The following is a 56444-nucleotide window of genomic DNA, read 5'->3' on the forward strand; positions in this document are numbered from 1 at the left end:
AGGTTGTCCTGCGCCTGGAACGACAGCCAGTGGATCAGCAGCGCCAGCAATGCCGCGGCGGCGACCACCCAGCGCAGCACATCGAACCAGCGCCCGGGCCGGCGCCCGCGCAGCACGGCAATGCCGCCGATCAACAGCAGCACGCACAGCGGGTTGACCAGCAACAGGTTGCGATTGGCCCAGGCCGACTGATGCGCGGTGAAGCCCCACAGATACACCAGCAAGCCGCCGCCGATCGCGCACAGCAGCCAGTACGGCAGGGCGAAGGCGGCCAGCACGCGTTGCCGGCGACCGAGTGCCAGCACGCCGGCAGCGACGATCAGCCCGGTCAGCAGCCATGGCCACCAGTGGCGCTGCTGTTCGGCCGGCTCCGGTGCGATGCGATGCGGCAGCAGGACCTGGGTGGACTGCACCAACGGGCGGCCGGCGCTGTTGTACACCTGGGTCAGGCTGTCGGCCAGGCGCATCGGCACGAAGGCTTCTTCCCAGCGCGACAGCGGGCGGTCCGCATACGGCCCCAGGCCCAGGTCGAAGCCCAGCCACATCCACGGGGCAGGGGAGGCCAAGCGCACCGCTTCGCTGCGGAAGGTGTTGCCGCGCGAGCGCCCGGCCAGTTGCGATTTCAACGCGCCACCCATGGCGCGGTCCAGCGTGTCGCGGACCATGGTGGCGCAGTTGGCCACGAAGTAATCGTAGTGGTAGCGCGCGTTCTCGGGCTGGCTGCGGATGGCCAGCCCGTCAGCCAGCGCGCGCGCCTGGTCCGGTGGCAGGTCCAGCCACTGGATGCTGACGCCGCGGCCGACCGCACGGTACTGCTGCAGGTCTTCTTCCAGCGGCAACGCGACCAGGTAATACATCATCTCGCCGCGCGCAAAGCGGGGGACGAAATCCGGCTCGCCGGGGTCGAAGAAGCCAAAGTTGTACGAGGTGGCCTGCCCGGTGACGGGATCGACCACCACGATGGCATCGTGGCCGAAGCGCTCGAAGAACACTTCGCCCGGCTGCATGGTCACCACGCCGACCCGCGGTGCCGGCACATTGGGCTGGGCAGGCGCCTGCCCGGTGGCCTGGGCCATGGCGGCAGGTGCCACCAACCACGCCAGCAACAGCAGCAGACACGCTGCCGCGCAGCGCCGGATGCTGCCGCGGGCTGGCGCTGCAGCAGTGACGCGGTACCAACGGTTCAAGCGTCGTCCTGCGGGTCTGGCGGCAGAATGGTCACGTGGAAGGCGTGCACGCGCCGCGCATCGGCCTTGGCCACACGGAAGGCAAAGCGCCCCAGCGTCAGCTCTTCGCCGGTTTCCGGCAGGTGGCCGATCGCATCGGTGACCAGGCCGCCGACGGTGTCGTACTCGTCATCGGGGAAGTCGGCACCAAAGCGCTCGTTGAAGTCTTCGATCGGCGTCAGCGCATCGACCACATAGCGGCCGTCGGCCTGGATCGCGATCAGCGAATTCTCGTCTTCGGCATCGTCGTGCTCATCGTCAATCTGGCCGACGATCTGCTCCAGCACGTCTTCGATGGTGACCAGCCCGGCGACGCCGCCGTACTCGTCCACCACGATCGCCATGTGGTTGCGCGACAGCCGGAATTCCTTGAGCAGCACGTTGAGCTTCTTGGACTCGGGGATCAGCACCGCCGGGCGCAGCAGTTCGCGCACGTTGCCGGGGCCGTTGTCGGCAACCACGCCGCGCAACAAGTCCTTGGCCAGCAGGATGCCGAGCACTTCGTCCTTGTTCTCGCCGTGCACCGGGAAGCGCGAATGGCCGGATTCCACCACCTGCTTCATCAGGTCGATGAAGCGCGCCTCTACCGGCAGCGAGACCATCTGCGAGCGCGAGATCATCACGTCGCCCACGGTGAGCTCGGACACGGAGATTGCGCCTTCCATCATGCGCAAGGTGTCTGCAGCGATGAGACCATCCTGTTCGGCGGTCCGCAGCAGCGCGACCAGTTCGTCGCGGGTATGGGGTTCGCCAGAGAAGGCAGCGCTCAGGCGCTCGAGCCAGCTACGGCGTTTTTCGGGTGTTTCTTGGGATTGGCTACTGTCGTCTTCGGACATCGTGACGTGGGACGGCACCCGGCAGACCAGGCGATAGCCGTCAGTCTAACAGGAAGCCGCTAAGGCGCTGTGGACGGGGCCGGGGTGGGCGCTGCGCGTCAGGGCAGGTCCAGGCTGTAGCCGCAGCCGACCACGGTCTTGCCCGGATGCGACTTCACGTTGGAGACGCTGAGCACGATCGATTCGATCATCGCCTCGCCGGTCTTGGGGTTGGTGGTGTCTTCGCTGACCAGCTCACGGCCATACATGACCTTGTCGGCGTTATCCACGCCCAGTTCCAGGTTCAGCTGTTTGGCCAGCGGGCGCGGGTCGGGCAGGTCCAGCAGCGCCATGACGCTGGCCCCGGAGAACGCGATGTGGGTGGTGCTGTGGCCGAACACGCTGATCGGCGTGTTGAGCGTGTACTCGGTCATGAACAGGTTGGCCTGGTCCAGCGGCGTCCAGCCCAGCGCCACCGCCTTGAGCGGGTCGGCCAGCACCGGTGCCAGCGCGTTGAAGTCGCCAATGCGCTGGCGGCATTCGATCAGGGCCGGCAGGTCGGGGCGTGCCGGCGCGGCCTGCGCCCAGGCGCTGGAGCAGGCCAGCAACAGCGACGCGGCGGCGAGGCAGGCCCGCATCAGCTTTCTCCCGCGTACGGGTCGTCGATGCCGAGATCTGCCAGGATCTCGCGTTCGAGTTGCTCCATCGCATCGGCTTCCTTGTCGTCTTCGTGGTCCCAGCCGAGCAGATGCAGCGTGCCGTGCACGGTCAGATGGGCGTAATGCGCGGCCAGCGACTTGCCTTGTTCGGCCGCCTCGCGCGCCACCACCGGCGCGCAGATCACCAGATCGCCGAGCAGCGGCATCTTGACACCCTTGGGCAGGCCTTCGGGTAAATCGGCCGGGAAGCTCAGCACATTGGTGGCGTAATCCTTGCCCCGGTAATGATGGTTGAGCGAGCAGCCTTCCTTCTCGTCGACAATCCGCACCGCCAGGTCGGCCTCGCGGATGCGTCCCTTCAGCGCAGCGGCCACCCACTTGCGAAAACTCACCGCCGACGGCAGACCGGCGCGCGGCAGCGCATAACTGACAGCGACGTCGAGGCGGACAGGTCCACGGGTCATGGCGAGAGTTTCCTGGGCAGAGGGTCAGCGCGTGCAGGTGATCAGCAGTAGCAACGCAGGCCCGTGGGCCACGCGGTAGCTCGAACTGCCGATCGGGCCCCGCCCGCAGCCGCGATTGTAATCCCGCACCCGCAAGCTTGAAACGAATCCTGGCTGGTCATGCAGCCAGACCGCACGCGATCGGGATGCCCGGCGACGGCGACGACTGCGTCTGTCAGCACCAGGCTGACAGGGCGCGAACTCACTCAGGCTGTTGCTTGGCGGCAGCGTCCTGCTGATCGCGCTTTTCATAGGCCGTGACGATGCGCTGCACCAGCGGGTGGCGCACCACGTCGCGCGCTTCGAAGAAGGTGAAGCTGGCGCCGTCCACCTCGCGCAGCACTTCGATTGCGTCGCGCAGGCCGGACTTGACGTGTTTGGGCAGGTCGATCTGGGTCAGGTCGCCGGTGACCACCGCGGTGGAGCCGAAGCCCAGCCGGGTCAGGAACATCTTCATCTGCTCGATGGTGGTGTTCTGTGCCTCGTCCAGGATCACGTAGGCATCGTTGAGCGTGCGGCCGCGCATATAGGCCAGCGGCGCGATCTCGATGACGTTCTTTTCCAGCAGCTTGACCACTTTTTCCACGCCCAGCATTTCGTAGAGCGCGTCGTAGAGCGGGCGCAGGTACGGATCCACCTTCTGGCTGAGATCGCCGGGCAGGAAGCCCAGCTTCTCGCCGGCTTCCACCGCCGGGCGCACCAGGATCAGGCGCTGTACGCGCGACTCGTTCAAGGCTTCCACTGCGCTGGCCACCGCCAGGAAGGTCTTGCCGGTACCGGCCGGGCCAATACCGAAATTGATGTCGTGCGTGGCGATCGCGTGCAGGTACTTGGCCTGGTTGGCGCCGCGGCCACGCACGGTGCCGCGTTTGACCTTGATCGCCACGTCCTGGGCCACGTAGGAACGATCGACCACCTGCTCGACGTTGGCATCGTTCAGGCGCAGGTGGATGGCGTGGTTGTCGAAGGTGGTGGAGGTGGCTTCCTCGTACAAGGCGGTTAGCAGCGTCTGTGCGGCGGTGATCGCCGGCTCCGGGCCGGTGACACGGAAGATGTTGCCGCGGTTGGCGATCTCCACGCCGAGCTTGAGTTCGATCTGGCGCAGGTGCGCGTCGAACGGGCCGGCCAGGTTGGCCAGGCGCTCGGTGTCGTCGGGTTCCAGGGTGAAGTCGCGATGTGCAGGTGAGTTCATGGTCGGATCGGACCGCGCACGCATGCGCTGGTCGGTTGGGCGGCAGACGAGGGTAGCGCGCAGCGTGTGATCCCACCAACACGCAAGGCCACTGCAAGCGCATGGTCTGGCCGATCCCCGGCGGTGCGCGCGGGTTTTCCACAATCGCTGTGGAGTCACGTATCACTAACCTGTGGATAAAAATCGTGGCGCCTACTCGCACAAGGTGCGGCAGGGGCATGGTGAAAAAATCACCACTGCGATGGCGGTTGTCCACAAGCGGTGTGGATCGAATTCGGCAAAGCCTGTGGGTAAGTGCTCGCACTCCTTATGCCGCAAGGCGTTGCAGACAAGTGGTGAATTTTTGATCACTTACCTTGCGTGCCGTGTGACCAGGGACGTCGGTGTTGTTGTTGTGCGCGATCACGACCATGCCTGGCGTATGCGAGCAGTGCGCGCCGTTGTTGACCTAGACCGACCACGGCTTAGTAGCGCGCAGATGCTGGAGCGCCGATCGGCGAATGCAGTGCGGCAAGCAACCAGCTGCGTGCTTGCCGACGATCGAGGTGCGAGGCACGACGCGCGTGACCTCAACGCAATTGCCAGCGTGTTACACGCACGCAGCTACGCAAAGCAACGCAACAACGATGGCAGGCAGACGCAGCATCGCGTAGCCGGTCGCAGCACTACGAAAGTAGTGACCAACCAACGCGCACCTTCCAGTCAGCAAGACGCGATGCATGCCGTGGCGCCACGCGCCCCGGCACCTATTCGGTATCAGCTTTCGCTGTCGTCCACCTGGATAAGACCGCGCAGCGAATTGCTCATCGCCTCGGTGATCAGGACATCGACGAACTGCCCGATCAGGCGCGGATTGCCGGGGAAATTCACCGGACGCATGTTCTCGCTCTTGCCGGTCAATTCATTCGGATCGCGCCGCGACGGGCCTTCCACTAGCACCCGTTGCACGCTGCCGACCATGGACTGCGAAATGCGTGTGGCGTGCGCGTTGATCTGCGCCTGCAAACGCGCAAGCCGCGCCTGCTTGACGGCTTCCGGGGTGTCGTCCTGCAGGTCCGAGGCCGGCGTGCCGGGACGCCGCGAATAGACGAACGAGAAACTCTGGTCGAAGCCCACGTCCTCGATCAGCTTCATGGTCTTTTCGAAATCCGCTTCGGTCTCGCCGGGGAAACCGACGATGAAGTCCGAGCTGATCGAGATATCCGGACGCACCGCGCGCAGCTTGCGGATCTTGGACTTGAATTCCAGCGCGGTGTAGCCACGCTTCATCGCCGACAGGATGCGGTCGCTGCCGGCCTGCACCGGCAGATGCAGATAATTGGCCAGCTGCGGCACATCGCGGTACGCATCCACCAGCGAGTCGGAAAATTCCAGCGGGTGCGAAGTGGTGAAACGGATACGGCCGATGCCCTCGATCTGCGCGATGGTGCGGATCAACAGGCCCAGATCCGCGTATTGCGCCGCGTCGCCGGCATCGGCGCCGTACGCACCGCGATACGCGTTGACGTTCTGGCCGAGCAGATTGATCTCGCGCACGCCTTGTGCGGCCAGCTGCGCCACCTCCACCAGCACGTCCTCGAACGGCCGGCTGACTTCTTCGCCACGGGTGTAGGGCACCACGCAGAACGAGCAGTACTTGGAGCAGCCTTCCATGATCGACACGAACGCCGACGGACCCTCGGCGCGCGGCTCAGGCAGGCGATCGAACTTCTCGATTTCCGGAAAGCTGATGTCCACCTGCGACTTGCCCGATTCGCGCCGCGCGCGTATCAGCTCCGGCAGGCGATGCAGGGTCTGCGGGCCGAACACCAGATCCACATAGGGCGCGCGCTTGACGATGGCCTCGCCTTCCTGCGAGGCCACGCAGCCGCCCACGCCGATGATCACCGGCTTGCCGCCTGCCTTCAGCGCCTTCCAGCGGCCCAGCTGGCTGAACACCTTTTCCTGCGCCTTCTCGCGGATGGAGCAGGTGTTGACCAGCACCACGTCGGCGTCTTCGGGGTTGTCGGTCAGCTCCAGGCCTTCGGAGGCGGCGAGCACGTCGGCCATCTTGGCCGAGTCGTACTCGTTCATCTGGCACCCGTGGGTCTTGATGTAGAGCTTGCCGCGCACCACGGCAGGCGCCGACGGGCGGGCCACCGGCAGCGGCAACAGGGCGGGTGCGTCCACGGCGGTGGCCGCGGACAGGTCGGAAACGGATGTCCCGGGCATGGCGCTTATTCCAGGCGGGTAGAAGATAGCCGCACAGTTTACCCGCTTGCGCCGGGCCCGTCCGCTTGGTCAGGCCTTGGCGTTGATGGCCTCGGCACGCGCGAACGCCGGCCGGTCGGCCATGCGGGCGATGTAGGCGCGGGTGCTGGCAGGCGGGTCGATCAGGCCGAAATCGACCATCCAGCCCAGCGCGCCGCCCCACAGCACATCGGCCGCGCTGCAGCGCTGGCCCAGGAGATAGTCACCCTTGGCCAGTTGCGCATCGATTACCTGCAGCACCGTGGCGCAGTCGGCGTAGGGCGAGATCGAGCGCGGCGGCGCATCGCGCTTCATTGCGCGGTCGATGATCGCCGGCTCGAACGCCGAGCCGTAGAAGGCCAGCCAGCGCAGGTAGGCGCCGCGATCGGCATCGCCCGGCGCCGGCGACAGCCCGGCTTCCGGATACAGCTCGGCCAGATACTGGTAGATCGCGCCCTGTTCGGTGACCACGCTGTCGCCATGCCGGATCGCCGGAATCTTGCCCATGGGGTTGATCGCCAGGTACGCGGGCGCGAGTTGCTCGCCTTTTTCCAGGTTGACGATCTGCAGGTCGTAACTGGCGCCGAGCTCTTCCAGCAGCACCAGCACGCCGCGCGAACGCGAGCGGGGATTGTGGAACAGGGTGATGTGGCGCTGGTCGGACATTGCGGTTTCCTTGGTGGATGCGGAAGGCATAGAGAACGAGGTGCCAGGCAATCCTACGCAGCTATTGCGGACAGTTTCTGTCCGCAATACGGTAACGCGATGGCCTCGACCGCTGCCCGCTTGTTGCGTCTGCTTGCGCTGCTGCAGGGCGGCCGCAGTTGGTCGGGCGTGGCGCTGGCCGAGCGGCTGGAACTGCATCCGCGCAGCGTGCGGCGCGCGATCGAGCGCCTGCGCGAGCTGGGTTACCCGGTGCATGCCGTGCCCGGCGCCGGTGGCGGCTATCGGCTGGGGCAGGGTGCAGCCGCCCTGCCGCTGTTGTTCGAAGAAGACGAGGCGCTGACGGTGGCGATCGCGCTGCGTGCAGCGGCCCCGGCGATACGCGGCATGGATGCGGCGGCGGCGCGGGTGCTGCGCAAGCTCGATCCGCTGTTGCCGCGGCGCAGCGGCCAGCGTGCCAGTGCGGCGCACGCGGCCACCGCCAGCCTGCCGGTCACCGGGGAGGCGGGTGCCCTGGTGGATGCGGCGCTGCTGGCGCAACTGGCCAGCGCCTGCCGCGACCGGGTCACGCTGCGGCTGGACTATCGCCGCCACTCCGGTGCCCCGATTACGCGTTGCGTCGAGCCAGCCCTGCTGGTGAATTACGGGCGGCGCTGGTATCTGCTGGCCTGGGACTGCGAGCGCCAGGACTGGCGCACCTTGCGCGCCGACCGCATCGACCGGGCCAACATGACCGGCGCGCAATTCGCCGCTCGCGCACTGCCGGAAGAACCACTGCAACTCCTGCGCAAGGCGATCGGCGAGTCGCCATTCCCGTGCCGGGCCCGGGTACGCCTGCACGGCACGCTGGAGGCACTGGCAGCGCGTATCCCGCCCTGGCTGGGCGCGCTGGAAGCCGACGGGCCGGCGCATTGCTGGCTGGGCCTGGGCGCGCCGAGCATGCCGGCGCTGGCGGCCAACCTGCTGCTGCTCGACCTGCCGTTCGATGCGATCTGCCCGGATGCCGTGCGCTTGCCGCTGGGCGAGGCGCTGAACGCGTTGCAGACGCGGCTGGAGCCACTGCCCGGATAACCGCGGCGGCCACTTGGCAAGCCCCGGCCAAGCTGGGACACTCCGCCGCATGAAGGGGATGTCAAGATTGCTGGGGCTGTTACTCGTCACGTTGCCGGCAGCGCCGGTCTGCGCGGGCACCTTGTACAAGTGTGTCAGCGGCGACGGAATCACCAGCTACCTGAGCAAGCGCCAGAGTGGCGCGACCTGCAGCGTCATCAGCAGCTACACCCCCGAGCGATCCGCGCGCCGCGCGCCGCCGTCCATGGCTCGCCCGGCGCAGGGCGTGGCCGCCGGCCCGGAGCGCGCCAGCACCTCGATCGACAGCGGCGCGCCAGCCACCATCATCAGTCAGCCGGTTGGCCAGGCGCCACGCCGTGCTGCCGAGGTCGCCTCGGCGGTGACGCCGCGCGCGCTGCCGGTGTCGGAAACTTCGGTCATGCAGGCGCCCGCCACCGCGGTCAATCCGCGCCGGGTGGTCAGCGGGCAGGTCTATTCGTATATGAAGGACGGCGTGCGTCACTACACCAGTGCGCGCCCGCGTCAGGTCGCCAGCATCGAAGGCCTGCGCACCATCCATTACAGCTTCATCGAAACCTGTTACGCCTGCGCCGCCAAGCCCGGCGTCAATTTCGGTGCGATCCGGCTCAACACCAATGCCTATCAGCAGGAAATCACCGCAGCCGCGCGCGAGTTCGGGGTCGAGGAAGCGATCGTGCGCGCGATCATCCATGCCGAGTCGGCCTACAACCCGCTGGCACTGAGTCGGGCCGGCGCGCAGGGGCTGATGCAGTTGATGCCCGGCACCGCGCGCCGCTTCGGCGTCAGCGATGCCTATGATGCAACGCAAAATATTCGCGGTGGCGTGCAATATCTTTCGTGGTTGCTGAAGCGCTTCAATGGCGATCTCACGCTCGCCGCTGCCGGCTACAACGCAGGCGAGGGCGCGGTGGATCGCTATGGCGGCGTGCCGCCTTACAGCGAGACCCAGCGCTACGTCCAACGCGTCGGCGTGCTGGCCGGACGCTATCGTGGGCAGACCACGGCGGCCAACTGAGCCGTGTGCTTTGCATGCATCTGCGCGCGCTGCGGCCTGCTTTGACAGTCGCGCGCCGAAACGGACGTCATGCGGCCACCAGGCCGCGCAGGCCGCCGTTGCACCGGCGCGATAGTGCAGCCAACGCGCAGCATGTCTGCAACTGGCGCGGTCTTTTTTGTCAGCACTGGGTCACAGCTGTCCGCCTTGCGCAGGGCTGGCGCGTGATGCGGTCGACGCATGCCTGCATCCAGTGTTTGCACTGCGCCGGTTCGACTGCGTACATTGCGTTGTCTGTGCATTAAGCGTTCCGCTACACTGCGGTCGATTCATCGCGGCTGGACCCCCCGCCAGCCGTTGGCAGCCTCACGCTACCTAATCAAGATCGGAGAGCCGGATGGCCAACGATGGGGTTAACGCACCTGCTGATATCGGGCGTCGTCGGTTCTTGACCGCGACAACGGCCGTGGTCGGTGCGGTCGGAGCAGGATTTGTCGCAGTTCCGTTCGTGAAGTCGTGGAATCCCAGCGCACGCGCCAAGTTGGCCGGTGCCCCGGTGACCGCCGACATCAGCGCCTTGCAGGAAGGGCAACGGCTGGTTCTGGAATGGCGCGGTCAGCCCATCTGGATCGTCAAGCGCTCCAAGGCGATGCTCGACGCACTGCCATCGCTGGATGACCGGCTCAAGGATCCCAAGTCCGAGAACAAGGACCAGCAGCCCGACTACGTGCTGAAGAACCCCGAGTACCGCTCGATCAAGTCCGACATCTCGGTGCTGGTCGGGTTGTGCACGCATCTGGGCTGCTCGCCGGAAATGGTCGCCGAGATCCGCCCCGAGCCCTACGACCCGCAGTGGAAGGGCGGCTACTTCTGCCCCTGCCACAAGTCGCGCTTCGACATGTCCGGCCGCGTCTTCGACGGCGTGCCGGCACCGATCAATCTGCTGGTGCCCCCACACCACTACGTGGACGACAACACCTTGGTGATCGGCGTCGATCCCGACGGTGCCGGTACGTCGGCCAACAGCACGGGGGCTGCCTGATGAGCAATATCCTGGTCCGTACCGCCAACGGTGTGTTCGATTGGGTCAACGAACGCGCGCCCGGGCTGATGCCCATGTACCGCAAGCACGTCAGCGAGTACTACGCGCCGAAGAACTTCAACCTCTGGTACTACTTCGGCTCGCTGGCCATCGTGGTGCTGGTCAACCAGATCGTCACCGGCATCTTCCTGACGATGCACTACAAGACCAGCGCGGCCGATGCGTTCGCCTCGATCGAATACATCATGCGCGACGTGGAGTGGGGCTGGCTGATCCGCTACATGCACAGCACCGGGGCCTCGCTATTCTTCATCGTGGTGTATCTGCACATGTTCCGTGGGCTGATGTACGGCAGCTACCAGAAGCCGCGCGAGCTGGTGTGGATTCTCGGCATGCTGATCTACCTGGTGCTGATGGCCGAAGCCTTCATGGGCTACGTGCTGCCGTGGGGGCAGATGTCGTTCTGGGGCGCGAAGGTGATCATCTCGCTGTTCGGCGCCATCCCGGTGATCGGCAACGGGCTGACCGAATGGATCATGGGCGATTATCTGCCTGGCGATGCCACGCTCAACCGCTTCTTCGCGCTGCACGTGATCGCACTGCCGCTGGTGCTGTTGCTGCTGATCGTGCTGCACATCGGCGCGCTGCACGAAGTGGGCTCCAACAATCCCGATGGCGTGGAGATCAAGAAGGGACCCAAGGGCAACCGCTGGGACGCGCACAAGCCGGCCGACGGCATCCCGTTCCATCCGTACTACACGGTCAAGGATCTGGTCGGGGTCGGCTTTTTGCTGCTGATTGCGGCCTTCATCATCTTCTTCGCGCCGGCGTTCGGCGGTTTGTTCCTGGAGCACGACAACTTCACCGAGGCCAATCGCCTGGTGACCCCGGAGCACATCAAGCCGGTCTGGTACTACACGCCGTACTACGCGATGTTGCGGGTGGTCCCCAACAAGCTCGGCGGCGTGCTGGTGATGTTCTCGGCGATCGCGATCCTGTTCCTGGTGCCATGGCTGGATCGGGCCAAGGTGCGCTCGATCCGCTACCGCGGCTGGATCTCCAAGGTCGCGCTCGGCGTGCTGGTGGTGTGCTTCGTGTGGCTGGGCGTGATCGGCTCCGGTCCTGGCACCGACGCACACGAAACCTATGTCGGGCGCGTGCTGACCTTCCTGTACTTCGCCTTCTTCATCACCATGCCGGTGTGGACGCGGCTGGACAAGACCAAGCCGGTGCCGGAGCGGGTGACCACCCATGACTAATTCCAACGTGAGGTCATGGAGGTCGCGCGTGGTCGCCCTGTTGTGCGGGCTGACCCTGGCCGCAGGGGCGCTGGCAGCCGAAGGCGGAAAGGTGCAGCAGGCCGGCAACGACTTGAGCGACCGAGCCTCGCTGCAGCGTGGTGCGCAGTTGTTCATGAACTACTGCTCCGGCTGCCACTCGCTGAAGTACCTGCGCTATTCGCGCATGGCCAGCGATCTGGGACTGAGCGAAGAAGAGGTCATGACCAACCTCAACTTCACCGGCGCCAAGATCGGCGAACACATCGAAGGCACCATGCCGCACGATGCGGCCACCAAGTGGTTCGGCAAGGCGCCGCCGGATCTGACCTTGATCGCCCGCGTGCGTGGCACCGACTGGGTCTATACCTATCTCAAGTCGTTCTACCTGGATCAGACCCGCCCCCTGGGCTGGAACAACCAGCTGTTTCCGAATGCCTCCATGCCCAACCCGTTGTGGGAGCTGCAGGGCCTGCAGCAGGCGCAGTTCGGCCCGCCCGACAAGGCGACCGGCGACAAGCCGGTGCAGGCGCTCAAACTCGGTCAGCCAGGGCGACAGACGCCGGTCGAGTTTGATCAGACCGTGCGCGATATCGCCAACTTCCTCGAATACGCCGGCGAACCGGCGGCCTTGAAGCGGCAGAGCATGGGCGTGTGGGTGATCCTGTTCCTGGCCTTGCTCACCTTCATGGCCTACCTGCTGAAGAAGGAATACTGGAAGGACGTGCACTGATCGGTCTGCAGGCCGGTCATCGGCTGCAGAGCGCATCGGCCATGCATGCGCAAACCATGCAACGGCTGCAGTACAACCACCGCTGAGCCCCTCTCCCCGCAGGAGAGGGGTGCGGTGAGGGTCAGCAAGCAATCACTGCTTCGGTTGACGACAAATCGCCTCTGCCGCATCCGATGTCGTGCACCGGCAGTCGCCCCGTTGCGACACGCGCACGTGACCGGAAGCTGCATCTCGGCGCAACAAGCGGCCTGTCCGGGCATTAATCGGCCCTATCACTCTTGGCTTTTGCGTGACGTGATTGCACACTCGAAGGACCGTGGTGACGGTCGGCGTTGGGCCGGCCGCGCCGATGCGGCCGGCGGATTCCGGTCGTCGGAGAGCCTTGAATGGCGACGAGTGTGCGTATGCGGAATACCTTGACTTTGTTTTCGTCCAACGACGACGTGTTGTGCCACCGGGTCCGTCTGGTCCTGGCGGCGAAAGGGGTGACCTACGACCTGGTGCCGGTCGACCCGCAAAATCCCCCGGAAGATCTAATCGATCTCAATCCCTACCATTCGGTCCCGACCCTGGTCGAACGCGACCTGGTGCTGTACGCGGCATCGGTGGTCAGCGAATACCTGGACGAGCGCTACCCGCATCCGCCGTTGATGCCGGTCGATCCGCTCTCGCGCGCACGTCTGCGTCTGGCGATGCTGCGGATCGAGCACGACTGGGTGCCGCAGGTGCAGGCCATCCAGCTCGGCAACAAGACCCAGGCCGAGGCCGGCCGCAAGCGCCTGAAGGAACTGCTCACCGCCTCGGTGCCGCTGTTCAAGGCCAGCAAGTTCTTCCTCAATCCGGAAATGAGTCTGGCCGATTGCGCGATGGCGCCGATCATCTGGCGACTGGACGCGTTGGAGATCGGTCTGCCCAAGGACGGCAAGGCGATCGAAGACTACGGCAACCGGATCTTCCGCAATCCCGGCTTCATCCGCAGCCTGACCGATCAGGAAAAGAAACTGCGCGACCTGCCGGGCTGATGCGACGGCTGTATGCCAACAGACCGACGCCCCAACGCGCAGCCGCCGCTGCGGGCCGTGTGCGGGTAAAATGACGTCATGAGCGAAGATTTCCCCCGCATGACCAGCCATCGCCCGTACCTGCTGCGGGCCTTGGTCGAATGGATCAACGACAACGGCATGACCCCGCACGTGCTGGTGGACGCCGGGCTGCCCGGTGTGCAGGTGCCTGCCAGTGCCGTCAAGGACGGCCGCGTGGTGCTGAACATCGCCGAGCGCGCCGTGGTCGGGCTGCAGGTCGACAACGAAAGCGTGCAGTTCACCGCGCGCTTTGGCGGCGTCAGTTATCCGGTGATGGTGCCGATGGCCGCGGTCCTGGCGGTGTATGCACGCGAGACCGGGCAAGGCATGGCCTTGCCGGACGATATCCCCGGCACCAGTACCGAGCCACCGGATCCGGGTACACCGCCGCCAAGCGCACCCACGCCGGACGAGCCGCCGAGCGCGGGCAAGCGTCCGCATCTGCGCGTGGTCAAGTAACTGCACGCACGGACGCGCATCGCGCGTTCGTGCGTTGTTGCGCCATGTACGCGTGCGACTTGCATCGCTCGCGCATTTTTCCACCAGAACACGCCGTTGCATGTGTGCATCGACGTTGCGGATAGGCGGCAGCGACGCGGATCTTCGGTCGTACGGCGCCGTCTGCAGGCCAGGTGCGTGCAGACGCATACATCGACCCAATCGCGGTCAGTTCAGGCGCTGATGGTCCGGGCTCAACGGCGTCACCGTGGCCACCTGCGGTCCGGTGAAGGCGATCAATTGGTCGCCGCGCAGCACTAGGCGGCCGCTATGACGGTCGATGCCATCGTAGGAATACTCGAACCGAAACGTCCGCTCGAAGCCCAGCCAGCCATTGGGCTTGCGGCAGATGCGGATATTGGTGGAATGCACGCTCTGGTCCAGCCATTGCACATCGGCCGCGCGGCAGGCATTGCGGCCGAGGATGTCGGCACGTTCGGCCGCCGCACGCGAGGAGTTCCAGAACGCGTACAGCGCGGCGCCGGCAATCATGAAGAGGATAAGGCTGGGCATGGCGTCAATGTGCCATGGCCTGCGCCCGATCGACAATCATCGCGCCGGGCCGCAGCGTTGCGTTGATGGCTGGTGGCTGGCGACCCGATGCGCCGGCCGGCATCCGCCGCTTGTGCAGGCATCCCTTTCGCTGCACCAGCAACGGCTGTCGTCACGTCGCGCGAGTGCTCGGCATCGCGCGCGGTAGAACTGGAGTTGACGGGAAGGTTGCAGCAGGTCGAATCGGTGCAGCGGACGCGCCAATTTGGCCGCTGCGCAGTCAGGCCGACAGCCGCTTTAACCATTCACCGCCATTCCCGGGCTCGGCTTGTGTCGGGCGCAGCGCAACCCCATCCATTGGACTTCGCCCCGTTGAATCCACACGCCGCGTCTGGCCTGGCATCGCGGCCTGCGGCATTGCCTATGCATCCTGTCCTGCAGCAGTTCCATCCTGTCGTGGCTGCGTGGTTCGCGCAGACCTTCGCTGCGCCCACGCCGGCGCAGATTGCCGCGTGGCCGGCGATCCAGGCCGGACGCCACACGCTGGTGGCCGCGCCGACCGGCTCGGGCAAGACGCTGACCGCGTTCTTCGCGGCCATCGACGCGTTGATCCGCGATGGCCTGGCCAATGGCGGCGCGCTGCCGGACGAAACCCGCGTGGTTTACGTCTCACCGCTGAAGGCGTTGTCCAACGACATCCACCTCAATCTGGAAGCGCCGTTACAGGGCATCCGCACGGCGCTGGTCACGAGCGGTCTGCCGGATGTCGCGGTGCGCACGGCAGTGCGTACCGGCGACACCCCGCAACGCGAGCGCGCACAGGCGCGCCGCACGCCGCCGCATATCCTGGTGACCACGCCCGAGTCGCTGTATGTGCTGTTGGGCTCGGCCTCCGGGCGCAATGCGTTGCGGCATGTGCGCACCGTCATCGTCGATGAGATCCATGCGGTGGCGGCGGACAAACGCGGCAGTCATCTGGCGCTGACCCTGGAGCGATTGCAGCGGCTGGCCGAGCGCCCGATCACCCGCGTCGGGCTGTCGGCCACGCAGAAGCCGATCGAGACCGTGGCGCAGTTCTTGGTCGGGGCGGGCGATGCCGGCCGGCCGCCGCAGTGCGAGATCGTCGATATCGGCTACACCCGCAGGCGCGATCTGGCCCTGGCCTTGCCGCCGACGCCGCTGAGCGTGGTGATGTCCAACGATCAGTGGCTGCAGGTGTATGCCGATGTCGCCACGCTCGCGCAGCAGCATCGCACCACACTGGTGTTCGTCAACACGCGGCGCATGGCCGAGCGCGCTGCGCGCCATCTTGGCGATCTGCTCGGCAAGCAGCGCGTCGCCGCGCACCACGGGAGCCTGTCGCGCGAAACGCGTCTGCTGGCGGAGCAGCGGCTCAAGGCCGGCGACCTCACCGTGCTGGTGGCCACCGCATCGCTGGAACTCGGCCTGGATATCGGCGATGTGGACCTGGTCTGCCAGCTCGGTTCGCCGCGCTCGATCGCCACCTTCCTGCAGCGTGCCGGACGCTCCGGGCATGCGGTTGGCGGCACGCCGAAGGCGCGCCTGTTTCCGCAGACCCGCGACGAACTGGTGGAATGCGCCGCGCTGCTGGACAGCGTGCGCCGCGGTGAGCTGGACGCCTTGCGCATTCCGCTGGCGCCGATCGATGTGCTTGCACAACAGATCGTGGCCGAGGCCGCGTGCGAGGACTGGGACGAAGATGCGCTGTTCGCCTTGGTGCGCCGCGCCTGGCCGTTCGCGCAGTTGAGCCGCGCGCGCTTCGATGACGTGGTGCGCATGCTGTGCGACGGCTTCAGCACACGGCTCGGGCCGCGTGCAGGCTACCTGCATCGCGATGCGGTGCATCGGCGCCTGCATGCGCGCCGCGGCGCACGCATGACTGCGCTGACCTCCGGCGGCACCATTCCAGAAACCGGCGACTACAGCGTGGTGCTGGAGCCGCAGGCCGAAAAGATCGGCACGGTGAACGAGGATTTCGCGGTCGAAAGTCTTACCGGCGACGTGTTCCAGCTCGGCAATGCCAGCTACCGCATCCTGCGTGTGGATGCCGGGCGCGTACGTGTTGAAGACGCCCAGGGCGCGCCACCGAATATCCCGTTCTGGCTGGGCGAGGCGCCCGGCCGCAGCGACGAATTGTCGGCGGCGGTGTCACGTCTGCGTGGCGAGATTGCGCTGCGGCTGGATAGCCTGCCACATCAGGCCGCCTGCGACTGGCTGCACACCGTGCTGGATCTCTCGGTGGAAGCGGCACGCCAGCTGGTCGACTATCTCGCCCATGCCTGCACCGCGCTGGGCGCGATGCCCACCCAGCAGTGCCTGGTGATGGAGCGCTTCTTCGATGCCAGCGGCGGCACCCAGCTGGTGATCCACTCGCCGTACGGCAGCCGCATCAATCGTGCCTGGGGGCTGGCGTTGCGCAAGCGCTTCTGCCGCACCTTCAACTTCGAACTGCAGGCCGCCGCGACCGAGGATGCGATCGTGTTGTCGCTGTCCACCAGTCATAGTTTTGCCCTGGAGGAGGTGGCGCGCTACCTGCATTCGTCATCGGCCGAGCATGTGTTGATCCAGGCCTTGCTGGATGCGCCGCTGTTCGGCGTGCGCTGGCGCTGGAATGCGACCAATGCGATGGCGCTGCCGCGCTTTGCCGGTGGCAACAAGGTCGCGCCGCAACTGCAACGGATGAAGTCGGAAGATCTGCTGGCGACGGTGTTCCCCGATCAGGTCGCCTGCGCGGAGAATCTGGTCGGCGAGCGCGAGGTGCCGGATCATCCGTTGGTGGCGCAGACACTGGAAGACTGCCTGCATCAGTCCATGGACAGCGAGGGCTGGTTGCAGGTGCTGCGCGGGCTGGAGTCGGGGGCGATCACGTTGGTCGCGCGCGATCTGGCGGCACCGTCGCCGCTGGCGGCCGAAGCCTTGAATGCGCGTCCGTACGCATTCCTGGACGATGCACCGCTGGAAGAACGCCGCACCCAGGCCGTGCAAAGCCGTCGCTACACCCCGCAGAGCAGCGACGACCTGGGGCAGCTCGATCCCGAGGCGATCGCCTCGGTGCGCGAACAGGCCTGGCCGCAGCCGCGCGATGGCGAAGAAATGCACGAAGCGTTGGTCGGGCTGGGCGTGCTTCCGGTCGATGAAGCGGGCGATGCGCACTGGCAGGCCTGGCTGGCTGCACTCGCAGGCGATGGGCGTGCCAGCTGTCTTGCGTTCGATGGTGTGCCCGCGCTGTGGATCAGTGCCGAGCGCATCGACTGGTTTGCGCCACTGTATGCGCATGCATCCGCACAGCCGCCGCTACAGGCGCCGGCAGATTGCCGCGTTGCCGACTGGCAGCGCGACTGGGCCGTGCGCGAGCTGCTGCGCGGTCGTCTGTCTGCGGTCGGCCCGGCGCAGGTGTCGGCCCTGGCCGGCGCCTTGCGTTTGCCCGAGTCCGAGATCGTGCTTGCCCTGGCCGCCCTGCAGCGCGAGGGCTATGTCATGGCCGGCCATTTCAACGCGCAGGCGCAGGCGGAAGAATGGTGCGAACGCCATCTGCTGGCGCGCATCCATCGCTATACCCTGGGACGGTTGCGCCGCGAGATCGAGCCGGTGGCGCAACGCGATTACGCGCGGTTCCTGTTCGAGTGGCAGCACCTCGACAGTGCCAGCCGGGTGGCGGGGCCGGACGCATTGGCCGGCGTGGTCGGGCAGCTGGAAGGCTTCGAGGCACCTGCAGTGCTGTGGGAGAGCGAGCTGCTGCCGGCACGCGTGCGCGACTATCAACCGGCCTGGCTGGACGAACTGTGCACCGCCGGGCGCACCGTGTGGGCGCGGCTGCGGCCCGGTGGTGGCCGCAGCGGTGCCGCGTTGCGCAGCACGCCGATCGTGTTGCTGCCGCGTCGCGAGGCGCAGCGCTGGAGCGGCCTGGCACGCGATGCCGACGACGCGCCGCTGGGATCGCGCGCGCAGCGGGTGGCGGAGGTGCTGCAGCAGCAGGGCGCCTTGTTCTTCGACGAGATTGCCGATGCGGCCCGCCTGATGAGCACCGAGCTGGAAGATGCCCTGAGCGAACTGGTGATGCGCGGGCGTGCGCATTGCGACAGCTATGCTGGGCTGCGCGCGCTGCTGGTGCCGGCCTCCAAGCGGCCCTCGGCGCTGTCGCGCCACCGACGCCGCGCCAGCGCGCTGGGCATTCGCGATGCCGGCCGCTGGGCGCCGGTACGCGCGCTGCCGGAGCTGCCGCTGGCCGAAGCCGGCGAGCGCCACCAGGACATGCTCGAACATGTGGCGCATACCTTGTTGCGGCGCTACGGCGTGGTCTGCTGGCGGCTGCTGGAGCGCGAGGCGGCGTGGCTGCCGCCGTGGCGCGAGTTGCTGCGCATGTATCAGCGGCTGGAGGCGCGTGGCGAGATCCGTGGCGGGCGTTTCATCGCCGGGCTGTCCGGCGAGCAGTTCGCGTTGCCGGATGCGATCGCGGCGCTGCGCCGCGTGCGTGCACAGGCCTTGCCGCAGCAGTGGGTATGCGTCAGTGCGAGCGACTCGAGCAATCTGTTGGGCAGCGTCCTGCCGGGCGAGCGCGTGGCGCGCGTGCCGGGCAACCGTGTGGCGTATCTCGATGGCCTGCCGATGGCGGTGTGGGCGGCAGATAGCTTCCAGCCGCTGCAGGACCTGAGCGACGAACAGGCCGAGCAGGCCTTGCGCCTGCTGCAGCGTGGGCCGGGCGCCGCCGAGCAGACGCCGATGGAGCAATGGCTGGCTCAGTCGCCCGGCAGCACCGCGCGTGCGCCGGTCGCGCGCGGCAGCGGACGCGACAGATAGGGGTTGTCCGCGACCACCCAGCGCCACGGCGCATCCACCGCCTTGCGGATGCCGATGCGCGGCGTCGCCAGCGCTGCGGAGGGCGGCGGCAGGCCGTCGTCCTCGATCCACAGGCGTGCGCCTGCGTCGGTCAAATCCAGCCCGTTGTCTGTCGCGCTCACCGCGAATGCCTGGGCCAGGCGACCGGGACCGGTGGTCAAGGTCTTGAGTGGAGCAGCGTTGCGCGCGGCCTGCATGGTGGCGATCCCGGCCAGCGGTTCGAGCGCGCGGATCAGCACCGCATGCCCGGGCGCACCGCCGCACACCGCGTTGATTGCCCAGTGCATGCCGTAGATGAAATACACATACAGATGCCCCGGTGCGCCGAACATCACCTGCGTGCGCGGGGTCATGCCGCGAAACGAATGCGCGGCCGGATCTTCGCTGCCGCAATACGCCTCGACCTCGGTGATGCGTCCGCGGCGTCCGTCCGCGCTGACCAATACCTTGTTGAGCAAGCGCGGCGCGACCTGGCGGGCATCGTGCGCATAGAAGCTGCGTGGAAGTGCTTGTGAGGACATGCGCCAAGCCTAACCGCGCAGTCGTGATGTCCCAGCGGACTGTTCCGGACACAGCAGAAACCAGGGGTAGGAATTTTCCGAACGCGGGCCGTACGAGCGCGTGACCGGTCACAAAAGCGCATATCCGACGGTGTGAATACGCGGTTAAGTGCCGTTTGCGTCTCAAGCGCGTTTTGGCCTCGCCGATAGCCATTAGCGATTGGTTAGACAAGCCGCACACAGTGAGCGGCACCCGCACCAGGCCACCGGGCGACCCTGCAACGCAGGTCGCGCATGCACCACCTTCAAGAGAACTCCCCAATGTTAGGCAACTTCAGAATCGGAACCAGGCTGATCGTGGCGTTCCTGATCGTCTCGGCGATCGGCGCATGCATCGGGTGGGTGGGTTATTCCAACTCCGGTCGGATCAGCGACCTGTCGACCTCGCTTTACGAGCGCGAGCTGCTCGGCTTGTCGAACGTCAAGGAGGCCAACATCAACCTGATCTACGCCGGCCGCGCACGTGCCAACCTGTTGCTGGCCAGCAGCGCCGAAGAGCGCCAGTCGCATGTGCAGAACATCGACAAGTACACCGCCAAGGTGGTCGATTACATGACGCGCGCGCGCTCCAGCTTCCAGACCGAGGAAGGCAGGAACAAGCTGGCGCAGTTCGACCGCGCCTGGCAGAAATACCTGGAAGAGCGCGGCCGCTTCATCGACGCCGCCAACCGCGAAGCCTTGCGTGACGCCAACCCGGAACTGGCCGAACTCTCGCGTGCGGTGCGTGCCAGCTCGGATGAAGTCGATACCTTGATGACCGATCTGAGCGGCCTGCGCGAGCGCAGCGCTGCCTCGGCCAATGCCGAGGCCGGCAGCATCCACGCGCGCAGCTCCAAGCTGCTGATGGTCATCATCTGCGGCGGTGTGCTGCTCGGCGCGGTTCTCGGCGTGGTGATCAGCCGCAGCGTCACCGGCCCGATCCGCCGCGCGGTGACGGTGGCCAACGGGCTGTCCGAAGGCGATCTGACTATGCGCATCGACGTGCATGGCCGCGACGAAACCGCGCAGCTGCTCGAAGCGATGCGCACGATGGTGCAGAAGCTGTCGCAGGTGGTCGGCGAGGTCAACACCAGTGCCGAAACCCTGGCCAGCGCGTCGGAGGAAGTCAGCGCCACCGCGCAGTCGTTGTCGCAGGCCGCCAGCGAACAGGCCGCCGGTGTGGAGGAAACCAGCGCCTCGCTGGAGCAGATGACCGCATCGATCAGCCAGAACACCGAAAACGCCCGCATCACCGATGGCATGGCCACGCAGGCCGCGAAGGAGACCATCGAAGGCGGCGAAGCGGTGGTCGCCACCACCCAGGCGATGAAGCAGATCGCGCAGAAGATCGGCATCATCGACGACATCGCATATCAGACCAATCTGCTCGCGCTCAATGCAGCGATTGAAGCGGCGCGCGCCGGCGAACACGGCAAGGGCTTTGCCGTGGTGGCCGCCGAGGTGCGCAAGCTGGCCGAACGCAGCCAGGTGGCCGCGCAGGAGATCGGCGAGGTGGCCAGTTCCAGCGTCGAACTGGCCGATCGCGCCGGCCGTCTGCTCGACACCATCGTGCCCAGCATCAAGCGCACCTCGGACCTGGTGCAGGAGATTTCCGCAGCTTCCGAAGAGCAATCCTCCGGTGTCAGCCAGATCAATTCGGCAGTGGTGCAGCTGAGCCAGACCACCCAGCAGAACGCCAGTGCGTCGGAAGAACTGGCCGCCACTGCCGAGGAAATGAGCGCGCAGGCCGAGCAGTTGCAGCAGAGCATGGCGTTCTTCCGCCTGGGCGGGCAGGGGCCGGCGAGCACGCCGCCCAAGCGCGGCAAGGTGGCCGCCGCACGCCCGGCACGTGCGCCCGGTGCGCGCGGCTGGCGCAGTGCCGCAGCACCGGCCTATGCGATGTCCGAGGGCCCGGACGAAGGCCAGTTCGCCCGCTTCTGAGAGACCGATCGATGACTGCACAGACCCCCGATGTGATGCCTGGCGACGCCGATGCGGCGGCCCAGTACCTGACCTTCCAGCTGGATGGCGAAACCTTCGCCATCAGCATTCTTGGCATTCGCGAAATCATCCAGTACCGCGCACCCACGCCGGTGCCGTCGATGCCGGCCTGCGTGCGCGGGGTGATCAACCTGCGCGGTGCGGTGGTGCCGGTGGTGGATCTGCAGTCGCGGCTGGGGCGTGCCGACAGCGCGATCGGCAAGCGCAGCTGCATCGTGATCCTGGCCACCGAGCAGGCGCAGGGAACGCAGGTGATCGGGGTGCTGGTCGATGCGGTCAACGCGGTGATCGAACTGGCCGATCAGGACATCGAAGCGGCGCCATCGTTCGGCACGCATATCCGCCGCGACCTGCTGCGCGGCATGGGCAAGGTGGGCGAGCGCTTCGTGGTGCTGCTGGAGATGGAGCAGGTGCTGCAGGTGGACGAAATCGCCGGCAACACCGATGCGCTGGCAGCCTGAGCCTGGCCAAGCGCCGCTGGCGATACGGCTGCCGCCTGGCAGCTGATCGCTACACGCGTTAGCCACGCAAGACAGGCGCGCTGGCGGGTGTGTGTGCACTGCGGTCGTAAGTGGAAAGACTGCAGCCGTACACAGGCATCGATCTAGCGATTCAAAGTTGCGCAGTCGTGTCGATCAGCGCCCTGCTGGCCTACCTCGCCGAGCCCACGCGCGGTCTGCCGCTCAGTCCTGCCGATGCCAGCCATTGAAGCGCTGCACGCGGTTGCGTCCATTGCTGATCGCGCCCTGCAGGGCGTGCCGCGCGCGCGCCAGCAAGGCATTGCTGTCGAGCGAGGCACCGGCTGCCACCTCGACCAGCCCTGCGCTGATCGTCAATGCGCCGGCTGGCCAGCTGGCCGCTTCGATCGCCTTGCGGACAGCTTCGATCAGCTCCATTGCCTTGGTTGCCGCTGTTTCCGGCAAGGCAATACAGAGTTGATCCCGGCTCAATCGTGCCACCGTGGCGGCATCCGGCAACTGCGCTTCGATCACCCTGGCAGCCTGGATCAGCGTTGCATCCGCCGCCGCCGCGCCCGCCTGCAATCTCAGCCGTTTGAAGCCATCCAGCTCGATCAGCGCCAGGGCGAGCGATGGCGTGGCGGCAGTGGGCGAGCTCTGTGCGTGTGTCTGCAGCGCATGTTCCAGACCGGCGCGGTTCCACATGCCGGTGAGTTCGTCGCGCAGCGCGTCCAGCTCGACCAGCTTGGCCGCACGGCGCAGCTCGATGGTGTCGACGACCTGCCGTGCCAGCGCCTGCAGTGCGTCGCGCTCGGCCGCCGACAGGCGCCGGGGTGTGCGATCCAGCACGCACAGCGTGCCCAGCGCGATCCCATCGGAGGTCAGCAGCGGGGCGCCGGCATAGAAACGGATCTGCGGCTCGCCGGTGACCAGCGCATTGCCCACGAAGCGCGCATCCTGGTGGGTGTCGCCAACCTCCATCACCTGATCGGGTTCGAGGATCGCGTGCGCACAGAACGACAGTTCGCGCGGGGTTTCGCGTGGCGCCATGCCCAGTTTCGACTTGAACCACTGGCGCTGCGTGTCGATCAGCGAAATGAGGGCCATCGGCGTCCCGCAGACCTCGGCCGCGCTCGAGGTGAAGGCGTCGTAGACCGGTTCCGGTGAAGTGTCCAGCAGCTGGTAGTCCTGCAATGCGGCCAGACGTTCGTCTTCGTTCGCCGGCAGCTGCGCTGCAACGGCGGCGTTGCGCGGCAGCAGCGTCGCGTGGAAGAGGTGCAACGCGGACGCGTCAGGAATCTGCATGGATAGACCACCGGAACAAGGCGCCGTCAGGCGATGGATGTGCGCATGGCGATACCGTGTCTTGGACCGTCGCACGCGTTGGTTGGCGCAGACCTCATCCACCCCAGCGGATGACGCCCGTCACCGATCTTGCCACATCGGGCAGGGCGGGGCAGCGACGTTACGCTGGCGCGCTGCAGGGCCGCCTTGCCGGGCGCCTCATTCGCCCTGGCCGTCGTTGCCCTTGGGGCGGCGGGTTTGTTCGTCATGGATCTGCATGTCCTTCTGCCCGGGGCGCTGCTTGGCGGCCTCATCCTGTTTGCGATCCTGCTGGCTCTCCGAAACACCGTGCTGATTGTCGGCGGCCTTGTCGGGCTGGCTCTGCTTGTTGCTCATGGCTTGCGTCCGGGATGGTGATGAAACGGACGTTAGCGCGCGCGATGTGATCCTGGCGACATGGCCGTACCGGGGCCTGGCATGCACCAGGCCGACGCGCTGCCGGTGCAGGGGCCCAGAACGGAAAAGCCCCGGAAACATGACGTTTCCGAGGCCTTTACGATTGAAGCAATGGTGGAGCGGAAGGGGATCGAACCCTCGACCTTCGCGATGCGAACGCGACGCTCTCCCAGCTGAGCTACCGCCCCACGTGCCTGGATTCTAACCACATGTCGCGCGATTCGCCAAGCAGTCCGGCGACCTGGATCGCCGCCCGCAAGCGCGATCCTGCGGCAATCACTCGCGGACCAGCGGGAACTTGAGGTCCGGGTTCTTGGCCTTCCATTCCTTGTACGACACCGAGCCTTCCCAGGCGGCGAAGGCCTTGGGCGTGCGGCCGCGGCCGGACCAGGTCTCGCCGGTGTGCGGCAGTTCGTACTTCGGCTTGACTTCGCTGCGGCCGCTCTTGACCACTTCCTTGCGTGCAGCGGTGGTGCCCAGGTAAGCGGCAATATCGTTGCGCTGCTTGGTGTTGAAATGGCCGGCAAACTGCTCGAGCAGCGAGACGATGGTGGCATGCGCAGAGGATGCCTCGCTCGCGCGCTCGGTCTTTTCCTGTTCTTCCAGCTTCTGCAGCTCGTCCAGCAGCTTGGCTTTGGCTTGCGCGATGGAATCCAGTTTGGAGGTGGTATTGCTCACAGAGGTATGGCCTCGGAATAAGGGGGTGGAGACGTTGCCCAATGGGCGCGCGTCATTATGGCATGTGGCCCGGGGGCGGCCGTTGCGCGTGCGCGTGCCTGCACGCGGCGTGGCCAGGCCTTTCACAGCGTCTGGTCACGCGTTTGCAGGGTCCTGGCGAGGCCGGCGAGCCTGCTTGCGCCGGCTGCGACCCCGACAATAACGATACAGCAGCAGGCCAGACGGGATGACACCTGCGTGCAGCGCTGGCCAGATAGTGACTGCGGCATGGCCAACCGTGTCCCGCTAGACTGCGCCAGTTTCGAAGGTGCGCCATGCAAGGGCGGATGCAGCGATCGACGAGGATGCTGCCCGACCGTGGCGTCCTGTCACGGCCGGCGATGTGCGAGGCAGCGGGCGAATGGCCCTGAGTGGTCTGCCCGCGTCGCCACGACCGCGTGGATGTCTGGCCTGGCGACCACTGCATCACGTCACTGCGCCGTGGCGTCTTCCAGCAGCGGCGTCAGCTGCGCTTCCAGCGCGTCGCGGCGCCATTGCCCCAGCGGTGCGGGCCAGCTGCGCTGTTCGATCAGGGTTTCCAGATGCCGGCGCGAGGCCAGGATGCCGTCGGGCAATCCCAGCTCGCGGCTGCGCTGGGCCACCGCATCCTGCAGGCGCTTGAGCACGGCCTTGTTGCCGTCGGTGGCGGCTTGCGCCAGCGGTGCATGGTCCTCGTCGGGCAACGGCGTGCTGAGCGCTTCCCACACTGCGGCGGCGAGCTTGCGCGGCGCCTTGGGAAACTTGTCGAACTGGCGCAGCAAGGCATCCAGATCGGCGGGCGGAAAGCGCGCCAGCTGGCTGGCCAGTTCGTTGTCCAGGATCCAGCTGCGCGGGCGGTCGCTCTGGCGCGCCTGCAGGTCGCGCCAGCGCAACAGGCGCAGCAGGCGGCGCTGCGCCGCAGGCTCGAGGAATTGCGCGGTGCGCAGGCTCACATGCGGCCAGCGCTCGCCATCGTCGTGCTCCACCGTGGCGAGCAGGCGCTCGGCGTCCTCGGCCAGCCAGCCCAGGCGATCCTGCTCGGTCAGGCGGCGGGTGAGTTCGTCGTGGATGGCGAACAGATAACGCACATCGTCGGCGGCGTATTCCAGCTGCGCCGACGACAGCGGGCGACGCATCCAGTCCGAGCGGGTCTCGCCCTTGGTCAGCAAAGTGCCGGTCACTTCCTGCACCAGTTTCTGGTAGCCCATGCCACCCCCCACACCTGCCAGCGCGGCGGCGATCTGGGTATCGAACAATGGCCGCGGCAATACCCCGCACGCACATTTGAAGGTGACCAGATCCTCGCTGGCGCTATGCATCACCTTGACGATGTCGGTGGCGGTCAACCATTCCCTGAGCGCCTCGTTCATGCCCGGGATCAGCGGGTCGATCAGCAGGATCTCCTCGCCGATGGCCATCTGCACCAGCGCCAGTTGCGGCCAATAGGTGCGTTCGCGAATGAATTCGGTATCCAGGCCAATGCGGGACGGACGCGATGCCTGCAGGCGTTCGCTCAGCTCGGAGGGGTGGGTGATCCAATGGGGCACGTGATTTCCGTCGACAGCAAGGGTTTGCGCAGAACGCGCAGAATAGCCTAACGTCGCGATCGCCTGTCGTGCGGCAGAGCACTGGAAGGAGCAGGTGGTGGGTGAGTGCGGTAACCGGATCGCAGCGTGGGCATTGGTTGCGCTAAGCGTGTGCGCCTGTTCGCGGACACCGACGCCGGCGCCTGCCGCTGCGCCGCAACCTGCTGCCGCCGCCGCGGTGCCGAGCAAGCCGAATGTGTCCATCGGTGGCGAAGAGTCCGCCGAAACCGTGGCGCAATGGCAGCCGCCGCCAGTGGACCTGGGCGATGAGCCGCTGGCGCAGGTGCGCAAGCGCGCCGAACAGGCATTGAAGGACGACCGGCTGTATCGTGACGCCGACGATGCGATTCCGCTGTATCTGGCAATCCAGCAACGCGCCGACGGCAAGGACGCGGCCAGCCGGCGCGGGCTGGAGCAGGCGCGGCGTCGGTTGATCGAGCGCGGCCAAGCGCTGATCGCGCAGACCGACCGTCAGGACAGCGCGCTGGAACAGGCGCGTGAGTTGGCCATCGTGGCGCTGGCGCTCGCTCCGCAGGACCCGACGGTGCGTGCACTGCAGCGCGCAGTGGAAACCGCACAACGGGTGCTGAGCTTCAACCGTGCCGGCGAGGAGGATCTGCGTGGCGGCCGCCTGGGCGAAGACGGCAACGGGGCGCTGGTGAACTTTCGCGATGCGGCGCAGCTGGATCCGGACAACCCGCGCACGCGCCAGGGGCTGGCTGCGGTGGAAAGCGGCCTGCTGGCACGCGCCGAGCAGGCGGCCGAGGCGAGCGACTTCATCGGCGCACGCTACTGGTTGCAGATGGCCGGGCAGGTGCGTGAGCGCGCACCGACCATTGCCGATGCACGTGCGCGCATCGAGCGCATGCGTCGTGCCCAGATCGCCGCCTTGCACGACGCCGGCCTGCACGATCTCACCTCGCCCCGCGGCCTCAAGGCGGCTGGCGAAACACTGGCCGAGGTGCTGCGCATCGCCGACCCGGGCGATGCGGTGGCCGGCGATCTGCGCCGGCGGCTGGAACTGGCCACCCATTACGGCAGCTTTCGCCCCGGGCAGGTGTTCACCGACGGGCTCAAGGTTGGCGGGCGCGGTCCGCAGATGATCGTGGTGCCGCATGGCGCGTTCCAGATGGGCGCCGGTGATGCCGAGCCCGGCGCCTCCGACAACGAGCGCCCGGCGCATTACGTGCGTTTTGCGCGCGGGTTTGCGTTGTCGATCACCGAAGTGACGGTTGCCGAATTCCGCCAGTTCGTCGAGGCGACCGGTGCGCGCCCGCGTGCCACCCGGCGCGGGCATTCGGTGGTGTACGACGAGCGCAGCGGCAACTTCATCCGCCGCAGCGGGGTGGATTGGCAGTCCGACTACAACGGTGCGCAGGCCGCGCCCAACAGCCCGGTGATGCACGTCAGCATCCGCGACGCCGAAGCCTATGCGAGCTGGCTGTCGGAACAGACCGGCCGCCACTACCACGTGCCCAGCGAGGCCGAGTTCGAATACGCGGTGCGCGCCGGCACCACCGGGCGCTATCCCTGGGGCAATGCCGGCTCGCCGCCGCTGGATGCGGGCAACTTCACCGGCGGCAACGATGTCTCGCGCAGCGGCCGGCACTGGAACAACGGCTTTGTCGGCTACGGCGACGGTTTCTGGGGCCCGGCGCCGGTCGGCAGCTTTCGCGCCAATGCCTGGGGGCTGCACGACATGGGCGGCAACCTGAGCGAGTGGGTGGCCGATTGCTGGCATGCCAGCTATCGACGCGCGCCGGCCGACGGTGCCGCCTGGTTCAACCCCGGCTGCCGGCAGCGCATGATCCGCGGCGGCAGCTGGGCCAACTCGCCGCAGCAGACGCGTGCGGCCTGGCGGCAGTCGCAGGATTCGGACAGCACCAGCGCACGGATCGGCTTCCGGGTGGCGCGCGGGATCTAGGGCGCAGCTGCAAGTCAGTGCGTATGCGTGGTTTGCGGCTGCACGGTGATCGATCGCCGTGCGGTCCGGGTGGCTTGCGCACCCCGCAGTGCCGAGCCTTTACCGCCGCAGGACCAGGACGCGCAGGCTTAACCGCAGCGAACACTGCCCGCGATCGCCATGGAACCGGTTGGCTTGGTCGCGGTCCAAGCGCCAGCGCTTGCGAGGATTGCGGTGATGGGCTGGGGAATCAAGGTGTTTCGTTGGGTCATCGCGGTACTGCTGATTGGCGGTAGCGGCTACGCCGTGGCGCGCCATCTGCAGGACGGAAATACCGCCGGGCATTACCGCTCGGTGGAGGTGTTACGTCCGGAAGGCACGCCGAAGGCCATGGTGGTGCTGTTACCCGACAGCGGCCATGCGCAGGACGGCCAGCGGCTTGCCGAGATGCTGAGCAACGACGGCGCGCTGGTCGCGGTGGTCGATACCGCCAGCTATCGCGAACGGGTGCGCGCGCATCACGCAGCCTGCAGTTCCCTGGCCGACGATGCCGAACGATTGGGCAAGAAGTTGCTGCGCGCCGAGCATGTCGACGCGTTCCTGCCGCCGGTCCTGGTGGGGCAGGGCGATGGCGCAGTGCTGGCGCGGCAGGCGCTGGCCTCGGCCGCGCCCGACGTGCTGGGTGGCGCGGTTGTCGCCGATGGCGACGCCAGCGATGGTGGCCTGGCCTGCTCGCGCGACGTGCCCGATGCCAATCAAGGCTTCCTTGACGACCTGGTCGACGCTGCCAGCCCCATGCAGATCGCTGCGGCCACCCGGGGCCATTTCCTGACGGCCCAGGCGCAGGGCGTGGGCGATCTGCCGCTGGTCGAACTGCATGCGCCGGGCAGCGACCGCATGGTGGTCATGCTGTCCGGCGACGGCGGCTGGCGCGAACTGGATAAGGGCATTGCCGCGCAATTGCAGCAGCAAGGCGTGTCGGTGGTGGGCTGGAACAGCCTGCGCTACTTCTGGGCCAGCCGCACGCCGCAGCAGGTCGGGGCAGACCTGGATCGGGTGATCGCGACCTATCAGCAGCGTTGGCATATCCACCACGTTGCGCTGGTGGGCTACTCGTTCGGCGCCGATGTGCTGCCGTTTGCCTATCCCGAGCTGTCGCCGCAGCAGCGCGCATCGGTGCAGTTTGTCAGCCTGCTCGGCCTTGCCCATCAAGCCGATTTCAAGGTGCGTGTCGGTGGCTGGCTGGGCTGGCACAACGATGCCGAGCGCGATGTGGAGCCGGCGATCCAGTCGCTGGACGCGCATCGCCTGCAATGCATCTACGGCGATCAGGAAAAGGACACGCTGTGCCCGGAGTTGCGCGCGCGTGGCGTGCAGGTGCTGGCGCGTCCGGGCGGGCATCACTTCGACCATGATCCGGTGGTGCTGGCCGGGCTGCTGATGCAGGGCTGGCAGCAGGCGGCGCAGACGCCCAGTCACGGTTAGAGAGCCGGTGACGCCCTCTGATCTGCACGCGGAGCTGTCTGCGGCGGGTTGAAGGGTTGATCCAGGCTTGGCCCGCCTGGGCGAAGTGGATAGCGCCACCCAGGCGCGCCCTCTGTGCCAATCCACGGCGCTGCTCGGGCGACCGCCCTGGAACTCATCGTCATCGCGACACTGCTATGCGTGCGCGCTTGCTGGTCGCCCACGGCAACCACGCAGCAAGCGTGGTTTGCCGCCGTCAGTCGTCGTTGCCTGGTTCGACCCGCACTTCGATGCTGCCATCGGCCAGCTGCGCACGCAGGCGCTCGCCGGCGCTGACCTCGGCGGCGCTGCGCACCACGCTGCCATCGGCGGGGCGGGTCACGATGGCATAGCCACGCGCGACGGTGGCGAGCGGGCTGACCGCTTCCAGCGAGCGTGCCAGGCTGCGCAACCGCAGTTGATCGTGCTGCAAGCGCCGCTGCATCGCTGTCTGCGGATGCAGTGCGCGCAGTCGTTGCTGCAGCGTGGCCAGATCGCGTTGCGGGTTATGCGCGTGCAGGCGCGCCTGCGTCCGTTGCAGGCGTGCCTGCAGACGCTCCAGCACCTGGGTCATGCGCGCGCGCAGCTGGCGGCCGGCGTCCTGCTGCCGGCGTTGCAGCAATTGCAGCCGCGCCTGCGGGCTGTGCGCACGCAGGCGCAGGGCGAGCCGGTCGGCGCGCTGCATCGCATTGCCCAGCGCGTGCTGTTGCAGCTGGGCCATGCGGGCATGCGCACGCCGCACGCGCGCGACCAGCTCGCGCTGATCGGGCACCAGCAGCTCCGCCGCCACCGAGGGCGTGGGCGCGCGCACGTCGGCCACGAAATCGCTGAGGCTGAAGTCGGTCTCGTGCCCGACCGCCGACACCACCGGCGTGTGCGCGGCGGCAATCGCGCGGGCCAGGCGTTCGTCGTTGAAGGCCCACAGGTCTTCCAGCGAGCCGCCGCCGCGGGTGATCAGAATGACATCGTAGCGCCCGGAGGCATCGGCGCGCTGCAGCAATGAGGTGATCTGCGCCGCGGCGCTGTCGCCCTGCACCAGCGAGGGCAGCAGGTCCACTTCCAACAATGGAAAGCGGCGCGCCAGGACGCTGAGTACGTCGCGCACCGCCGCACCGCTGGGCGAGGTGATCACTGCCAGCCGCCGCACATGCGCCGGCAACGGCTGCTTGCGCTCGGCATCGAACAGGCCCTCGGCGGCCAGGCGCGCACGCAGTTCGTCGAAGGCCCGGCGCAGGGCGCCTTCGCCAGCCTCTTCCATGTGGTCGAGTACCAGCTGGTAGTCGCCGCGCGCTTCGTACAGCGTGAGACGTCCGCGCGCGAGCACGCGCAGCCCTTCGCGCGGCTGGAACTTCAGCCAGGTGCTCTTGGGCTTGAACATCGCGCAACGGATCTGCGCACGCGCGTCCTTGAGCGTGAAGTACAGATGGCCCGAGGACGGGCGCGTGACGCTGCTCAGCTCTGCCTCCACCCAGACCAGCGGAAAGCTGCCTTCCAGCAGGTCGCGTGCCAGCGTATTGAGCTGGCTGGGGGTGAGGATCTGTTCGTTGCGGTCGGCCATCGCCGCATTATCCCGCAGCGGCGATGCGCATGCGTGAGCGCATCGGGCGAGACCTCACAAACCGTGTTGTGCCAACGCCCAGCCCACGTGTTCGCGTACCAGCTCCGAGGTGTCGTGGCGGCGCGCTTCCAGTGCCGCCAACACCTCCGGTGTACCGGGCGCATTGCCCAGGCCGACCGCGATGTTGCGCAGCCAGCGTTGATGGCCGCTGCGACGGATCGGGCTGCCTTCGGTGCGGCGCAGGAACTCGTCTTCGTCCCAGGCGAACAGCTGCGGCAGCATCGCCACATCCAGCTCGTTGCGGGCGCGGAAATCGGCTTCGTCGGTGCGCTGGGCGAACTTGTTCCAGGGGCAGACCAGCTGGCAGTCGTCGCAACCGAAGATGCGGTTGCCGATCGGCTTGCGCATCTGCTCGGGAATCGCGCCCTCGTGTTCGATGGTGAGATAGGCGATGCAGCGGCGCGCATCCAGCCGGTACGGGGCGATGATGGCCTGGGTCGGGCAAACGTCGATGCACCGCGTGCAGGTGCCGCAATGCGCGGTGGCTGGGGTGTCAATGGGCAAGGGCAGGTCAAGGTAGATCTCGCCCAGGAAGAACCACGAGCCGCCATTGCGATCGATCAGGCAGGTGTGTTTGCCGATCCAGCCCAGCCCGGCATTGCGCGCCAGTGCGCGCTCTAGCACCGGTGCCGAATCCACGAAGACCCGATAGCCGAACGCGCCGACTTCGCCCTGGATACGCTCGGCCAGTTTCTGCAGCCGGTTGCGCATCAGCTTGTGGTAATCGCGCCCCAGCGCGTAGCGCGCCACGTAGGCGCGGCGGCCGTCGTGCAAGGTGTTCCAGGCCTCAGTGTCGTCCTTGCGGCCGTAGTCCATGCCGACCGACAGCACGCGCAAGGTGCCCGGCACCAGCTCCTGCGGGCGCGAACGCTTGTCGCCGTGCTGGGCCATCCAGTGCATGGTCCCGTACAGGCCTTCTTGCAGCCAGCTGCGCAGATGCGCCTCGTCTTCGCCGAGCTCGATGCCGGTGATGCCGCAGCGTTGAAAGCCCGCCTCGCGCGCGAGCGCACGGATGCGCGCGGCAGCGTCGTTGGGGTCGGGGCGGGCAAGGACGGCAGACATGGCGACAAGTATAGAATTCCCGGCATGTACGCACCGCTCGATCTTTACGACACCGCTGCCGCGCGCAGGCTGGACACGCAGGCCACCACGCTGCTCGGCGGCGACGGCTACATCTTGATGCAGCGCGCCGGGCAGGCCGCCTGGCAGCATCTGCTGGAACGCTGGCCGCAGGCGCGCCGCATCGTGGTGGTCTGCGGCACCGGCAACAACGGCGGCGATGGCTATGTGCTGGCACGCCTGGCGCAGCGGGCCGGGCGCCAGGTGCAGGTGGTGCATCTTGCCGAGCACGGCCCGGCATCGCCGCTGGCGCAACGCGCCTGTACCGACTATCTGGGCGTGGGCGGCGCGATCGAGCTGTTTCCCTCGCCGCTGGCGCAGGCCGATGTGATCGTCGATGCGCTGTTCGGCATCGGCCTCAACCGCGCGCCCGACGCCGAGACCACCGCCTTGATCGACGCCATCAACGCCGCCGGTGTGCCGGTGCTCGCACTGGATGTGCCCAGCGGCATCGATGCCGATCATGGCGTGTCCTTCGGTGCCGCGGTGCGCGCAGAGGCCACCTTGCAGTTCATCGTGCCGCACCTGGGGCTCTATACCGGCGATGCGCTGGAGCATGCCGGCACGCGCGCAACCGCGTCGCTGGACGTGCCGGATGCCGCATTCGACGGCCTGGCGCCGGCCGCGCACAGCTGGGACATCGACGCCCTGGCCGCGCAGTTGCGCCCGCGGCGACGCAATACGCACAAGGGCGAGTCCGGTCGCGTGCTATGCGTCGGCGGCAACCTCGGCAGCGGCGGCGCGATCATGCTCACCGCCGAAGCGGCCCTGCGCAGCGGGGCAGGGCTGGTGCAGGTCGCCACCCGCGCCGAGCACGTCGCGCCGCTGCTGGCGCGTTGCCCGGAAGCGATGGTGCGTGCGGTGCCGGCTGACGAGGACATCGCCGCGTTGGCTGACGCCGCCGACGTCGTCGCGCTGGGTCCGGGCCTGGGGCAGGACGCCTGGGCGCAGCAGTTGTGGCGCGCGGTGCTGGCCTTGGACAGCGCTCTCGTCATCGATGCAGATGGCCTGAATCTGCTGGCTGCCAACCCGATGCCGGCGCGCGGCCCGCGCGTGATGACCCCGCATCCCGGCGAGGCTGGACGTCTGCTGGGGATGTCGACCAGGCAGGTTCAGCAGGATCGACTGGCTGCCGCAGACGCATTGGCCAAACGTTTCGATGCAGTGGTGGTGCTCAAGGGCGCCGGCAGCGTGATCGCCGCGCCGCACGCAGTGCCGCGCATCATCGATGCCGGCAATCCGGGCATGGCGGTCGGCGGCATGGGCGACCTGCTGACTGGCGTGATCGCGGCCTTGCTGGCCCAGGGCTGGTCGCCCTTCGATGCCGCCAGCCTGGGCGCCTTGTTGCATGCCTGTGCCGGCGATGCAGCTGCGCGCGCGGGCGAGCGCGGCCTGCTGCCGACCGATCTGCTGCCCGAACTGCGCCGCCTCGCCAATGCCGGAGCCATTGCATGAGCCAACTCAGCGCACACCTGGTCGATGCGCAGGCCACCGAAACCCTGGGACAGGCCCTGGCCGCGGTGCGGCCCACCCGCGCGATGGTGCAACTGCACGGCGATCTCGGCGCCGGCAAGTCCACGCTGGCGCGCGCCCTGCTGCGCGCACTCGGCGTCACCGGGCCGATTCGCAGCCCCACCTACACGCTGGTCGAGCGCTATCCGCTCGGCACTGGCGACGAGGCCTGGCACCTGGATTTGTACCGCATCGGGCAGGCCGGAGAACTGGATTTTCTCGGGCTCGACGAAGGCAGCGCCAGCCTGTGGCTGGTCGAATGGCCGGAACGCGGCGCTGGTGCATTGCCGCCGGTGGATCTGGACGTGGAACTGGCAGTCGACGGCGAGGGGCGCAGCGTGACGTTGCTGGGCCGCAGCGAAACCGGCCGCGACTGGCTGAGGCGGCTGTCGGACTTGCCTCAGTTGCAGTCCCTTTGTGCCAGCTCACAGGAAGAATGAACGCCAGGTTGTGGATTATTAAGGGAAATCACCTTGCAATTCACACGTTTGGGTGATTGAATCCAGCGCCATGACACCGGGGTTCCGCCAGTTCTGTGTTTCCACCGTGACCGCCAGCCTCAGCCTGGCGGTTTTTGCTGCGTGGGCCGGCGAAATCAAGGGCGTGGGCGTCAGCACCGGTGCCACCGGCACGCGTGCGGAGATCCAGCTCGCCGGTAGCGGCGGATTCAAGATGCTGTCGCTGGCCAACCCCAATCGGCTGGTGGTGGACTTTCCCGATTCCTCGGGTGTGCGTGGCCTCAAGCTGCCGCCTGCTGCCGGCCTGGTGACGTCGGTGCGTACCGGTCAACCGGTACCGGGCACCTTTCGGGTGGTATTCGAGCTGGCAACGCCGGTGACCCCGTTGAAGCCGCAGATGCAGACGCTAGGTAGTGCATCCACCCTGGTGATCGAGTGGCCGGGCGATCCGCCGGCTGCCGGCACGGTGGCCACCACCGCCGCGCCTGCCGCGCCGCCGCCGCGCCCGGCCAATGCACAATCGGAAGCCGCCCGCGCAACCGCTGCGTTGGCGGCGTCTGCGCAGCGCGCGTCGGTGGTGCCGCCTGCTCCGGCGCCCGCACCGTATGTGCCTGCGTCGGCCATGCCCAGCGTGACTCCGGCACCGGTACCGACCACGGTCGCCACCGGCGTGCCGACACCGCGTCCAGGCACCGCCACGACCGCGGTGACGACCAGCACGGCCACGCCCGCAAGCACCGCCGGCACCCCGAACCGCGTCACCGTCTCCACCGCCGGTGCCGCGCCCGGCTCGGCACTGCCAGGCAACGCCGCATCGCCGGCTGCGATCTTGAATGGCGGCAGCGCGCCGCTGGGTGCTGCATCCGCCAATGCCATGGCTGCCATGCCGAATGCGGCTGCCGGCAGTATGGCCTCGGCGGACAGCGATGACCTGCCGCCGCGTCCGGTGCTGCCCAGCGAGGCCTCGCGGATCAAGATGGCACCGGGTATGCGGCCGCTGATCGTGGCCATCGATCCGGGACACGGCGGCCAGGATCCTGGCGCCATGGGCCCCACCGGCAAGCGCGAAAAAGACGTCACCTTGGCGGTCGGCCGCGAACTGGCGCGCCAGATCAATGCCACGCCCGGCATGAAGGCCTACCTGACGCGCGATACCGACGTGTTCATTCCGCTGCCGATGCGCGCGCAGAAGGCACGCGCCGCCAAGGCCGACATCTTCATCTCCATCCACGCCGACGCTGCCGAAAACCGCAGTGCGACCGGCTCGTCGGTCTATGTACTGTCGACCAAGGGCGCCTCCTCGCAACGCGCGCGCTGGCTGGCCGACAAGGAAAATGCCGCCGACCTGGTCGGCGGGGTGCGTCTGCAGCAGACCGAAAGCACGCTGGCCAACGTGTTGCTGGACCTGGCGCAGAGCGGCCACATGAAGGCCTCCGAAGATGCGGCAGGGCACGTGCTCGGCGGCCTCAAGCGGATCGGCAACAATCACAAGCCGCAGCTGGAACGCGCCAACTTTGCGGTGCTGCGCACCTCCGACATGCCGGCAATGCTGGTGGAAACCGCCTTCATTTCCAATCCGGACGAAGAGCGCCGGCTGATCGACCCGGCCTACCAGCGCAAGATCGCCTCGGCCGTGCTGGATGGCATCGATACCTTCTTCACCCGCCAGCCGCCGCCGGGCACCCTGTTTGCCGCACGCGCACAGGCCGAAGCCGATGCCAGCGCTGGCACCGTGGCCGGCGGCAGCCGCTGAGCCGCTCGGCTATCATTCCGCACTGATTCCTTGATGACGGCGCCTGCGCGCCGCCGGATTGCCGTGCCGACCTCTGTCTTGCCTGTGACACCCCCGATGCGCTCCGCAGTCTGCGTCCAGCGCGAGCGCCTGTACTGATGGCGATCCGTCAGCTCCCCGAGATCCTGATCAACCAGATTGCTGCCGGCGAAGTCGTCGAGCGGCCTGCGTCGGTGGTCAAGGAACTGGTCGAAAACGCCCTCGATGCTGGCGCCACCCGCGTGGATATCGAGCTGGAAGAGGGCGGCGTGCGGCTGATCCGTATCCGCGACAACGGTGGCGGCATCGCCCCCGACGAACTGCCGCTGGCGGTGTCGCGGCATGCCACCAGCAAGATCGCATCGCTGGACGATCTGGAGACCGTGGCCACGCTCGGATTCCGCGGCGAAGCCCTGCCGTCGATCGCCTCGGTCAGCCGTTTCACGCTGATCTCGCGGCGCCACGATGCCGAACATGGCTCCGCACTTGAGATCGATGGCGGGCGCCTGAGCGAGGTGATGCCACGCGCGCATGCGCCCGGCACCACGGTCGAAGTGCGCGAGCTGTTCTTCAACGTGCCGGCGCGGCGCAAGTTCCTGCGTGCCGAGCGCACTGAGCTTGGGCATATCGAAGAATGGCTGCGCTCGTTGGCGTTGGCGCGCCCGGATGTGGAATTGCGGGTCTCGCACAACGGCAAACCGTCGCGTCGCTACAAGCCGGGCGATCTGTATTCGGATGCGCGGCTGGGCGAAACCCTGGGCGAGGATTTCGCGCGGCAGGCCTTGCGCGTCGATCACAGTGGCGCCGGCCTGCGGCTGCATGGCTGGGTCGCGCAGCCGCATTACTCGCGCGCCAGTACTGACCAGCAGTATCTCTACGTCAATGGCCGTTCGGTGCGCGATCGCAGCGTCGCGCACGCGGTCAAGATGGCCTATGGCGATGTGCTGTTCCATGGTCGCCAGCCGGCCTACGTGCTGTTCCTGGAACTGGATCCGGCGCGCGTGGACGTCAACGTGCATCCGGCCAAGCACGAGGTGCGTTTCCGTGAGGCGCGGCTGATCCACGACTTTGTCTACCGCACCTTGCAGGACGCGCTGGCGCATACGCGTGCCGGTGCGATGCCCAACAGCCTCGGCACCGAGGGCGCCAGCGACGCGGTTGCGGCGCCGGGCGGCATGCTCGACCGACCAAACTACGGTGGCGGTGGCGGTGGCGGAGGCAGTGGCGGCGGTGCCGGCTACGGTCAGTGGACGCCATCGCAGACTCCGCTGGGCCTGCGCGTGGACGAGGCGCGTGCGGCCTACAGCGCGCTGTATGCGCCGCCGTCCAGTGGCGCTCAGCAGCAGTCTGCCGCCTTGCTGGAGGGCGCCGGGATGGGCCTGCCGGCGACTGCCGCGGACAGTGGCGTGCCGCCGCTGGGGTATGCCGTCGCGCAGTTGCACGGCATCTACATCCTGGCCGAGAACGCCGAAGGCCTGATCGTGGTGGACATGCATGCCGCGCACGAACGTATCGGCTACGAGCGGCTCAAGAACGCGCACGACAGCATCGGCCTGCACGCACAACCGCTGCTGGTGCCGATGACGCTGGCGGTGGGCGAGCGTGAGGCCGACACCGCCGAGCGCGAGGCCGACACGCTGGCCAGCCTGGGCTTCGAGATCACCCGCGCCGGCCCGCAGTCGCTGCATGTGCGCAGCATTCCCGCGCTGCTTGCCAATGCCGACCCGGAGGCGTTGTTGCGCGATGTGCTCGGCGATCTGCGCGAGCATGGCCAGAGCCGGCGCATTGCCGGTGCGCGCGACGAACTGCTCTCCACGATGGCGTGCCACGGCGCGGTGCGCGCGAACCGGCGCCTGACCGTGCCGGAAATGAACGCACTGCTGCGCGATATGGAAGTCACCGAGCGCTCGGGCCAGTGCAACCATGGCCGACCGACCTGGGCACGGTTTACGCTGGGCGAAATCGATCGCTGGTTCCTGAGGGGGCGCTGATGGCTGTATTGCACATGGGGAACCGCTGGCTGCTCGGCATGCTGGTGTGTGCGGCGCTGGCCGGCTGTGGCAAGGATGCATCGCCACCGGCAGCGCCGGCCGCACTCGACAAGGCCTTCCTGGCCGACAACGCGGCCTGGCGCGAAGCGCGCCTGACCGAGTTGCGCGCGCCCGATGGCTGGACCAGCCTGGTCGGCCTGCACTGGCTGTCGCTGAAGGCGCATTACATCGGCAGCAGTGCCGACAGCGGCATCAGGCTGGCGGTCGGGCCACCCAAGATGGGCATGGTCGCGACCGAGGCCGATACGGTCTGGTTCGTGCCCGAGCGCGGCGCAGCATTGACCGTCGATGGCAAGCCGCTGACCGGCAGGATCCGCTTCCAGTCCGATCGCGACCCGCAGCCGACCTTCATCCATTTCGATGACGGCAAGGGCGTGTTGAGCCTGATCCATCGCGGCGACCGCAACGCGCTGCGGGTCAAGCATGCCGACGCGCCATCGCGCAGCCACTTCGCCGGTCTGGACTACTGGCCGGTCGATCCGTCCTGGCGCATCAGTGCGCGCTATGTGCCCAATGATGTCGGCAAGACCATTCCGATCGTGGACATCGTCGGCATCAGCAGCGAACAACCCAACGCCGGGGCAATCACCTTCGAGCGCGATGGCAAGGCGTATCGGCTGGAGACCATCGGCGAACCCGGGCGGCCGATGTTCGTGGTGTTCGCCGACCGCACCAGTGGGCACGGCAGCTATCCGGCCGGGCGCTTTCTCGACCTGGACGTGCCCGACGCCTCCGGGCATGTGGTCGTCGATTTCAATCGTGCCTACAACCCGCCGTGCGCGTTCACTCCATTTGCGACCTGTCCGCTGCCGCCACCGGAAAACCGCATCGACCTGGCGGTGTCGGCCGGCGAGAAGACCTACAAGGTGCCGCACTGACGTGGAGACCAACATGGTGAAGGCAAGCATGCGCACCCGGCTCGCAGCCTGGAGCTGCAGTGCGGTCATCGCTCTGGCGTTATGGAGCGGGGCGGCCGCGCCGACCTGGGCGCGTGCCGGCAACGATGCGCCGGCCGGTCCGCCGGTACCGCTGTTGTGGAAGGTGGATGGCAAGGGCGGCACGCTGTATCTGCTGGGTTCGTTCCATGTGCTCAAGCCCAGTGATTACCCGTTGTCGCCGGATGTGATGCAGGCTTTTGCCAAGGCCGACCGGCTGGTGTTCGAACTGCCGCCCTCCGATGCGCAGTCGCCCGAGCTGGCCGGCCGCATGCTGCAGGCGGCGCGGCGCAGCGACGGGCGTCGCCTGCAGGACGCACTGGATCCGAAGACCTGGCAGGCGCTGACCACCTATGCCCGCAAACACGGGATGCCGGTTGACAGCTTGCAGACCCTGGAACCCTGGTTCGTGGCGCTGACGATCAGCCTGGCGGAGATGAGCCGGCAAGGCATGGACCCGAACGCCGGTCTCGACCATTACCTGATGGCGCAGGCACAGGCCGGTGGCAAACCGGCCGATGGGCTGGAGCGGGCCGAGGAGCAGATTGCCTTGCTCGATGGCATGTCGCCGACCGAACAGCATCAGCTGCTGGAGGAATCGCTGGACGATGCCGGCGCCAACGATCAGCTGCGTCAGCTGCACGCGGCCTGGCGCAGTGGCGATGTGCGCACCCTGTCCAGGCAGATGGCTGAAGAAATGCGGCAGCACTACCCAGCGCTGTATCAGGACATCAATGTCGAGCGCAATGCGCGCTGGGTGCCGCGGCTGGAGCAGCGGCTGGGCAAGGGCAGCGGGACCACGCTGGTGGTGGTCGGTGCGCTGCACCTGCTGGGAAGCGATGGCGTGGTGGAGCGTCTGCGCGCGCGTGGCTACCACGTGGAGCGGATCTGCACGGCCTGCGCGGGGCAGGCAAGCCGCTGATCGGTGGCGCCGCGGAGCGTGTCACGGCTCCCGGCGCCGCGCGTGGGTTACCCGCGGTTGCGGGCCTTGCCGGCGCTGCCGGCAGTGCCGTGCGTGCCGGTGCCCATCGGGCCGCTGCCCATGCCGCTGGCACCCGGCGGGGTCGGCGGCGTGCCGGGGCCGCCCGGACGGCCGAAGCCGGCGCCAAAGTTGCGCTGGAACTCCTGCCACAACTCCAGGTTGCGCTCGGTCAGCTGGTTCATCATCGCCCACGGGGTCTGCCCGAGCAGGTTGCCCATCTGTTGGCGGAACTGCTGCTGCTGATCCAGGAACACCTGCATGCTGCGCTCCAGGTAGTTGCCCATGAAGCCCTGCAGCGAGTCGCCGTAGAAACGGATGATCTGACTCAGCAACTGGGTCGACAGCATCGGCTCGCCGTCCTGTTCACGGTCGGCAATGATCTGCAGCAAGACCGCGCGGCTGAGGTCTTCGCCGCTCTTGGCGTCGCGTACCTCGAATTCTTCGCCGTCGATGATGAGCTGACGCACATCCTCGATGGTGATGTAGCTGGAAATTTCCGTGTCGTAGAGACGGCGATTGGGATACTTCTTGATGATGCGAAGTCCGGCCATGGAACGTTCACTCACAACGATAGTGCGCGCAGGATGGCGCACCGCAGCAGCCCTTGCAACCGCCACAAGGCCTTATTTTCTTAAGTAGACACATAAAAAATGTTGCGCAGCATGATTTTCAAGGGTTTTTATGCTGCATCGCAAAGTTGCAGCAAAGCTCACCAGCCCATGTGGTGGCCGCCGTTGATATCCAGGTTGGAGCCGGTGATCCAGGCGGCCTCTTCCGCGACCAGGAATGCCACCGCATAGGCGATTTCTTCCGGCCGGCCCAGGCGGCCGGTGGGGATGTCGGCAACGATCTTGGCGCGCACCTCTTCCGGGACCGCCATCACCATGTCGGTGGCCACATACCCCGGCGACACGGTATTGACTGTCACTCCGAACGCGGCATTTTCGCGTGCCAGCGAAATGGTGAAGCCATGCATGCCAGCCTTGGCGGCCGCGTAATTGGCCTGCCCGTACTGGCCCTTCAGGCCATTGATCGAACTGATCTGGATCACCCGTCCCCAGCCGCGCTGGCGCATGCCTTCGATCACCGGGCGGGTGACGTTGAACACCGAGTTGAGATTGGTGTTGATGACGTCATGCCATTGCTCGGCAGTCATGCGATGGAAGGTGGTGTCGCGGGTGATGCCGGCGTTGTTGACCAGTATTTCGATCGGCCCCAGCGCTGCCTGGACGTCCTCGACCAGGCTGCGCGCATGTTCGGAGGACGCCACATCGCCGCGGAACAGGGCGATGTCGTAGCCCTGGGTCTGCATGCGCTGCTGCCACGCCTGGGCTTTTTCGGCATTGCGGAAGTTGCTGGCCACCCGGTGGCCCTGGTCGGCCAGGCGCTTGCAGATGGCGGTGCCGATACCGCCGGTGCCGCCGGTGACCAATACGACGCGAGATGTCATGACGACTCCAATGGACAGGTAAGACTGGGGGCGGGCGGGGCACAGGCGCGCTGCCTGGCCCGATGCCGGTGCCGGGGCGCAATTCTAGTCACGCCGGGGCTGCGATGCGCGTCCGTCCGCGTCCAGATGCAGGTGCCGGGGCAACCGCTGTGGCGAAAAATGCTGCACCGCATGCTGCAGCAAGGTGTCCAGCGCCGCCCGGCGCGGCAAGGCTGCCGGCTGCTGTCCCAGCACGGCCCAGGCTGCGTGCAGGGCCGGTTGCGGATCGGCATCGTCCAGCGCGGGCGCAGCGTGCGACTTGGACAGCTTGCGGCCGGTGTGATCCAGGATCAGCGGCAGGTGCAGGTAGCGCGGTTGCGGCAGGCCCAGTGCGCGCTGCAGCAACAACTGGCGCGGGGTGGAGTCCAGCAGGTCGGCGCCGCGCACGACATCGGTGATGGCCTGCGCGGCATCGTCGACCACCACCGCCAGCTGGTACGCCCAGTAGCCATCGGCGCGGCGCAGCACCACGTCGCCGACCTCGGCATGCACGTCCTGCACCACATGGCCCTGCAGCGCGTCGTCGAAGCCGACCGGCGGCTGTGGGGGCACCCGCAGGCGCACCGCGCGGCGGGCGCCCAGTGGCGCCACGCAGGCGTGGTGGATGCCGCCCATGCCGGCAAGGTCGGCCCGGCTGCAGCTGCATTCGAACGCCAGTCCCGCCTCCAGCAAGGTGGTGACGGCGGCGTCGTACTGTGCGTGGCGCTCGGATTGATACAGCACCGGCAAGTCCGAGTGCAGGCCGAAGGCGGCCAGCGTGCGCAGTTGGCGTGCGGAGGCGCCGGGTTCGGCACGCGGTGGATCGATGTCTTCGATGCGCACACACCACTGACCGCCGGCATGCCGCGCCAGTAGCCAGCTGCCGAATGCCGCTAGCAGGGAGCCGAAGTGCAGCGGGCCGGTCGGGGAGGGTGCGAAGCGGCCGCGGTAGGGGAGAGCTGGCATGATCGGCTGAATCGTCGGTCAGGTGATCGCTTGATTTCAAGCGCTGACGACCGCAGATCCGCTGCAGTCCATCCTGCTCGCGTGGAGTCGTCGCACCATGTTCAACCGCATTTTCCTGTTCCTGCTGACCAATTTTGCGGTGCTGATGCTGGCCGGCATCGTGATGTCGGTGCTGGGCGTCAATCCCGCGCAGATGAGCGGCCTGCTGGTGATGGCGGCCGTGTTCGGGTTCGGCGGCTCGTTCATCTCGTTGCTGCTGTCCAAGTTCATGGCCAAGCGCAGCACCGGCGCGCAGGTGATCAGCGAGCCGCGCACGCCAACCGAGCGCTGGCTGCTGGCGACGGTGCGGCGCCAGGCCGAGGCGGCCGGCATCGGCATGCCGGAAGTGGCGGTCTACGACGGCCCGGAGATCAATGCCTTCGCCACCGGCGCCAACCGCAACAACGCGCTGGTGGCGGTGTCCACCGGGCTGCTGCAGAACATGAGCCAGGACGAGGCCGAGGCGGTGCTGGGCCATGAAATCGCGCATGTCGCCAATGGCGACATGGTCACCATGGCCTTGCTGCAGGGCGTGCTCAATACCTTCGTGATCGTGCTGGCGCGCGTGGTCGGCGGCGTCATCGACAGCGCCATGTCGGGCAACCGCGACGGTGGCCGCGGCTTTGCCTACTACATCATCGTGTTCGTGCTGGAGATGGTGTTCGGCCTGTTCGCGACGATGATCGCGATGTGGTTCTCGCGGCGCCGCGAATTCCGCGCTGATGCCGGTGGCGCGCAACTGGCGGGCCGCGGCAAGATGATCGCCGCGTTGGAGCGCCTGTCGCTCAACCATGGCCAGAACAGCCTGCCTTCGCAGGTGCAGGCGTTCGGCATTTCCGGCGGTGGTGGCGATGGGTTGCGCCGGCTGTTTCTGAGCCACCCGCCGCTGTCCGAGCGTATCGCCGCGCTGCGCGCCGCCAACGGTGCGGCGATGTAAGACGGTAGCGCCAACCGATGCGTGCCGTCCAACAAAAAACCCGCGTCCTGCGGGTTTTTTGTTGGCTGGAGCGCGGCGGCAGTGATGCGCTACGGCTGCAGGTCTCAGCCGAACTCGTAGTTCATCAATGGCCCGGTCGGGGCGACGAAATCGCCTTGCACATAGTCCACCCCGGCGCTGAAAAAGGTGCTCATCGACTGCGCATCGGCCACGAACTCGGCCACGGTGAGGATGCCGGCCGGTTGCGCGCGCGAGGTGATCTCGCGGATCTTCTCCTGGCTTTCGCGCGCCGAGGCCACCTCGCCGGTGATGCCGCGATCGAGCTTGAGGAAGGCCGGCTGGAAATGCGCCAGCAGCTGGAACGAGTCCAGGCCCGAGCCGAACTGTTCCAGCCCGACCTTGCAGCCCATCGCCGACACCGCCGCCAGGAACTGCTGGGCATTGCGCAGATGGGTGAACACCTTCGATTCCGGCGTCTGCAGCCACAGCCGTTCGCCCGGCACGCCGTACACGGCCAGCTGCTCGCGGATGATGTCGATCATCTGCGGATCGGAGAACGAGTTGGGCCCGATGCGTACCAGCAGGTGCGTCCTGTGTCCCGCACGTTGCCGCTCGCCGAGCTGGCGGATCGCGCGTGCCACCACCCAGCGGTCGATCTCGGTGATCAGATCGTGTTCTTCGGCTATCGCCATGAAGGCGTTCGGCGACATCATCTCGCCGTTGCGCTCCAGCCGCAGGAAGGCCTGGTACAGCTCCAGCGGCTCGCCCTGCAGGTTGAGCACCGGCTGGTAATGCAGCAGGAAGCCGTCGCCGACCAGCGCCTCGCGCAGTTGCTGCACCCAGCGCTCGATGCGTTCCTCTTCAGCCCGGTCGGCTGCTGCCGGGTCGTAGATGCTGACCGCATTGCCGCCGAGCTCGGCGGTGGTGCGCACTGCCTCGGTGCCACGGTTGAGCACCTGGCCGATGCTGGCGATCTTCTCGCCGATCTGCACGCCGCCGATGCTCACCGTCACCGTGGCCGAACGCGCGCCGATGCTGAAGACGTGCTGCGCGAAGGCGTCGCGTACCAGCTCCGCCAGTGCATGCGTGCGCGCGTAATTGCCGTCCATCAACAACGCAAAGCTGTGCTCGCCGAAACGTGCGGCGACCACGCTGTCATCGCTCACGCTGGCCACGTGCGCGGCCAGCGCGGCAATCAGCGCATCGGCCGAATCCAGGCCGATCTCGGGCAGCAGGCGCGCGTAGTGGTCGGGCTCGATCAACAGGAAGCCGGACTGGCCTTCGCTGCGGCCGGCGCGCGCCACCGCCTGTTCCAGCGCCACCATGAAGGTGGGGCGGTTGAGCAGGCCGGTGACCTGGTCGCGCTGGCGCAGGTCCTCGACCTCGCGCGCCAGCTCCGGGTCGAATTCCTCGCGACGGCGGAACACCACCTGGATGCAAGGTTCGCCTTCGTAGGTCGCGGTGGCGAACTCCATCGTCGCCGGGAAGGTGTCGCCTTCGAGCCGGCGCGCGTCGACCTTGTACTGCGCCGGCGGCGGCTCACCCTTGGACATGGCCTTGAGCAGCTGCTTGAAATCGTCGACGTACTGGGCGGCGATCATGTCCAGCAGCGACACACCTTCGACATCGTCGAACGACTCGAAGCCGAACATGTCCAGATACGCCTCGTTGGCGCGGATGTGCATGCCTTCGTGCACGTAGGCGATCGGGTCGCGCGAGGAGGCGATCAGGGCGTCGCAGCGTCGCTCGGTCTCGCGCATCTGTGCCTCGATGCGGCGCAGGCCACGGCGTGCTTGCAGGTCGGCCCATTCCGAGCGCACCAGCGACAGCAGGTGTTCGGGGCGATGACGCAGCGCGATGGCGCGAATGCCATGCGCTGCGGCCTCGACCAGCGCGTTTTCCTCGATCCGCTCGGCCAGCAGGATGATCGGAATATCCTTGCCGCTGCCGGCGATCTGCTGCCGCAACGCGCTCATCGGGACCTGCAGCGCCTGCCCGTGCAGGGCCAGGTCGATCTGTCCCGACAGCATGCTGGCGAGCTCTTCCGGTGTCTGCGGCCGCGACGGACGCACTGCGATGCCGCCGTTGCGCAGCGCGGTCACGATCGCCTCCGCGCTTTCGACACTGTCGTCGACGATCATCAGGCGGAGGGTGAGATCTTTGCCTTTTTGCATGCGCGTTTCCCTAGCGACGGGCTTTAATACACGAAGGAACTCGGCTGCGTCCATGTCTGTGGACACGGCCGCATCCGGGGTGAGACTCAGGCCACGTTTCCATGTGTCAAAGCCGACCTCAGGCGACGCTTCCGGCGGCATGGCCGGACGCCCACGCCCACTGAAAGTTGTAGCCGCCCAGCCAGCCGGTCACGTCCAGCACCTCGCCGACGAAGTACAGGCCGGCCACCAGGCGCGACTCCATGCTCGCACTGGAGACCTGGTTGGTATCGACACCTCCCAGCGTTACTTCAGCGGTGCGATAGCCTTCGGTTCCACTGGCGATCAGCGGGAAGGCGGCCAGCAGGTCCGCTGCGGCCTGCAGCTGCGGTGGGTCGAGCTGGCGGACCGGCTTGTCCGGCAACCACACCTCGCACAGGCGCTGGGCGAACCGCCGCGGAAGCACGTCGGCCAGCACGTTGCGCAGTTCGGTGGCGCCGCGCTGATTTTTCTGTTCGCGCAGCCACGCCGCCGCATCCTGGCCGGGCAGCAGGTCCAGGCGCAGGTCGTCGCCGGGCTGCCAGTACGAGGAGATCTGCAGGATGGCCGGGCCGCTGACGCCGCGGTGGGTGACCAGCATGAAGTTGCGAAAGCTGACCCCGTTGCACTGCGCCTGGACCGGTAGCGCCAGCCCGGATAGGTCCTGCAGCCGTTCCTGGTGCTTGCCGCTCAGGGTCAGCGGCACCAGCCCGGCACGCGTCGGCAACAGCGTGTGGCCGAACTGCTGGGCCAGCGCATAGCCGAAGCCGCTGGCGCCCATGCTCGGAATCGACAGCCCGCCGGTCGCCACGATCAGCGACTGCGCCTGCACGCGTCCCTGGCTGGTCTCCACACTGAAGCCGTCGCTGCCGCGCTGCACCGATTGCACCTTGCAGTCAGTACGCACCTCCACGCCCGCCGCCTCGCACTCGTCCAGCAGCATGCGCACGATCTGCTTGGACGAGATGTCGCAGAACAGCTGGCCCAGCTCTTTCTCGTGATAGGCGATGCCGTGGCGTTCGACCATCTCCACGAAATCCAGCGGGCTGTAGCGGGCGAGGGCGGACTTGCAGAAGTGGCGGTTGGCCGAGAGGAAGTTGCCCGGCGTGGTGCCGGTATTGGTGAAGTTGCAGCGGCCGCCACCGGACATCAGGATCTTCTTGCCGACCTTGTTGGCATGGTCGATCACCAGCACCTGGCGGCCGCGCCGGCCTGCAGTGAAGGCGCTCATCAGTCCGGCCGCGCCGGCACCGATGACCAGCACATCGCAACGCATGTTCATTCGGCCGGAGCTTGCCGCACCATCGGGGTCAGGGTGACGCTGCCGTGGTCGGCCAGCATCTGCACCTCGCCATCCTGGATGATCACGTCGAAGCGCATGCCGCGCTGGATCAGCGCGCCCAGCGCTTCGGTGGCCTGCGAGTCCAGCTCGATCACGCGCAGGTTGCGCTGGCGGCTAAGCGCGTTGGCCTGCTTCTTCCACCAGGTTTCGGTGGCCTGGCCGCCATAGCCGATCACCACCGCTTCGCGCGACCGATTGCAGGCCTTGCGCACCCGGCTTTCGTCCGGCTGGCCGAGGTCGATCCACAGGTCCGGGTCGCCGGTGTAGTCGCGCCGCCACAGGTCGGGTTCGTCCTCGTTGCTGAGGCCGCGGCCGAATTCCAGGCGGTCGTCGGCGAACAGCGCGAACGCCAGCAGCCGCACCATCAGGCGCTCGTCGGTTTCGGAGGGATGCTGGGCCAGGGTCAACGAATGGTTGGCGTAGTAGCCACGGTCCATGTCGCTGATCTGGAGTTCCGCCCTGCGGACGGTGGCGGTAAGGGCCATCAGGATGCCGGTTGCAAAGGGCACTTATGATACGCCCCCGTTGCAATGCCGGCGTGTTGCGGTCAGCGCCGCGCCATCTCGGCCAGCCAGCGGTCCAGCTGGGCGGCAAATGCCTGGCGGTCGCGCGGGTGCAGGGCCGCCGGCCCACCGGTGACCACGCCGGCGCCGCGCAGTTCCTCCAGAAAGCCGCGGACCGACAGGCGCTCGTTGATGCTGTCGCTGGTAAAGGGCTCGCCACGCGGGCTGACGGCGGCCGCTCCCGCCTCCAGTACGCGAGCGGCCAGCGGAATGTCCTGGGTGACGACCAGGTCGCCTGCGGCCACCCGTGCGGCAATTGCATCGTCGGCCGCGTCCGCGCCTCCAGGCATCTGCAGCGCACGCACGTGGGGCAGGCGAGGGGTGGGCAGGAAATGATTGGCGACCAGCGTCACCGCCGTGCCGGTACGTGCGGCGGCGCGGAAAAGGATGTCGCGGATGACTGCCGGGCAGGCATCGGCGTCGACCCAGATATGCGGACGTGACGGCGGAGGAGGCGTATTCATGTGCTGAAATCGAGAGGGAAGGGGCCTGACAGGTGGTCGGATTCGGCCCGACAGTAAAAAATTTGACGCAAGGTGTCGCTTTTTGCTGGGAACGCGAGTACTGTGCACGCACTGTGTTTGCAAGGGTCACCGTGAATCGTGGCCTGATGCAGCCGGATCGTTACAGATCTCGCTTCATCGTTCCGCTTTACCAACGCCTGCAACTCAGTCTCAGCTCCGGCTTTTCGGACGCTGCGATTTATCCATCTATAGTTCAGGAGTTTGTAAATGTCAGATCGTCAGAGCGGTACCGTGAAGTGGTTCAACGATGCCAAGGGCTTCGGCTTCATCACCCCGGAAAGCGGCCCGGACCTGTTCGTGCACTTCCGTGCCATCCAGGGCACCGGCTTCAAGTCGCTGCAGGAAGGCCAGAAAGTGACCTTCGTCGCCGTGCAGGGCCAGAAGGGCATGCAGGCTGACCAGGTGCAGGCGGTCTAATCCGTCTGCAACCGTAAGGTTGCCAAAAACGCCGGTCGCGCAAGCGACCGGCGTTTTTTATTGGGCGCGATTTGGTCAGTGCAATAGAGAGTGCGGGCGGTTCGACCCGCTCAGGTGAGCGCAGCGACGACACGCCAATCGGTAGCATGTGCGCTTTCCGCGTGCAGCCTCTTCCATGATCACTGTCCACCATCTCAACAATTCCCGTTCCCAGCGCGTGCTGTGGCTGCTGGAGGAACTGGCGCTGCCGTACCAGATCGTGCGGCATGAGCGCGATCCCAAGACCATGCTGGCGCCGGCGGCATTGCGTGCCATCCATCCGCTCGGCAAGTCGCCGGTGGTTGTCGACGGCGATCTGACCGTGGCCGAGTCCGGCGCGATCCTGGAGTTTCTGACCGAACGCTACGACACCGAATGCGCGCTGTCACCACCACCGCGTCCGCTGGAGTCGCCGGAGCGCCTGAAGTTCCGGTACTGGATGCATTACGCCGAAGGCTCGGCAATGCCGCCGCTGCTGATGACATTGATCTTCGGGCGGATTCGCAGTGCGCCGATGCCGTTCTTCGCCAAGCCGATCGCACGTGCCATCGTGGACAAGGCGATGTCCGGTTTTGTCGGTCCGCAGCTCAAACTGCATCTGGACTGGATGGAGCAGTCGCTGCAGGCAAGTGAATGGTTTGCCGGTGAGCGCTTTACTGCAGCCGACATCCAGATGAGCTTCCCGGTGCAGGCCGCTTCTGCACGTGGCGGCGGGCTGGAAAGCTATCCGCGTCTGCGCGCGTTTCTCGCGCGCATCGAAGCGCGTCCGGCGTACCAGGCCGCGCTGAAGAAGGGCGGCCCGTTCGAGCTGATGGGGCGCAAGCCCGCCGAGTGACGGCGCGGTATGCGCCCAGGGAAGCTACAGGTCACCGTGCCTTGACGGTGTCCTGCCAGGGTTTGGCGAATCCCCAATCCCGACTCCCCAATCCCGTACCGCCAATCAAGGCGCCCGACATTGCCGCAGGAACTGCAGCGTGTCGCGCAGCACGGGCGAGCGCTCGGGCGGTTTGCGCAGCGCCAGCACGATGCCGAGATGGCCCATGCCCGGGTAGACCTTCAACTCCGCCGTGCCGCCCTTGCGTTGCAGGGCGTGCTGCAACGAGGTGCTGTTCTGCAGCTCGACCACGCGATCGGCATCGCCATGCAGCAGCAGCATCGGCGGTTCGTCGCCGCCGACGTAGTGCACCGGCTGCGATTGTTGCTGCGCGGCCGGTGCCTCGCCGAAGATCTCGATCAGCTCCGGATCGGTCAGTGGCAGGAAGTCGTAGGGTCCGGCCAGACCCACCACCCCGCACAGTTGCCGGGGTTGAAGGCCTTGCACCTGCAGCCAGTGCGCGTCGGTACCCAGCAGCGCGGCCATATGCGCGCCCGCGGAGTGGCCCATCACCGCCAGGCGCGTCGGGTCGCCACCGTAGTCATGCGCATGCCGATAGCCCCAGGCGGTGGCGCCGGCAGCGTCGGACATGAAGCCCTGCAGGCCGACCTGCGGGTACTTGCGGTAGTCGGCCACCATCGCCACCACGCCCTGGCGCGCGAGCGCGCGTCCGACCCAGCGATAGTTGGCGCGCGTCCCGCGCTTCCAGGTGCCGCCATAGAAGAACACCACCACCGGTGCATCCACCGCGCCGCGCGGCTGGTAGATGTCCAGGGCCAGACCATGCGCCGGATCGAACACCTGGTCACGGTGCTCGACAATGCCGTCGCGGCTGGAGGCGGCATTGATGCCGCCAAAGAACACGCTGCTGCAGGCAGTCAGTGTCAGCGAGCCGAGCAGCAGCAGGGCGGGGCGAAACCAGCGGGAAGTGCGCGAGGGCATGGGCGATGTCATGTGAGGGGCGGGGAGGAATAACGCGGTGGCTGTTGCCTGCGTGTGCAGGACGAGCTCGTTTGCTGGCGGCCAGCTGCTCGAAGATACGGTACGTGCGCAACGCCGGATGCGTGGTTGCCCATGCGAAGTTCACTGTCGTTGGCCTACGCTGGCACACATGACGACTCTGCAGTTTGACAACCGCCTACGCCAGCAGCTGCCCGGTGACTCCGAACAAGGTCCACGCCGCCGCGAGGTACGCGCTGCATGGTCGACGGTGATGCCGACGCCGGTAGCCTCGCCGCGCTTGCTGGCGTATTCGGCCGATGTCGCCCAACGGCTGGGGCTGGATGAGGGCCAGATCGGAAGCGCGCAGTTTGCCGAGGTATTCGCCGGTAATGCGCTGTACCCGGGCATGCAGCCGTGGGCGGTCAATTATGGTGGGCACCAGTTCGGACATTGGGCCGGCCAGTTGGGTGATGGCCGGGCGATTTCGCTGGGCGAGGCAATCGGGGTCGATGGCGGTCGCTACGAGCTGCAGCTCAAGGGCGCCGGCCCGACACCTTATTCGCGCGGTGCTGATGGCCGGGCGGTATTGCGCTCGTCGATTCGCGAATTCCTGTGCAGCGAAGCGATGCATCATCTGGGTGTGCCGACTACGCGTGCGCTGAGTCTGGTCACCACCGGCGATGCGGTGGTGCGCGACATGTTTTACGACGGCCGGCCGCAGCGCGAGCCGGGCGCGATCGTATGCCGGGTGGCGCCGTCGTTCATCCGCTTCGGCAACTTCGAGCTGCCCAGTGCGCGCGGCGATCTGGCGCTGCTGCGGCAATGGGTGGACTTCACCATTGCACGCGATTTCCCGCAGCTGCAAGGTGCTGGCGAGGCGCTGTACGCAGCCTGGTTCGCACAGGTCTGCGAGCGCACCGCGGTGATGGTGGCGCACTGGATGCGGGTGGGCTTCGTGCATGGGGTGATGAACACCGACAACATGTCGATCCTGGGCCTGACCATCGATTACGGCCCCTACGGCTGGGTCGACGACTACGACCCGGACTGGACGCCGAACACCACCGATGCGCAGGGCCGTCGCTACCGCTTCGGCACCCAGCCCCAGGTCGCCTATTGGAACCTGGGGCGCCTGGCGCAGGCGCTGGCGCCGCTGTTCGCCGACCAGGCGCAGCTGCAGCTGGGGCTGGACCGCTTCCGCGATATCTACCTGGCCTGCGACCGCCGCGACACTGCCGCCAAGTTGGGTCTGGCCGACTGCCGCGACGAGGATCTACAGCTGATCGATGCGCTGCGCGCGCTGATGCACAACGCGGAAATGGACATGACGCTGACCTTCCGCGGCCTGATCGCGTTGGTGCCGGAGCATCCGGATCCCGATCTGTTGCGTGAGGCGTTCTATGACCAGGACAAGCGGCTCGCGCATGCCGCGCAGCTGCAGGACTGGCTGCAGCGCTACGCTGAGCGGCTGCAGCAGGACATGCTGTCGCCTGATGCGCGGCGCGAACGCATGCGCCAGGCCAACCCGCGCTATGTGCTGCGCAACTATCTGGCGCAGCAGGCGATCGACCTGGCCGAGCAGGGCGATCCATCCGGCGTGCAGGAGTTGCTGGAGGTCATGCGTCACCCATACGACGAGCAGCCGGGCCGCGAGGCGTTTGCCGCGCGGCGGCCGGACTGGGCGCGCGACCGCGCCGGTTGCTCGATGCTGTCCTGCAGTTCCTGACGCGCTCAGATGCAGGTATGTCGTAAACGCGGCGCCGCAAGTCCGCGCAGCCTAGAATAGGGTGGTCCCCACCGGCCTAGACGCCACCACCACCATGACTGACTGCACCCGCTGCGCCGGCACCAATTCTTCCGGACCCAACCAATGGTCCGAACGGATCCGCGACATCGCCGATTTTCCCAAGCCGGGCATCGTCTTCAAGGACATCACGCCGCTGCTGTCGGATGGCCCGGACTTCGCCTCGGCGCTGGACGAGATGGCGCAGCCCTGGCGCACCACGCCGCTGGATGCGGTGCTGGGCATCGAGGCGCGCGGTTTCATCCTGGGGTCGGCGCTGGCGCGCGAACTGCGCACTGGCTTTGTGCCGGTGCGCAAGCCCGGCAAACTGCCCGGGCGTACGCTGGTCCAGGAATATGCGCTGGAATACGGTACCGACCGCATCGAAATGCACGAGGACGCGTTGCCACGCGGCGCGCGCGTGTTGATCGTCGACGACGTGCTTGCCACCGGCGGTACGCTGCGCGCGGCCCTGAGTCTGGCTGCACAGCTGGAGCTGGAAGTGGTCGGCGCGGCGGTGCTGGTCGAACTACTGGCGCTGCAGGGCCGTGAGAAATGGGCCAATGACGTGCCGTTGCTGGCCACGTTGAGCTACTGACCCAGGCAGCTTGCCGATCGAGCAGCTCGCTGATCAGGCTTTCTGAAAACGGGAATGCGCAAGCGTGCGCATCCCTGTGGAGCGTGCGGCAGACGCTATCGCTGCCGCTCGATCGGTTGGTCGGCAGGCTCGCTGCCGCGCCTTGATTACAGCTTGCTGACCCGGAACCGGCGTCCCTTGATCTTGCCCGCATGCAGATGCGCCAGCGCCTTGGCGACCTGCGCGCGTGCGATGGCGACGTAGGAGCGGGTGGGGTAGATCGCGATCTTGCCGATCGCCGCGCCCGACAGTCCGGCTTCGCCGGTCAGTGCGCCGAGGATGTCGCCGGCACGCAGCTTGTCGGTCTTGCCGCCGTCGATGCGCAGCGTGGTCATGGCCGCCTGCGGCAGCTGCGCCGGGCGGGCGGTGGCCAGGGGCGCGCGCGACCACTTCAGCGGCTGGCCCTGTTCGGCTTCCAGCGCCTGCGCGCGGCCGGTCTCGCGCGAGGCCACCAGGCTGAGCGCCAATCCGCGCTTGCCGGCGCGCGCGGTGCGGCCGATGCGGTGGCGGTAGGTTTCGGTATCGGTGGGCAGCTCGTAATTGACCACTGCCGACAGGTCTTCCACGTCCAGCCCGCGTGCGGCCACATCGCTGGCCACCAGCACGTTGCAGCTGCGGTTGACGAAGCGCACCAGCACTTCGTCGCGGTCGCGCTGTTCCATGTCGCCGTGCAGGGCGAGCGCGGAGAAGCCGAACTCCTGCAGCGAGCCGGCCACCTCGTCCACTTCCTTGCGGGTATTGCAGAACACCACGCTGGATTCGGGATTGAAGCGCAGCAGCAGGCCGGCGACGGCCTTCTGCCGGTAGGTCGGGTCGACCTCGAAGAATTGCTGGTCGATTTCCGGCGCGTTGTCGGCGCCTTCGACGGTGATTTCGACCGGGTCCTTGAGGATCTCGCGCGCCAGTGTGCGGATGATGTCCGGGAAGGTGGCCGAGAACAGCAGGCTCTGGCGGTGCTTGTCGCAGCGGCTGGCGATCTCGCGGATGGGTTCTTCGAAGCCCATGTCGAGCATGCGGTCGGCCTCGTCCAGCACCAGCGTGCGCACCCCGCCCAGATGCAGGGCGCGCTTGCGGGCCAGTTCCTGGATGCGGCCGGGCGTGCCGACCACCACTTGCGGGTCGTGCGCTTCCAGCGAGGCCAGCTGCGGGCCGAGCGGCATGCCGCCGGTGAGCACCACCAGCTTCATGTTGGGGATGCCGGTGGCCAGCTTGCGCAGCTGCTTGCCGACCTGATCGGCCAGTTCGCGGGTGGGGCACAGCACCAGCGCCTGCGCGCGGGTCAGCGCCGGGTCGAGCTTCTGCAGCAGGCCCAGACCGAAGGCGGCGGTCTTGCCGCTGCCGGTCGGCGCCTGGGCGATGACGTCCAGCCCCTGCAGGATCGGCGGCAGGCTCTGCGCCTGGATGGGTGTAAGGACGGTGTAGCCAAGGGCGTCGATGCCGGGGGCCAGGGCCGGCGACAGCGGCAGCGCGGAGAATTCGTTCATGGCGCATTTTAGCCGGGATTGGCAGTGGGGATTGAGGATTCGCTACGGCGAGGCTTTTTCCATTCCCGATTCACCATTCCCGATTCCCGTACAATCAGCCCATGCCTTTAATCACTCTGCAAAGCGTCGACTACAGCGTCGGCGGCCCCTTGTTGCTGGAAAAAACCGACCTCACGATCGAGCCGGGCGAGCGTATCGCCCTGATCGGCCGCAACGGCGCCGGCAAATCGACCTTGATGAAACTGATTGCCGGCGAGCTCAAGCCCGACGACGGCGAAGTGCGCGTGCAACAGGGCGTGCGCATCGCGCGGCTGGAGCAGGAAGTGCCGCAGGGCACCGGCGGCAGCGTGTTCGATGTGGTGGCCGACGGCCTGGGCGAGCTGGGTCATTGGCTGGCCGAGTTCCATCAGCTCAGCCATGCCGAGGTGTTCGATGCCGACGCATTCGGCAAGGTGCAGGCCAAGATCGATGCGGCCGACGGCTGGGCGCTGGATCAGCGCGTCAGCGAGACGCTGACCAAGCTGGAACTGGACGGCGATGCGGAGTTTGCGCGGTTGTCCGGCGGCATGAAGCGGCGAGTGCTGCTGGCGCGCTCGCTGGTGTCCTCGCCGGATGTGCTGCTGCTGGACGAGCCGACCAACCACCTGGACATCGAAGCCATCGACTGGCTGGAGTCGTTCCTGAAGAACTGGAACGGCAGCGTGTTGTTCGTCACCCATGACCGGCGCTTCCTGCGTGCGTTGGCCACCCGCATCGTCGAGATCGATCGTGGTCAGGTCACCAGCTGGCCGGGCGACTGGGCCAATTACGAGCGGCGCCGCGAAGAGCGGCTCAATGCGCAGGCGCAGGAAAACGCGCGCTTCGACAAGATGCTGGCGCAGGAAGAAATCTGGATCCGTCAGGGCATCAAGGCGCGGCGTACCCGCGACGAAGGCCGCGTACGGCGTCTGGAATCGATGCGCAACGAGCGCGTACAGCGCCGCGACCTGACCGGCAACGTGCGCATGGAAGTCTCGCAGGGCGAGTCCTCCGGCAAGAAGGTGATCGAGGCCAAGGAAGTCGGTTTCGCATTCGGCGCGCGCACGATGGTCAAGGATTTTTCGACCATCATCCAGCGCGGCGACCGCATCGGGCTGATCGGCCCCAACGGCAGCGGCAAGACCACCTTGCTGAAGTTGTTGCTGGGCGATCTGCAGGCGCAACAGGGCGAGATCCGCATCGGCACCAATCTGCAGATCGCCTACTTCGATCAGTACCGTTCCACGCTGCGCGAGGACTGGAGCGCGATCGAGAACGTGGCCGAAGGCCGCGACTTCATCGAGATCAACGGCAAGCGCAAGCATGTGCATGCGTATCTGCAGGACTTTTTGTTCACCCCCGAGCGCGCACGTGCGCCGATCACCCGGCTGTCCGGCGGCGAGCGCAATCGGCTGCTGCTGGCCCGCCTGTTCGCGCAGCCGTCCAACCTGCTGGTGATGGACGAACCGACCAACGATCTGGACGTGGAAACGCTGGAGCTGCTGGAAGAGCTGCTGGGCGAGTACACCGGCACCTTGTTGCTGGTCAGCCATGACCGCGACTTCCTCGACAACGTGGTGACCTCCACCCTGGTGATGGAGGGCGAGGGCCTGATCGGCGATTACGTCGGCGGGTACAGCGATTCGCTGCGTCAGCGTCGCACCCCGGCGCCCAACGCGATGGCGGTTGCCAAGGCATCGGCGACGGCGGCGGCGACTACGCCGGTGGCGGCTGCGCTGCCGGCCGATGCCGCGCCCAAGCGCAAGCTCAGCTACAAGGACGCGCGTGAGCTGGAGCAATTGCCGGCCTTGATCGAAACCCTGGAGCAGCAGGTCGCGGCATTGACCGAGGCGATGAACGACCCGGCCTTCTACCAGCGCGACAGTGCGGCGATGGCCGCGCATACGGCCGTATTGGGCGATGCGCAGGCTCGGCTGGATGCGGCGTTCGCGCGCTGGAGCGAACTGGATAGTTGATGGTCGGGCCGGTGCGC

Annotated in this window: 47 protein-coding genes, 1 tRNA gene and 1 pseudogene (1 of these 49 only partly in view); 24 read left to right on the forward strand and 25 right to left on the reverse strand. The window is 67.0% G+C overall.

Features of this window, described 5'->3' with window-relative positions:
• From ABQ137_RS16365 to ABQ137_RS16395, 7 genes and pseudogenes are all read right to left on the reverse strand, one after another.
• Nucleotides 1–1187, reverse strand: the 5' portion of a protein-coding gene (locus ABQ137_RS16365; RefSeq protein ID WP_503021229.1) for a lipoprotein N-acyltransferase Lnb domain-containing protein. 85 nt of this gene lie to the left of the window's left edge; the window shows 1187 of its 1272 coding nt (coding positions 1–1187); its start codon is at nucleotides 1185–1187; its stop codon lies off the left edge, out of view.
• A complete protein-coding gene (locus ABQ137_RS16370; protein WP_024939270.1) occupies nucleotides 1184–2062 on the reverse strand; it encodes a CorC family transporter in 879 nt (292 codons plus the stop codon). Before ABQ137_RS16370 ends, ABQ137_RS16365 begins: the two co-directional genes overlap by 4 nt.
• 98 nt (nucleotides 2063–2160) lie before the next feature.
• The gene (locus ABQ137_RS16375) at nucleotides 2161–2679 is read right to left on the reverse strand and encodes a hypothetical protein (protein ID WP_349783189.1); all 519 of its coding nucleotides are present in this window, start codon (nucleotides 2677–2679) and stop codon (nucleotides 2161–2163) included.
• A complete protein-coding gene (ybeY, locus tag ABQ137_RS16380) occupies nucleotides 2679–3164 on the reverse strand; it encodes an rRNA maturation RNase YbeY (protein WP_102581541.1) in 486 nt (161 codons plus the stop codon). The genes ABQ137_RS16375 and ybeY overlap by 1 nt, the downstream gene beginning before the upstream one ends.
• Before the next feature lie 241 nt (nucleotides 3165–3405).
• Entirely contained in the window at nucleotides 3406–4395 is a 990-nt protein-coding gene (locus ABQ137_RS16385) for a PhoH family protein (protein WP_184456130.1), read from the reverse strand.
• Nucleotides 4396–5151: 756 nt separating this feature from the next.
• On the reverse strand, nucleotides 5152–6606 hold the full coding sequence (miaB, locus tag ABQ137_RS16390) for a tRNA (N6-isopentenyl adenosine(37)-C2)-methylthiotransferase MiaB (protein ID WP_026064129.1): 1455 nt from the start codon (nucleotides 6604–6606) through the stop codon (nucleotides 5152–5154).
• A gap of 38 nt (nucleotides 6607–6644) precedes the next feature.
• Nucleotides 6645–7233: pseudogene (locus ABQ137_RS16395) on the reverse strand (glutathione S-transferase family protein).
• 156 nt (nucleotides 7234–7389) lie between these two features.
• Between ABQ137_RS16395 and ABQ137_RS16400 the strand changes: the two are divergent.
• From ABQ137_RS16400 to ABQ137_RS16430, 7 genes are all read left to right on the forward strand, one after another.
• Entirely contained in the window at nucleotides 7390–8358 is a 969-nt protein-coding gene (locus ABQ137_RS16400; protein ID WP_349783190.1) for a helix-turn-helix transcriptional regulator, read from the forward strand.
• A gap of 49 nt (nucleotides 8359–8407) precedes the next feature.
• Entirely contained in the window at nucleotides 8408–9394 is a 987-nt protein-coding gene (locus tag ABQ137_RS16405; protein ID WP_349783191.1) for a lytic transglycosylase domain-containing protein, read from the forward strand.
• Between the two features lie 376 nt (nucleotides 9395–9770).
• Nucleotides 9771–10415 (forward strand): ubiquinol-cytochrome c reductase iron-sulfur subunit, encoded by a 645-nt coding sequence (petA, locus tag ABQ137_RS16410; protein WP_026064126.1) that lies wholly within the window; start codon nucleotides 9771–9773, stop codon nucleotides 10413–10415.
• A complete protein-coding gene (locus ABQ137_RS16415) occupies nucleotides 10415–11674 on the forward strand; it encodes a cytochrome b (protein WP_024939276.1) in 1260 nt (419 codons plus the stop codon). The genes petA and ABQ137_RS16415 overlap by 1 nt, the downstream gene beginning before the upstream one ends.
• Nucleotides 11667–12425, forward strand: a complete 759-nt coding sequence (locus ABQ137_RS16420) for a cytochrome c1 (RefSeq protein ID WP_349783192.1) — start codon at nucleotides 11667–11669, stop codon at nucleotides 12423–12425. The genes ABQ137_RS16415 and ABQ137_RS16420 overlap by 8 nt, the downstream gene beginning before the upstream one ends.
• Nucleotides 12426–12811: 386 nt before the next feature.
• Nucleotides 12812–13447, forward strand: a complete 636-nt coding sequence (locus ABQ137_RS16425) for a glutathione S-transferase N-terminal domain-containing protein (RefSeq protein ID WP_024939278.1) — start codon at nucleotides 12812–12814, stop codon at nucleotides 13445–13447.
• A 78-nt stretch (nucleotides 13448–13525) separates the two neighbouring features.
• On the forward strand, nucleotides 13526–13966 hold the full coding sequence (locus ABQ137_RS16430; protein WP_104554192.1) for a ClpXP protease specificity-enhancing factor: 441 nt from the start codon (nucleotides 13526–13528) through the stop codon (nucleotides 13964–13966).
• A 207-nt stretch (nucleotides 13967–14173) separates the two neighbouring features.
• On the opposite strand, the gene ABQ137_RS16435 is transcribed toward ABQ137_RS16430, so the two are convergent.
• Nucleotides 14174–14554, reverse strand: coding sequence for a DUF3301 domain-containing protein (locus ABQ137_RS16435; protein ID WP_039516191.1), 381 nt, complete (start codon nucleotides 14552–14554; stop codon nucleotides 14174–14176).
• A 366-nt stretch (nucleotides 14555–14920) separates the two neighbouring features.
• Between ABQ137_RS16435 and ABQ137_RS16440 the strand changes: the two genes are divergently transcribed.
• On the forward strand, nucleotides 14921–19315 hold the full coding sequence (locus ABQ137_RS16440; protein ID WP_349783193.1) for a DEAD/DEAH box helicase: 4395 nt from the start codon (nucleotides 14921–14923) through the stop codon (nucleotides 19313–19315).
• Here ABQ137_RS16440 and ABQ137_RS16445 read toward each other — a convergent pair.
• Entirely contained in the window at nucleotides 19255–19875 is a 621-nt protein-coding gene (locus ABQ137_RS16445) for a DNA-3-methyladenine glycosylase (protein WP_349783194.1), read from the reverse strand. The genes ABQ137_RS16440 and ABQ137_RS16445 overlap by 61 nt on opposite strands.
• Before the next feature lie 300 nt (nucleotides 19876–20175).
• Here ABQ137_RS16445 and ABQ137_RS16450 point away from each other — a divergent pair, with 300 nt between their 5' ends.
• Together ABQ137_RS16450 and ABQ137_RS16455 are read left to right on the forward strand one after the other, a co-directional pair.
• On the forward strand, nucleotides 20176–21834 hold the full coding sequence (locus ABQ137_RS16450; RefSeq protein ID WP_349783195.1) for a methyl-accepting chemotaxis protein: 1659 nt from the start codon (nucleotides 20176–20178) through the stop codon (nucleotides 21832–21834).
• 11 nt (nucleotides 21835–21845) lie between these two features.
• Nucleotides 21846–22355 (forward strand): chemotaxis protein CheW, encoded by a 510-nt coding sequence (locus ABQ137_RS16455; protein WP_024939283.1) that lies wholly within the window; start codon nucleotides 21846–21848, stop codon nucleotides 22353–22355.
• A 222-nt stretch (nucleotides 22356–22577) separates the two neighbouring features.
• On the opposite strand, the gene ABQ137_RS16460 is transcribed toward ABQ137_RS16455, so the two are convergent.
• The 5 genes from ABQ137_RS16460 to rnd all read right to left on the reverse strand — a co-directional run bounded on the left by ABQ137_RS16460 (nucleotide 22578) and on the right by rnd (nucleotide 26335).
• Nucleotides 22578–23657 (reverse strand): sensor domain-containing diguanylate cyclase, encoded by a 1080-nt coding sequence (locus ABQ137_RS16460; RefSeq protein ID WP_349783196.1) that lies wholly within the window; start codon nucleotides 23655–23657, stop codon nucleotides 22578–22580.
• Between the two features lie 198 nt (nucleotides 23658–23855).
• Entirely contained in the window at nucleotides 23856–24032 is a 177-nt protein-coding gene (locus tag ABQ137_RS16465; protein WP_162839012.1) for a hypothetical protein, read from the reverse strand.
• A gap of 172 nt (nucleotides 24033–24204) precedes the next feature.
• Nucleotides 24205–24280, reverse strand: a tRNA-Ala gene (locus ABQ137_RS16470).
• A gap of 88 nt (nucleotides 24281–24368) precedes the next feature.
• Nucleotides 24369–24770 carry an H-NS histone family protein gene (locus ABQ137_RS16475; RefSeq protein WP_039516171.1) on the reverse strand — a complete coding sequence of 134 codons (402 nt, stop codon included), beginning with the start codon at nucleotides 24768–24770 and terminating at the stop codon, nucleotides 24369–24371.
• A 470-nt stretch (nucleotides 24771–25240) separates the two neighbouring features.
• Complete coding sequence (gene rnd / locus ABQ137_RS16480; protein WP_349783197.1) at nucleotides 25241–26335, reverse strand: ribonuclease D; 1095 nt, start codon at nucleotides 26333–26335, stop codon at nucleotides 25241–25243.
• Between the two features lie 97 nt (nucleotides 26336–26432).
• On the opposite strand from rnd, the gene ABQ137_RS16485 reads away from it, so the two are divergent.
• Both ABQ137_RS16485 and ABQ137_RS16490 read left to right on the forward strand, forming a co-directional pair.
• Nucleotides 26433–28298: an SUMF1/EgtB/PvdO family nonheme iron enzyme gene (locus tag ABQ137_RS16485; RefSeq protein WP_503021230.1), complete on the forward strand. Its 1866-nt coding sequence runs from the start codon at nucleotides 26433–26435 to the stop codon at nucleotides 28296–28298.
• A 216-nt stretch (nucleotides 28299–28514) separates the two neighbouring features.
• Nucleotides 28515–29762, forward strand: a complete 1248-nt coding sequence (locus ABQ137_RS16490; RefSeq protein ID WP_349783199.1) for an AcvB/VirJ family lysyl-phosphatidylglycerol hydrolase — start codon at nucleotides 28515–28517, stop codon at nucleotides 29760–29762.
• A 235-nt stretch (nucleotides 29763–29997) separates the two neighbouring features.
• On the opposite strand, the gene xseA is transcribed toward ABQ137_RS16490, so the two are convergent.
• Entirely contained in the window at nucleotides 29998–31338 is a 1341-nt protein-coding gene (xseA, locus tag ABQ137_RS16495) for an exodeoxyribonuclease VII large subunit (RefSeq protein ID WP_349783200.1), read from the reverse strand.
• 54 nt (nucleotides 31339–31392) lie between these two features.
• The gene (gene queG, locus ABQ137_RS16500; protein WP_349783201.1) at nucleotides 31393–32460 is read right to left on the reverse strand and encodes a tRNA epoxyqueuosine(34) reductase QueG; all 1068 of its coding nucleotides are present in this window, start codon (nucleotides 32458–32460) and stop codon (nucleotides 31393–31395) included.
• 24 nt (nucleotides 32461–32484) lie between these two features.
• On the opposite strand from queG, the gene ABQ137_RS16505 reads away from it, so the two are divergent.
• From ABQ137_RS16505 to ABQ137_RS16530, 6 genes are all read left to right on the forward strand, one after another.
• Nucleotides 32485–33972, forward strand: coding sequence for an NAD(P)H-hydrate dehydratase (locus ABQ137_RS16505; RefSeq protein WP_349777744.1), 1488 nt, complete (start codon nucleotides 32485–32487; stop codon nucleotides 33970–33972).
• Nucleotides 33969–34469 carry a tRNA (adenosine(37)-N6)-threonylcarbamoyltransferase complex ATPase subunit type 1 TsaE gene (gene tsaE / locus ABQ137_RS16510; protein ID WP_054592731.1) on the forward strand — a complete coding sequence of 167 codons (501 nt, stop codon included), beginning with the start codon at nucleotides 33969–33971 and terminating at the stop codon, nucleotides 34467–34469. Before ABQ137_RS16505 ends, tsaE begins: the two co-directional genes overlap by 4 nt.
• Before the next feature lie 70 nt (nucleotides 34470–34539).
• Nucleotides 34540–36240: an N-acetylmuramoyl-L-alanine amidase gene (locus ABQ137_RS16515; RefSeq protein WP_349783202.1), complete on the forward strand. Its 1701-nt coding sequence runs from the start codon at nucleotides 34540–34542 to the stop codon at nucleotides 36238–36240.
• A 137-nt stretch (nucleotides 36241–36377) separates the two neighbouring features.
• Entirely contained in the window at nucleotides 36378–38249 is a 1872-nt protein-coding gene (gene mutL, locus ABQ137_RS16520) for a DNA mismatch repair endonuclease MutL (protein ID WP_349783203.1), read from the forward strand.
• Entirely contained in the window at nucleotides 38249–39187 is a 939-nt protein-coding gene (locus ABQ137_RS16525) for a DUF1684 domain-containing protein (protein WP_046343062.1), read from the forward strand. Before mutL ends, ABQ137_RS16525 begins: the two co-directional genes overlap by 1 nt.
• Before the next feature lie 13 nt (nucleotides 39188–39200).
• The gene (locus ABQ137_RS16530; RefSeq protein ID WP_349783204.1) at nucleotides 39201–40166 is read left to right on the forward strand and encodes a TraB/GumN family protein; all 966 of its coding nucleotides are present in this window, start codon (nucleotides 39201–39203) and stop codon (nucleotides 40164–40166) included.
• A gap of 47 nt (nucleotides 40167–40213) precedes the next feature.
• Here ABQ137_RS16530 and phaR read toward each other — a convergent pair whose 3' ends face one another.
• The 3 genes from phaR to gluQRS all read right to left on the reverse strand — a co-directional run bounded on the left by phaR (nucleotide 40214) and on the right by gluQRS (nucleotide 42660).
• Nucleotides 40214–40777 carry a polyhydroxyalkanoate synthesis repressor PhaR gene (gene phaR, locus ABQ137_RS16535; protein ID WP_024939296.1) on the reverse strand — a complete coding sequence of 188 codons (564 nt, stop codon included), beginning with the start codon at nucleotides 40775–40777 and terminating at the stop codon, nucleotides 40214–40216.
• Between the two features lie 158 nt (nucleotides 40778–40935).
• The gene (locus tag ABQ137_RS16540; protein ID WP_024939297.1) at nucleotides 40936–41676 is read right to left on the reverse strand and encodes a beta-ketoacyl-ACP reductase; all 741 of its coding nucleotides are present in this window, start codon (nucleotides 41674–41676) and stop codon (nucleotides 40936–40938) included.
• An 84-nt stretch (nucleotides 41677–41760) separates the two neighbouring features.
• Nucleotides 41761–42660: a tRNA glutamyl-Q(34) synthetase GluQRS gene (gene gluQRS / locus ABQ137_RS16545; RefSeq protein ID WP_160954562.1), complete on the reverse strand. Its 900-nt coding sequence runs from the start codon at nucleotides 42658–42660 to the stop codon at nucleotides 41761–41763.
• A gap of 97 nt (nucleotides 42661–42757) precedes the next feature.
• Between gluQRS and htpX the strand changes: the two genes are divergently transcribed.
• Entirely contained in the window at nucleotides 42758–43636 is an 879-nt protein-coding gene (gene htpX, locus ABQ137_RS16550) for a protease HtpX (protein ID WP_039516150.1), read from the forward strand.
• Nucleotides 43637–43740: 104 nt separating this feature from the next.
• Here htpX and ABQ137_RS16555 read toward each other — a convergent pair whose 3' ends face one another.
• The 4 genes from ABQ137_RS16555 to ABQ137_RS16570 form a co-directional block, all read right to left on the reverse strand.
• Nucleotides 43741–45810: a GGDEF/EAL domain-containing response regulator gene (locus ABQ137_RS16555; RefSeq protein ID WP_349783205.1), complete on the reverse strand. Its 2070-nt coding sequence runs from the start codon at nucleotides 45808–45810 to the stop codon at nucleotides 43741–43743.
• A 118-nt stretch (nucleotides 45811–45928) separates the two neighbouring features.
• The gene (locus ABQ137_RS16560) at nucleotides 45929–47110 is read right to left on the reverse strand and encodes a BaiN/RdsA family NAD(P)/FAD-dependent oxidoreductase (RefSeq protein WP_349783206.1); all 1182 of its coding nucleotides are present in this window, start codon (nucleotides 47108–47110) and stop codon (nucleotides 45929–45931) included.
• A complete protein-coding gene (locus tag ABQ137_RS16565; protein WP_024939301.1) occupies nucleotides 47107–47655 on the reverse strand; it encodes a YaeQ family protein in 549 nt (182 codons plus the stop codon). Before ABQ137_RS16565 ends, ABQ137_RS16560 begins: the two co-directional genes overlap by 4 nt.
• A 62-nt stretch (nucleotides 47656–47717) precedes the next feature.
• Nucleotides 47718–48197 carry a YaiI/YqxD family protein gene (locus tag ABQ137_RS16570; RefSeq protein ID WP_349783207.1) on the reverse strand — a complete coding sequence of 160 codons (480 nt, stop codon included), beginning with the start codon at nucleotides 48195–48197 and terminating at the stop codon, nucleotides 47718–47720.
• A gap of 267 nt (nucleotides 48198–48464) precedes the next feature.
• Between ABQ137_RS16570 and ABQ137_RS16575 the strand changes: the two genes are divergently transcribed.
• Both ABQ137_RS16575 and ABQ137_RS16580 read left to right on the forward strand, forming a co-directional pair.
• The gene (locus tag ABQ137_RS16575) at nucleotides 48465–48674 is read left to right on the forward strand and encodes a cold-shock protein (protein ID WP_006451993.1); all 210 of its coding nucleotides are present in this window, start codon (nucleotides 48465–48467) and stop codon (nucleotides 48672–48674) included.
• Between the two features lie 175 nt (nucleotides 48675–48849).
• A complete protein-coding gene (locus ABQ137_RS16580) occupies nucleotides 48850–49548 on the forward strand; it encodes a glutathione S-transferase (RefSeq protein WP_039526913.1) in 699 nt (232 codons plus the stop codon).
• A 105-nt stretch (nucleotides 49549–49653) separates the two neighbouring features.
• Here the strand turns inward: ABQ137_RS16580 and ABQ137_RS16585 are convergent, their stop codons facing one another.
• Nucleotides 49654–50529 (reverse strand): alpha/beta hydrolase, encoded by an 876-nt coding sequence (locus ABQ137_RS16585; RefSeq protein WP_349783208.1) that lies wholly within the window; start codon nucleotides 50527–50529, stop codon nucleotides 49654–49656.
• 169 nt (nucleotides 50530–50698) lie between these two features.
• Here ABQ137_RS16585 and ABQ137_RS16590 point away from each other — a divergent pair, with 169 nt between their 5' ends.
• Together ABQ137_RS16590 and ABQ137_RS16595 are read left to right on the forward strand one after the other, a co-directional pair.
• Entirely contained in the window at nucleotides 50699–52255 is a 1557-nt protein-coding gene (locus tag ABQ137_RS16590; RefSeq protein WP_349783209.1) for a protein adenylyltransferase SelO, read from the forward strand.
• 94 nt (nucleotides 52256–52349) lie between these two features.
• The gene (locus tag ABQ137_RS16595; protein WP_024939306.1) at nucleotides 52350–52910 is read left to right on the forward strand and encodes an adenine phosphoribosyltransferase; all 561 of its coding nucleotides are present in this window, start codon (nucleotides 52350–52352) and stop codon (nucleotides 52908–52910) included.
• 146 nt (nucleotides 52911–53056) lie between these two features.
• On the opposite strand, the gene dbpA is transcribed toward ABQ137_RS16595, so the two are convergent.
• A complete protein-coding gene (dbpA, locus tag ABQ137_RS16600; protein ID WP_024939307.1) occupies nucleotides 53057–54433 on the reverse strand; it encodes an ATP-dependent RNA helicase DbpA in 1377 nt (458 codons plus the stop codon).
• Nucleotides 54434–54534: 101 nt separating this feature from the next.
• Between dbpA and ABQ137_RS16605 the strand changes: the two genes are divergently transcribed.
• Entirely contained in the window at nucleotides 54535–56427 is a 1893-nt protein-coding gene (locus ABQ137_RS16605; RefSeq protein WP_349783210.1) for an ATP-binding cassette domain-containing protein, read from the forward strand.
• The last annotated feature ends 17 nt before the right edge of the window (nucleotides 56428–56444 follow it).

The sequence above is a fragment of the Xanthomonas sp. WHRI 8393 genome (genome assembly GCF_040203315.1).
In the GTDB taxonomy this organism is placed as follows: Bacteria; Pseudomonadota; Gammaproteobacteria; order Xanthomonadales; family Xanthomonadaceae; genus Xanthomonas; species Xanthomonas arboricola.

What these genes read in the sequence shown, in the direction of transcription:
- ABQ137_RS16575 (WP_006451993.1), top strand. Translation starts at nt 48,465, where the DNA reads ATGTCAGATCGTCAGAGCGGTACCGTGAAGTGGTTCAACGATGCCAAG.
- petA (WP_026064126.1), top strand. Translation starts at nt 9,771, where the DNA reads ATGGCCAACGATGGGGTTAACGCACCTGCTGATATCGGGCGTCGTCGG.
- htpX (WP_039516150.1), top strand. Translation starts at nt 42,758, where the DNA reads ATGTTCAACCGCATTTTCCTGTTCCTGCTGACCAATTTTGCGGTGCTG.
- ABQ137_RS16565 (WP_024939301.1), bottom strand. Translation starts at nt 47,655, where the DNA reads ATGGCCCTTACCGCCACCGTCCGCAGGGCGGAACTCCAGATCAGCGAC.
- ABQ137_RS16560 (WP_349783206.1), bottom strand. Translation starts at nt 47,110, where the DNA reads ATGAACATGCGTTGCGATGTGCTGGTCATCGGTGCCGGCGCGGCCGGA.
- queG (WP_349783201.1), bottom strand. Translation starts at nt 32,460, where the DNA reads ATGTCTGCCGTCCTTGCCCGCCCCGACCCCAACGACGCTGCCGCGCGC.
- ybeY (WP_102581541.1), bottom strand. Translation starts at nt 3,164, where the DNA reads ATGACCCGTGGACCTGTCCGCCTCGACGTCGCTGTCAGTTATGCGCTG.
- ABQ137_RS16555 (WP_349783205.1), bottom strand. Translation starts at nt 45,810, where the DNA reads ATGCAAAAAGGCAAAGATCTCACCCTCCGCCTGATGATCGTCGACGAC.
- ABQ137_RS16530 (WP_349783204.1), top strand. Translation starts at nt 39,201, where the DNA reads ATGGTGAAGGCAAGCATGCGCACCCGGCTCGCAGCCTGGAGCTGCAGT.
- phaR (WP_024939296.1), bottom strand. Translation starts at nt 40,777, where the DNA reads ATGGCCGGACTTCGCATCATCAAGAAGTATCCCAATCGCCGTCTCTAC.
- ABQ137_RS16370 (WP_024939270.1), bottom strand. Translation starts at nt 2,062, where the DNA reads ATGTCCGAAGACGACAGTAGCCAATCCCAAGAAACACCCGAAAAACGC.
- ABQ137_RS16605 (WP_349783210.1), top strand. Translation starts at nt 54,535, where the DNA reads ATGCCTTTAATCACTCTGCAAAGCGTCGACTACAGCGTCGGCGGCCCC.
- ABQ137_RS16455 (WP_024939283.1), top strand. Translation starts at nt 21,846, where the DNA reads ATGACTGCACAGACCCCCGATGTGATGCCTGGCGACGCCGATGCGGCG.
- ABQ137_RS16515 (WP_349783202.1), top strand. Translation starts at nt 34,540, where the DNA reads ATGACACCGGGGTTCCGCCAGTTCTGTGTTTCCACCGTGACCGCCAGC.
- ABQ137_RS16590 (WP_349783209.1), top strand. Translation starts at nt 50,699, where the DNA reads ATGACGACTCTGCAGTTTGACAACCGCCTACGCCAGCAGCTGCCCGGT.
- tsaE (WP_054592731.1), top strand. Translation starts at nt 33,969, where the DNA reads ATGAGCCAACTCAGCGCACACCTGGTCGATGCGCAGGCCACCGAAACC.
- ABQ137_RS16525 (WP_046343062.1), top strand. Translation starts at nt 38,249, where the DNA reads ATGGCTGTATTGCACATGGGGAACCGCTGGCTGCTCGGCATGCTGGTG.
- dbpA (WP_024939307.1), bottom strand. Translation starts at nt 54,433, where the DNA reads ATGAACGAATTCTCCGCGCTGCCGCTGTCGCCGGCCCTGGCCCCCGGC.
- ABQ137_RS16415 (WP_024939276.1), top strand. Translation starts at nt 10,415, where the DNA reads ATGAGCAATATCCTGGTCCGTACCGCCAACGGTGTGTTCGATTGGGTC.
- ABQ137_RS16405 (WP_349783191.1), top strand. Translation starts at nt 8,408, where the DNA reads ATGAAGGGGATGTCAAGATTGCTGGGGCTGTTACTCGTCACGTTGCCG.
- ABQ137_RS16570 (WP_349783207.1), bottom strand. Translation starts at nt 48,197, where the DNA reads ATGAATACGCCTCCTCCGCCGTCACGTCCGCATATCTGGGTCGACGCC.
- ABQ137_RS16430 (WP_104554192.1), top strand. Translation starts at nt 13,526, where the DNA reads ATGAGCGAAGATTTCCCCCGCATGACCAGCCATCGCCCGTACCTGCTG.
- ABQ137_RS16385 (WP_184456130.1), bottom strand. Translation starts at nt 4,395, where the DNA reads ATGAACTCACCTGCACATCGCGACTTCACCCTGGAACCCGACGACACC.
- ABQ137_RS16595 (WP_024939306.1), top strand. Translation starts at nt 52,350, where the DNA reads ATGACTGACTGCACCCGCTGCGCCGGCACCAATTCTTCCGGACCCAAC.
- ABQ137_RS16445 (WP_349783194.1), bottom strand. Translation starts at nt 19,875, where the DNA reads ATGTCCTCACAAGCACTTCCACGCAGCTTCTATGCGCACGATGCCCGC.
- ABQ137_RS16505 (WP_349777744.1), top strand. Translation starts at nt 32,485, where the DNA reads ATGTACGCACCGCTCGATCTTTACGACACCGCTGCCGCGCGCAGGCTG.
- ABQ137_RS16465 (WP_162839012.1), bottom strand. Translation starts at nt 24,032, where the DNA reads ATGAGCAACAAGCAGAGCCAGCCCGACAAGGCCGCCGACAATCAGCAC.
- ABQ137_RS16440 (WP_349783193.1), top strand. Translation starts at nt 14,921, where the DNA reads ATGCATCCTGTCCTGCAGCAGTTCCATCCTGTCGTGGCTGCGTGGTTC.
- ABQ137_RS16400 (WP_349783190.1), top strand. Translation starts at nt 7,390, where the DNA reads ATGGCCTCGACCGCTGCCCGCTTGTTGCGTCTGCTTGCGCTGCTGCAG.
- xseA (WP_349783200.1), bottom strand. Translation starts at nt 31,338, where the DNA reads ATGGCCGACCGCAACGAACAGATCCTCACCCCCAGCCAGCTCAATACG.
- ABQ137_RS16490 (WP_349783199.1), top strand. Translation starts at nt 28,515, where the DNA reads ATGGGCTGGGGAATCAAGGTGTTTCGTTGGGTCATCGCGGTACTGCTG.
- ABQ137_RS16425 (WP_024939278.1), top strand. Translation starts at nt 12,812, where the DNA reads ATGGCGACGAGTGTGCGTATGCGGAATACCTTGACTTTGTTTTCGTCC.
- ABQ137_RS16375 (WP_349783189.1), bottom strand. Translation starts at nt 2,679, where the DNA reads ATGCGGGCCTGCCTCGCCGCCGCGTCGCTGTTGCTGGCCTGCTCCAGC.
- ABQ137_RS16450 (WP_349783195.1), top strand. Translation starts at nt 20,176, where the DNA reads ATGTTAGGCAACTTCAGAATCGGAACCAGGCTGATCGTGGCGTTCCTG.
- ABQ137_RS16420 (WP_349783192.1), top strand. Translation starts at nt 11,667, where the DNA reads ATGACTAATTCCAACGTGAGGTCATGGAGGTCGCGCGTGGTCGCCCTG.
- ABQ137_RS16585 (WP_349783208.1), bottom strand. Translation starts at nt 50,529, where the DNA reads ATGCCCTCGCGCACTTCCCGCTGGTTTCGCCCCGCCCTGCTGCTGCTC.
- mutL (WP_349783203.1), top strand. Translation starts at nt 36,378, where the DNA reads ATGGCGATCCGTCAGCTCCCCGAGATCCTGATCAACCAGATTGCTGCC.
- gluQRS (WP_160954562.1), bottom strand. Translation starts at nt 42,660, where the DNA reads ATGCCAGCTCTCCCCTACCGCGGCCGCTTCGCACCCTCCCCGACCGGC.
- ABQ137_RS16580 (WP_039526913.1), top strand. Translation starts at nt 48,850, where the DNA reads ATGATCACTGTCCACCATCTCAACAATTCCCGTTCCCAGCGCGTGCTG.
- ABQ137_RS16460 (WP_349783196.1), bottom strand. Translation starts at nt 23,657, where the DNA reads ATGCAGATTCCTGACGCGTCCGCGTTGCACCTCTTCCACGCGACGCTG.
- miaB (WP_026064129.1), bottom strand. Translation starts at nt 6,606, where the DNA reads ATGCCCGGGACATCCGTTTCCGACCTGTCCGCGGCCACCGCCGTGGAC.
- ABQ137_RS16540 (WP_024939297.1), bottom strand. Translation starts at nt 41,676, where the DNA reads ATGACATCTCGCGTCGTATTGGTCACCGGCGGCACCGGCGGTATCGGC.